This is a genomic window from Streptomyces sp. MB09-01 (assembly GCF_033794505.1).
Taxonomy (GTDB): domain Bacteria; phylum Actinomycetota; class Actinomycetes; order Streptomycetales; family Streptomycetaceae; genus Streptomyces.
In genome coordinates, this window is sequence record NZ_JARAYQ010000018.1 from 1 (window position 1) to 57671 (window position 57671).

47 protein-coding genes and 7 pseudogenes (1 of these 54 running past the window's edge) are annotated in these 57671 nt (G+C 69.1%); 34 read left to right on the plus strand and 20 right to left on the minus strand.

Annotation, left to right across the window (positions count from 1 at the left end; all coding sequences use genetic code 11):
• Window positions 1-636: 636 nt before the first annotated feature.
• Window positions 637-819 (minus strand): annotated as a pseudogene (locus PV721_RS43785) (hypothetical protein); the annotation flags it as partial.
• Between the two features lie 40 nt (window positions 820-859).
• Window positions 860-1753 carry a hypothetical protein gene (locus PV721_RS06200; RefSeq protein ID WP_319721807.1) on the minus strand — a complete coding sequence of 298 codons (894 nt, stop codon included), beginning with the start codon at window positions 1751-1753 and terminating at the stop codon, window positions 860-862.
• Between the two features lie 219 nt (window positions 1754-1972).
• Here PV721_RS06200 and PV721_RS06205 point away from each other — a divergent pair, with 219 nt between their 5' ends.
• The 6 genes and pseudogenes from PV721_RS06205 to PV721_RS06225 all read left to right on the plus strand — a co-directional run bounded on the left by PV721_RS06205 (window position 1973) and on the right by PV721_RS06225 (window position 5105).
• The gene (locus PV721_RS06205) at window positions 1973-2326 is read left to right on the plus strand and encodes a hypothetical protein (RefSeq protein WP_319721808.1); all 354 of its coding nucleotides are present in this window, start codon (window positions 1973-1975) and stop codon (window positions 2324-2326) included.
• 140 nt (window positions 2327-2466) lie between these two features.
• A complete protein-coding gene (locus PV721_RS06210) occupies window positions 2467-2802 on the plus strand; it encodes a hypothetical protein (protein WP_319721809.1) in 336 nt (111 codons plus the stop codon).
• A gap of 90 nt (window positions 2803-2892) precedes the next feature.
• Window positions 2893-3252, plus strand: coding sequence for a hypothetical protein (locus tag PV721_RS06215; RefSeq protein WP_319721810.1), 360 nt, complete (start codon window positions 2893-2895; stop codon window positions 3250-3252).
• A gap of 688 nt (window positions 3253-3940) precedes the next feature.
• Window positions 3941-4093 (plus strand): annotated as a pseudogene (locus PV721_RS43855) (DUF664 domain-containing protein); the annotation flags it as partial.
• Window positions 4094-4166: 73 nt separating this feature from the next.
• Window positions 4167-4373, plus strand: a complete 207-nt coding sequence (locus tag PV721_RS06220) for a DUF664 domain-containing protein (RefSeq protein ID WP_319721811.1) — start codon at window positions 4167-4169, stop codon at window positions 4371-4373.
• Between the two features lie 81 nt (window positions 4374-4454).
• Window positions 4455-5105 carry a hypothetical protein gene (locus tag PV721_RS06225; RefSeq protein WP_319721812.1) on the plus strand — a complete coding sequence of 217 codons (651 nt, stop codon included), beginning with the start codon at window positions 4455-4457 and terminating at the stop codon, window positions 5103-5105.
• Window positions 5106-5186: 81 nt separating this feature from the next.
• Here PV721_RS06225 and PV721_RS06230 read toward each other — a convergent pair.
• Window positions 5187-5476 (minus strand): annotated as a pseudogene (locus PV721_RS06230) (ATP-dependent helicase C-terminal domain-containing protein); the annotation flags it as partial.
• A gap of 676 nt (window positions 5477-6152) precedes the next feature.
• Between PV721_RS06230 and PV721_RS06235 the strand changes: the two are divergent.
• Together PV721_RS06235 and secD are read left to right on the plus strand one after the other, a co-directional pair.
• A complete protein-coding gene (locus PV721_RS06235) occupies window positions 6153-6530 on the plus strand; it encodes a hypothetical protein (protein WP_319721813.1) in 378 nt (125 codons plus the stop codon).
• A gap of 99 nt (window positions 6531-6629) precedes the next feature.
• Entirely contained in the window at window positions 6630-8978 is a 2349-nt protein-coding gene (secD, locus tag PV721_RS06240) for a protein translocase subunit SecD (protein WP_319721814.1), read from the plus strand.
• Between the two features lie 342 nt (window positions 8979-9320).
• Here secD and PV721_RS06245 read toward each other — a convergent pair whose 3' ends face one another.
• Both PV721_RS06245 and PV721_RS06250 read right to left on the minus strand, forming a co-directional pair.
• Window positions 9321-9560, minus strand: coding sequence for a Tn3 family transposase (locus tag PV721_RS06245; protein WP_319721815.1), 240 nt, complete (start codon window positions 9558-9560; stop codon window positions 9321-9323).
• Window positions 9524-9874, minus strand: a complete 351-nt coding sequence (locus PV721_RS06250; RefSeq protein ID WP_319721861.1) for a hypothetical protein — start codon at window positions 9872-9874, stop codon at window positions 9524-9526. The genes PV721_RS06245 and PV721_RS06250 overlap by 37 nt, the downstream gene beginning before the upstream one ends.
• On the opposite strand from PV721_RS06250, the gene PV721_RS06255 reads away from it, so the two are divergent.
• Together PV721_RS06255 and PV721_RS06260 are read left to right on the plus strand one after the other, a co-directional pair.
• Window positions 9785-10789, plus strand: a complete 1005-nt coding sequence (locus tag PV721_RS06255) for a Tn3 family transposase (protein ID WP_319721816.1) — start codon at window positions 9785-9787, stop codon at window positions 10787-10789. The genes PV721_RS06250 and PV721_RS06255 overlap by 90 nt on opposite strands.
• Window positions 10790-11078: 289 nt before the next feature.
• Window positions 11079-11720: a carbonic anhydrase gene (locus tag PV721_RS06260; RefSeq protein ID WP_319721817.1), complete on the plus strand. Its 642-nt coding sequence runs from the start codon at window positions 11079-11081 to the stop codon at window positions 11718-11720.
• A 433-nt stretch (window positions 11721-12153) separates the two neighbouring features.
• On the opposite strand, the gene PV721_RS06265 is transcribed toward PV721_RS06260, so the two are convergent.
• The 4 genes from PV721_RS06265 to PV721_RS06280 form a co-directional block, all read right to left on the minus strand.
• Window positions 12154-12588, minus strand: coding sequence for a hypothetical protein (locus tag PV721_RS06265; protein ID WP_319721818.1), 435 nt, complete (start codon window positions 12586-12588; stop codon window positions 12154-12156).
• Window positions 12589-13114: 526 nt separating this feature from the next.
• Window positions 13115-14086, minus strand: a complete 972-nt coding sequence (locus tag PV721_RS06270) for a hypothetical protein (RefSeq protein ID WP_319721819.1) — start codon at window positions 14084-14086, stop codon at window positions 13115-13117.
• 721 nt (window positions 14087-14807) lie between these two features.
• Complete coding sequence (locus PV721_RS06275) at window positions 14808-15197, minus strand: hypothetical protein (protein WP_319721820.1); 390 nt, start codon at window positions 15195-15197, stop codon at window positions 14808-14810.
• On the minus strand, window positions 15194-15475 hold the full coding sequence (locus PV721_RS06280) for a hypothetical protein (RefSeq protein WP_319721821.1): 282 nt from the start codon (window positions 15473-15475) through the stop codon (window positions 15194-15196). Before PV721_RS06280 ends, PV721_RS06275 begins: the two co-directional genes overlap by 4 nt.
• A 602-nt stretch (window positions 15476-16077) precedes the next feature.
• On the opposite strand from PV721_RS06280, the gene PV721_RS06285 reads away from it, so the two are divergent.
• A complete protein-coding gene (locus tag PV721_RS06285; RefSeq protein ID WP_319721858.1) occupies window positions 16078-16461 on the plus strand; it encodes an NUDIX domain-containing protein in 384 nt (127 codons plus the stop codon).
• A gap of 36 nt (window positions 16462-16497) precedes the next feature.
• Window positions 16498-16818 (plus strand): hypothetical protein, encoded by a 321-nt coding sequence (locus tag PV721_RS06290; RefSeq protein WP_319721822.1) that lies wholly within the window; start codon window positions 16498-16500, stop codon window positions 16816-16818.
• Window positions 16819-16993: 175 nt separating this feature from the next.
• On the opposite strand, the gene PV721_RS06295 is transcribed toward PV721_RS06290, so the two are convergent.
• Window positions 16994-17530, minus strand: a complete 537-nt coding sequence (locus PV721_RS06295; protein ID WP_319721823.1) for a tetratricopeptide repeat protein — start codon at window positions 17528-17530, stop codon at window positions 16994-16996.
• 384 nt (window positions 17531-17914) lie between these two features.
• On the minus strand, window positions 17915-18751 hold the full coding sequence (locus tag PV721_RS06300; protein ID WP_319721824.1) for a hypothetical protein: 837 nt from the start codon (window positions 18749-18751) through the stop codon (window positions 17915-17917).
• 460 nt (window positions 18752-19211) lie between these two features.
• Between PV721_RS06300 and PV721_RS06305 the strand changes: the two genes are divergently transcribed.
• Window positions 19212-19421, plus strand: a complete 210-nt coding sequence (locus PV721_RS06305; protein ID WP_319721825.1) for a hypothetical protein — start codon at window positions 19212-19214, stop codon at window positions 19419-19421.
• A gap of 816 nt (window positions 19422-20237) precedes the next feature.
• Window positions 20238-20483, plus strand: a pseudogene (locus PV721_RS06310) (FxsB family radical SAM/SPASM domain protein); the annotation flags it as partial.
• 419 nt (window positions 20484-20902) lie between these two features.
• On the opposite strand, the gene PV721_RS06315 reads toward PV721_RS06310, so the two are convergent.
• Window positions 20903-21160: a hypothetical protein gene (locus PV721_RS06315; RefSeq protein ID WP_319721826.1), complete on the minus strand. Its 258-nt coding sequence runs from the start codon at window positions 21158-21160 to the stop codon at window positions 20903-20905.
• A 208-nt stretch (window positions 21161-21368) separates the two neighbouring features.
• On the opposite strand from PV721_RS06315, the gene PV721_RS06320 reads away from it, so the two are divergent.
• From PV721_RS06320 to PV721_RS06340, 5 genes are all read left to right on the plus strand, one after another.
• Window positions 21369-21701, plus strand: a complete 333-nt coding sequence (locus PV721_RS06320; protein WP_319721827.1) for a hypothetical protein — start codon at window positions 21369-21371, stop codon at window positions 21699-21701.
• 756 nt (window positions 21702-22457) lie between these two features.
• Window positions 22458-22793, plus strand: coding sequence for an ArsR/SmtB family transcription factor (locus PV721_RS06325; RefSeq protein WP_319721828.1), 336 nt, complete (start codon window positions 22458-22460; stop codon window positions 22791-22793).
• A gap of 2 nt (window positions 22794-22795) precedes the next feature.
• The gene (locus tag PV721_RS06330; protein ID WP_319721829.1) at window positions 22796-23521 is read left to right on the plus strand and encodes a cation transporter; all 726 of its coding nucleotides are present in this window, start codon (window positions 22796-22798) and stop codon (window positions 23519-23521) included.
• A 333-nt stretch (window positions 23522-23854) separates the two neighbouring features.
• Window positions 23855-24883 (plus strand): ATP-dependent DNA ligase, encoded by a 1029-nt coding sequence (locus tag PV721_RS06335; protein ID WP_319721830.1) that lies wholly within the window; start codon window positions 23855-23857, stop codon window positions 24881-24883.
• Between the two features lie 120 nt (window positions 24884-25003).
• Entirely contained in the window at window positions 25004-25678 is a 675-nt protein-coding gene (locus tag PV721_RS06340) for an HNH endonuclease family protein (protein WP_319721859.1), read from the plus strand.
• Window positions 25679-25796: 118 nt separating this feature from the next.
• Here PV721_RS06340 and PV721_RS06345 read toward each other — a convergent pair whose 3' ends face one another.
• Window positions 25797-26045, minus strand: a complete 249-nt coding sequence (locus tag PV721_RS06345; protein ID WP_319721831.1) for a hypothetical protein — start codon at window positions 26043-26045, stop codon at window positions 25797-25799.
• Between the two features lie 952 nt (window positions 26046-26997).
• Between PV721_RS06345 and PV721_RS06350 the strand changes: the two genes are divergently transcribed.
• The 3 genes from PV721_RS06350 to PV721_RS06360 all read left to right on the plus strand — a co-directional run bounded on the left by PV721_RS06350 (window position 26998) and on the right by PV721_RS06360 (window position 31348).
• On the plus strand, window positions 26998-27639 hold the full coding sequence (locus tag PV721_RS06350) for a hypothetical protein (RefSeq protein ID WP_319721832.1): 642 nt from the start codon (window positions 26998-27000) through the stop codon (window positions 27637-27639).
• On the plus strand, window positions 27632-29359 hold the full coding sequence (locus PV721_RS06355) for an IclR family transcriptional regulator domain-containing protein (RefSeq protein WP_319721833.1): 1728 nt from the start codon (window positions 27632-27634) through the stop codon (window positions 29357-29359). The genes PV721_RS06350 and PV721_RS06355 overlap by 8 nt, the downstream gene beginning before the upstream one ends.
• A 522-nt stretch (window positions 29360-29881) precedes the next feature.
• Complete coding sequence (locus tag PV721_RS06360; protein ID WP_416371038.1) at window positions 29882-31348, plus strand: amino acid transporter; 1467 nt, start codon at window positions 29882-29884, stop codon at window positions 31346-31348.
• Here the strand turns inward: PV721_RS06360 and tpg are convergent.
• Window positions 31246-31734, minus strand: a complete 489-nt coding sequence (gene tpg, locus PV721_RS06365; RefSeq protein WP_319721834.1) for a telomere-protecting terminal protein Tpg — start codon at window positions 31732-31734, stop codon at window positions 31246-31248. The genes PV721_RS06360 and tpg overlap by 103 nt on opposite strands.
• 685 nt (window positions 31735-32419) lie before the next feature.
• Between tpg and PV721_RS06370 the strand changes: the two genes are divergently transcribed.
• From PV721_RS06370 to PV721_RS06380, 3 genes are all read left to right on the plus strand, one after another.
• Window positions 32420-33826 carry a serine hydrolase domain-containing protein gene (locus PV721_RS06370; RefSeq protein ID WP_319721835.1) on the plus strand — a complete coding sequence of 469 codons (1407 nt, stop codon included), beginning with the start codon at window positions 32420-32422 and terminating at the stop codon, window positions 33824-33826.
• Between the two features lie 260 nt (window positions 33827-34086).
• Complete coding sequence (locus tag PV721_RS06375; RefSeq protein ID WP_319721836.1) at window positions 34087-34581, plus strand: carboxymuconolactone decarboxylase family protein; 495 nt, start codon at window positions 34087-34089, stop codon at window positions 34579-34581.
• Window positions 34582-35379: 798 nt separating this feature from the next.
• On the plus strand, window positions 35380-36036 hold the full coding sequence (locus PV721_RS06380) for a hypothetical protein (RefSeq protein ID WP_319721837.1): 657 nt from the start codon (window positions 35380-35382) through the stop codon (window positions 36034-36036).
• Between the two features lie 628 nt (window positions 36037-36664).
• Here PV721_RS06380 and PV721_RS06385 read toward each other — a convergent pair.
• Complete coding sequence (locus tag PV721_RS06385) at window positions 36665-37426, minus strand: hypothetical protein (protein ID WP_319721838.1); 762 nt, start codon at window positions 37424-37426, stop codon at window positions 36665-36667.
• Window positions 37427-38033: 607 nt separating this feature from the next.
• Here PV721_RS06385 and PV721_RS06390 point away from each other — a divergent pair.
• The gene (locus PV721_RS06390) at window positions 38034-39263 is read left to right on the plus strand and encodes a hypothetical protein (RefSeq protein ID WP_319721839.1); all 1230 of its coding nucleotides are present in this window, start codon (window positions 38034-38036) and stop codon (window positions 39261-39263) included.
• A 573-nt stretch (window positions 39264-39836) separates the two neighbouring features.
• Here PV721_RS06390 and PV721_RS06395 read toward each other — a convergent pair.
• Both PV721_RS06395 and PV721_RS06400 read right to left on the minus strand, forming a co-directional pair.
• Window positions 39837-40562, minus strand: a complete 726-nt coding sequence (locus PV721_RS06395) for a peptidylprolyl isomerase (protein WP_319721840.1) — start codon at window positions 40560-40562, stop codon at window positions 39837-39839.
• A gap of 213 nt (window positions 40563-40775) precedes the next feature.
• A complete protein-coding gene (locus PV721_RS06400) occupies window positions 40776-41960 on the minus strand; it encodes an IS701 family transposase (protein WP_319721841.1) in 1185 nt (394 codons plus the stop codon).
• Window positions 41961-42055: 95 nt separating this feature from the next.
• On the opposite strand from PV721_RS06400, the gene PV721_RS06405 reads away from it, so the two are divergent.
• From PV721_RS06405 to PV721_RS06415, 3 genes are all read left to right on the plus strand, one after another.
• Window positions 42056-42586, plus strand: a complete 531-nt coding sequence (locus tag PV721_RS06405) for a hypothetical protein (RefSeq protein WP_319721842.1) — start codon at window positions 42056-42058, stop codon at window positions 42584-42586.
• A 235-nt stretch (window positions 42587-42821) separates the two neighbouring features.
• Window positions 42822-44318 carry a sensor histidine kinase gene (locus tag PV721_RS06410; protein ID WP_319721843.1) on the plus strand — a complete coding sequence of 499 codons (1497 nt, stop codon included), beginning with the start codon at window positions 42822-42824 and terminating at the stop codon, window positions 44316-44318.
• On the plus strand, window positions 44315-45010 hold the full coding sequence (locus PV721_RS06415) for a response regulator transcription factor (RefSeq protein ID WP_319721844.1): 696 nt from the start codon (window positions 44315-44317) through the stop codon (window positions 45008-45010). The genes PV721_RS06410 and PV721_RS06415 overlap by 4 nt, the downstream gene beginning before the upstream one ends.
• Window positions 45011-45103: 93 nt before the next feature.
• Here PV721_RS06415 and PV721_RS06420 read toward each other — a convergent pair.
• Window positions 45104-45688 (minus strand): annotated as a pseudogene (locus tag PV721_RS06420) (phosphatase PAP2 family protein); the annotation flags it as partial.
• Window positions 45689-46249: 561 nt separating this feature from the next.
• Here PV721_RS06420 and PV721_RS06425 point away from each other — a divergent pair.
• The 3 genes from PV721_RS06425 to PV721_RS06435 all read left to right on the plus strand — a co-directional run bounded on the left by PV721_RS06425 (window position 46250) and on the right by PV721_RS06435 (window position 50078).
• A complete protein-coding gene (locus PV721_RS06425; protein WP_319721845.1) occupies window positions 46250-47365 on the plus strand; it encodes a site-specific integrase in 1116 nt (371 codons plus the stop codon).
• A 4-nt stretch (window positions 47366-47369) separates the two neighbouring features.
• On the plus strand, window positions 47370-47705 hold the full coding sequence (locus tag PV721_RS06430; RefSeq protein WP_319721846.1) for a helix-turn-helix transcriptional regulator: 336 nt from the start codon (window positions 47370-47372) through the stop codon (window positions 47703-47705).
• 225 nt (window positions 47706-47930) lie between these two features.
• Window positions 47931-50078 carry a tyrosine-type recombinase/integrase gene (locus tag PV721_RS06435; protein ID WP_319721847.1) on the plus strand — a complete coding sequence of 716 codons (2148 nt, stop codon included), beginning with the start codon at window positions 47931-47933 and terminating at the stop codon, window positions 50076-50078.
• Between the two features lie 173 nt (window positions 50079-50251).
• On the opposite strand, the gene PV721_RS06440 is transcribed toward PV721_RS06435, so the two are convergent.
• Window positions 50252-52879, minus strand: coding sequence for a DUF4332 domain-containing protein (locus PV721_RS06440; protein WP_319721848.1), 2628 nt, complete (start codon window positions 52877-52879; stop codon window positions 50252-50254).
• Window positions 52880-53761: 882 nt separating this feature from the next.
• Between PV721_RS06440 and PV721_RS06445 the strand changes: the two genes are divergently transcribed.
• Window positions 53762-55201 carry a hypothetical protein gene (locus PV721_RS06445; protein WP_319721849.1) on the plus strand — a complete coding sequence of 480 codons (1440 nt, stop codon included), beginning with the start codon at window positions 53762-53764 and terminating at the stop codon, window positions 55199-55201.
• 4 nt (window positions 55202-55205) lie between these two features.
• Here PV721_RS06445 and PV721_RS06450 read toward each other — a convergent pair.
• A pseudogene (locus tag PV721_RS06450) lies at window positions 55206-55343 on the minus strand (IS1380 family transposase); the annotation flags it as partial.
• 328 nt (window positions 55344-55671) lie between these two features.
• On the opposite strand from PV721_RS06450, the pseudogene dnaE reads away from it, so the two are divergent.
• Window positions 55672-57671 (plus strand): annotated as a pseudogene (gene dnaE, locus PV721_RS06455) (DNA polymerase III subunit alpha); its annotated part runs 1339 nt beyond the window's last position; the annotation flags it as partial.

A 57671-nucleotide genomic window follows, 5' to 3' on the forward strand; every position in this document is an offset into this window, starting at 1 on the left:
CGGGCCGGGTCCGTACTCAGTGAACTCGCGCGTATCGAGCGCGATGCGATGAAGGCACTCACCATGCTCTAGGGACCGTCCAGCGAATCGACGGCTGAACAGGCGACCGGTCCGACCCGGGGCGCCGAGCAGGGTGCCCGCACTTCGCTACTGGACAGCGTTATGTTGGAGGCCAGGGCGCCGAGAGGCCCCTTCCCGCGGTGTCCCGCATCTCAATTCATTACGTCGCGCCCGCCCGAGTGATGCGCAAGCTCGGCGTGTGGTTGCGGCCGGTGGACTTCCGCGGTCCAGTCCAGCCCCCGGTGGTCGTTCAGCGGCAAAGCCCCCGCCTCATCGCGCCCACTCCACGCCGAGGTGGGCGAGTGCCCGGATGTACGGGAGCGGTGTTTGTGATCGGCGGCCAGTTGGCTGATGTGGGTTTTTCATTTTGGGCCGTACAGCGGGGTGGTGCGTGGAGTCGTCCGTCGTTGGATGGAGCGGTAGTGATCGTTGCGGTGTGAGCTGCACGCTTGTCAGGTGCTGGGCTTGGTGATCAGTTGTGATCAGGTCTCCTGCGCGCTGGTCTCTTTGGCTGATTGTGGATATGCGGCGTCCGTCGTAGCGCCCAGCCCGCCCGAGCGTGCCCTCTCAGTTGATTCAGTCGAACAGACCGAGGTCTGCCAGCTGTTTCCGCTGCTCCTGCGGGAGTGCCGCTTGCCGGCTGCGCATGTTGCTGCGCCATACCCCAAGCCGTACTTCTACGTCCTTTCCGTCGTGGCGCACGACTTCCACGTGCGAGCGGGGAATCTGCGCCGCCGTTCCTTCCTGCGCGGTGTACTGCGCGAGGGCTTCTCAGCGCGTGGGTGATGTGCTTGAGACCTCACATTGGAGAGGCATCTGTCCCGCCGTCCACGCCCGATGTCTTCATGAATGCGGCCAGCCGTTCGTACGCCGTGCCTGTTTCCTTCGGCTTGCCCCAAGGCTCGGGATGGAGGTACGTGCCACGCTCGTCCTCGGGCTTCTCCTCTTCGACTGTGAAGGGGTTTGCCCGCACGTAGGGGTCCTGCCGTACGCCGGTCACCTGCCAGGACACCTTCGCCTCGGGTCTGTCAGTGGCGATGACGAAGCGGTTGTCCTGCACCTCTTTTGAGATGACCGCTTGGGCGAATCCACCGATAACAGTGAGCTGATACCGGAAGTCTTTGTTCAGTGCTTGAAAGTACTCGGGCAGCTCTACGACGGCTGACGCCTCATGGTCCGTCACAACGGTGCCGCTGTAGACGTTGAGCTGATCCGGCGACTCGACGCAGGCATGCTGCAGGTAGCGGTTCTCGGGATCCAGAGGGTGGTCGATGCGGAACGCCTTGGTGCCTGCGACGACGAGGTCGCCCCAAACGACGACGCTGCCGCTGAACCACCCGGCAAGGGCATTTTCGTGCCCAGCCATGCCGAGCACGCCCACCGCGCGCCGGCGCCAGTGCCAATCCTCGGTCTCGGCGTCAGGTTCGCCGTAGGCGATTCCGGCGACGGCGATGCCGCCTCTGCCCCTCGACACTCCCCTGATGCCCGAATGCCCCGACTCAACCCCGTGAGTCCAGCTGAAGCCGAACACCCCTGTCCTGCCATTCGCGACGATGCCGGAGCCGGCCGCAGTTTCGCTTTGGAACGGACCGTTCTGGACGTGAAGCGTCCCGGCCCTAGCCGTGGAGGTCAGCACAGTCTTGTCCAGTTCGGCATCATTGCTTTGGCCGAACTGCATCGAACCTGTAGTCATACGGGAGCCTTCATTCGTCTTTTTGGCCTGTCCCCATGCAACACCCCCGCAAGCGATCGCCAGATGATCTCCCGCATTTGGGGGTGGTGTGTCGCTCCGTCGAAGGGGAGGGTGCAGTCCTCCCAGTACGCCACGAGGTCTTCCTCGGTCACCGACAGCAGATCGACCGGCGCTCCCGGTGATGGGTGTCGCAGATTCTTCACCGGCTCGGCGACGGGGTTGTCTCCGTGGGTGGTCGCGGGCGGCGACCTCGATGCCGAGTTCCACATCGGCCTCACCGTCCCCGGAGCCTCGTTCGCCTGGGACACCAGCGGCAACCACGCCCCCACCCGCCTTCGCGGGTCTGACCCGACCACCGGCGTGTGGGCGGTCGTCGACTATGACGGCCGCACCGCGGCCGACTTCGCCGTCACGCAGGCCGGACCTCGATGGCTGTGGGACGAGATCACCGCCTCATACCAGCGGTGGGAGGAGCTCGGCCGACCCAGCATCGACAGGTACGGCCTGACCGTGACATCAGGTGGCACCGCGACGTGGGTGGACTCTCCCGCGATCACGATGGCCACCCGCTGATCACGGAGCCCGCCGAATGCCTCCCCGCAGGTGCAGGAGCAGCTGAGCTTTTGTCCCGCCTTCTGCCTGCTACGGCGTTTCGTGTCCCTTGAGGGCCAGGAGTCGGCCCGCCGCGGGGCAAGGCGATCGGCGGCGCGAGGGTGTCCGACCCCACGATGCTCGCCATGGCCCTGCACCTGCGGGACGCTGAGAAGCTGAGCCTGCGGGACATCGCCCCCCGGCTCGTCATCACCAGGAGCAAGAAGAAGGGGCAGCACCCCAGTCCCGCGACCGTCCTGCGGATGCTCCGGGACCACGACGACCAGATGGCCGCCGATGCCGAGATGCAGACGCAGAACGACCACGCCGTAGGCCTCGGTGGCGTACCGGTACTGCATCCCGCGATCGTGCCACGCCCCCACCGCCGGACCCCGCCGCCGACACCAGGGCCTACGGGTGACACCGGAGGCGGTGTTGAACGCGTTCAACACCTCTGACAGTATGGCTTCCGGTGAACCTGCCGAGCAGCGGAGTCGGATCCGCCTGCCCTCGCGACGGGTCGCCACGAGACCGGAGGTGGGCACGACATGGGCCTGATCCTGCTACTCCTCGCCCTGATAGTCGCCCTCGCCGTCGCCCTTGTGGCCCTGGCCGTGATCCTCACGGCGAGCGCGGGCCTGGGCCTCGCGACCGCCGCGGTGAGCCGCAGGCTGCCGCTCTGGGCCAGGATCACGCTGCTGCTGACCCTTGCCGCCGCTCCGGCGGCGGCGCTGGTGAGCACCCTGGACGTCGCGGCCGTCTGGCAGCTGGCCGCTTGGGCGCTGCCGTTCCTCACGACGGTCGCCTCAGGAGCCGCCTGGCTCGCCTTCGAAGCCTACAGGCGCCGCGCGCCCAGGCTCCCGAAGCCGGCATGGCCGGTCCGCCACGTACCGGCCGCCGGTCGCTGAGCACGCACCACTCACCCGCGGTCGTACACGGGGTCCAGCCGAGATACGCGCCAAAGGGGCAATGAGTTGATCGCCCGAGGGTGAGACGCCACCCCACCAGAACCGCCTTGCCCAAGGTCATCACGGCGACGATTACCCCGGCCAGTTGTGTGCGACATCCCGTGAGTTCCACTGATCCCCGGAGAGAGTCCAGCCTGCTGGCCAGGGGGTTCACCCCTCCCTCCGTGGCTCGGGTCCCAGTGAAGGAAGTTCATGATTCATGAAGCAATCTCAGCTTTAACGATGGTTCCACTTTCTGGGTGAAGCTGAGGGGGCTCGGGTTGGCGCTGGCCGCTGTACGGGATCTGCGCGACTTCAGGGCACCGGCTTCGACTGAGCAACCGGAGGCGTTCGAGACGGATGTGCTCTCCGGCTTCGTGCTGGCGCGGGCCTCGGCAGGGCTGGCAGCCGGCACCATCCGCGGGGACGTCGGCAACCTGGAGCAGATCCGCACGTGGTTCGGCCGACCGCCATGGGACATGGAGCCCGCCGACGCCGACGCCGACGCCGACGCCTACTTCGGGCGGGTCCTGCGCGGCTCGCCTTCCTCGACCGGTAGCGGCAGTTGCTGCGCTCCCCGCGTACGACCTGACCGAGGGAGCACGGCCGGGCCACTCCCTCCGCCAGTAAGCTGAGCATCGCCGAACTGATCAAGCACGCCGCGCGCTGCGAGCGTGGCTGGACGGCCCTCGTCCTGCGGCGCTCCGGCGCCCTGCAGCGGGCGGCCGACGAGTCGGACGACGACGAGTTCCGGCCCGCGCCCGGCGAGACCCTGGCCGGGCTGCTGGCCGACTGCGAGCTGGCGACCGGGGAGACCGACGAGGCCGTCGCCGGCATCGCCGACCTCGGCCAGGGCGTTCCCGTCCCCCGGGGGTGTGCCGTGGTTCCCCGCCGACGTCGAGGAGTGGTCGGTGCGGTGGGTGCTGCTGCACCTGATCGAGGAGACCGCACGCCACGGCGGCCACGCCGACATCATCCGCGAGAGCCTGGACGGCGCCACCCTCTACCCGCTGATGGCCGCCGCCGAGCCGTGGCCCGACCCGTGGTTCGAGCCCGGGGAGCCCGCCGCGCCCGCCGGCTGAGGGCTACGGGCCGTCAGAAGTCGTGCTCCATCGGCCGGATATGGTCGAGGCGCTCTTGCGGACCGGTCCTACGCTGGAGGCATGGCCAACGATCCCTTGCTGAGACAAGGTCCCGACTCGACGGATCTTGTCCTGCGCGCCGGCCCGGCCGGGCCGGCGTGGAACGCGCTGACCTCGGCGGGGCCGGCGCTGTTCACTCCGCTCGCCCTGGGCGTGCCGACCCTGCTCGTCGCCTTCTGGATGGCGCTGGCCGGGGCGCGGGCGTCGACCGTGTTCGTGGTGGTGGGGGTGATCGCCGGGCTGGAGTACCTGATCGGCTGGCCGGCGCTGGCCTTTTCCCGGGCCCGGGACATCCTGCGGGTGGAGTTCGCGCCGGCCGGGGTGCCCGCGTCCCTGCGGTTGGTCCGGGCCGCCGGGCCGGACGACTGGCTGACCGTCAAGACCCTGCGCGAGGTGCGGCTGACGCACAAGGTGGTGGAGCCGTACCAGGGGGACTACAAGCCGGCCGTCTCCACGCTCGCGCTGGAACTCGTCCTGCGGGGCGTCCGGGAGCGGCTCGCGCTCCCGTTCGGCGGCGACCCGCAGCGGCTCGCCGACGCGCTGGAGGCCCTGCTCGGCCCGGCTGGGGTCGTGGTGGAGCTGCGCACCGAGCGCAGCACGCGCGATCGGCCGCAGCCCAACTCCGGCTGGACCTCCGGCGGTTCGGCCTCGGCCGGCTCGGGTGGCGGCTGACCCCGGGCTACCCGTGGCGCTCCCCGGCCGGGGAGCGCCCGTCGATGCAGCCGGCGGCAGGCGGTGCGGGGCAGCCTGCCGCTACTTGGGCGCGTTGAGCCGCCGGGTCGGCTCGGCCGCAGCCGGGTCCTCCGGCCACGGGTGGCGGGGTAGCGGCCGCGGAGCTCGGCCCGCAGGGCGCGGTAGCCTCGCGCCAGAACGACGCGAGGCCTGCCGGTGACGGCGGGCGGGTGCCCAGCCGGGGAGAGCAGGTGGACGGTCAGCGGGGCCCGCCCGTCCGCCAGCGCGGGGGCGGCAGACCAGCCGAACAACTCCTGGAGTTTCACCGCGAGTACGGGCCGCTTGCCGCTGTAGTCGACCCGGACCCGAGCCCGGCCATGGGGACCAGCGGGACAGTCAGTATCGGTGAGAACGATCATGATCGGTGGTGGCGGTCCGTCAATGCCCTCGCTCGGGTCGTGAGGCTCCGATCTTTTCCATCGACGAGAAGACCGCGATTCGTTACGCGGCCTCCGCACGGCAACTCATGGAACAGTCAGCCGAAGCCGATACCGTGGCTTCACCACGAACCCACGGGTCCACCCCCTCGCAGCACGGCGACGAACCCCCGGGTTCCCACTGAAGACCCTTCAGTTTCCTCGAACCCACGGGCATCCCGGCCCTGTCCTCCCGAAGCTGCCACGAAGTGACAAGTAGCTCTCTGTAGCAAATCCGGGGTGGGCTTGTCCGGGTTTTCGATCTTTCCGGATTCTTGAGGAGCCGCTCGGCGACGTTGGTCCGGTCACGAAGACCGGAGGGAGCGCGGAGTGCGGCAGGAGTGGGAGCCGGAGGACTTGATCGAGGTCTGGACGCTGTTCGGAGGAGGACCAGGAGCGGCTTCGGAGCAAGTCGGGGGCGGCGAACCGGCTGGGTTTCGCGCTCTTGCCGAAGTTCTTCGGCTTCCGAAGAACTGCCGAGGAACACGGAACGGACCGGGGCGCCCCATACGTTGAGCAGGGCGGGGCCACACCGTGCGCACCCGACGAGCACCGAAGCGATGGGGGACGCGTGCCGCAACGGAGCCGCTCCGCGCGCCTGGCCGCGTCCGCGCTGACCCTCGTCGTCACCGTCCTCGCGCTGTTCGTCCCGGTGGCCGGGGCGCAGGGCATGCTCATGCCCGCCGACAGGCCGCTCGCCCACCACACGGTGGCGGGGCACGCCGGACAAGGGGCAGGACCGGACGACGTCCCGGCGCGGCATGTCGCGGTCACGCACCGACCTGACGCCCACATCCCGGGCCCGCAGCCTGCGGGCCCCGCGCGTACGGCCGTCGACACGGCCCCGTGCCGCGCCCTGGGCGGGCCCGACACGGGCCCCGCCACCGCACTCGCGCCGCCGCGCAGGCCGGCCGAGTCCGCCGCCCCGCGCGGCCCGCCCCACCGATGAGCACGCAGACCGTCATCGACGCCTGACCCTTCTGACCCGGCGCACACCGCGCGGGGCCGGTCACGCGTCCCTCCGTCCTGCCCTCATCGTGGAGTACGCATGTTTCGCGCACCCTTGTCCCGCCCACCCTTGTGGAGGGCGATCGTCGCGCTGGCGGCCGTCGCGCTGTCCCTCTATATCGCCCTCACCCAATCCGCCCGCCTCGGCCTCGATCTGCGCGGCGGCACCCAGATCGTCCTGGAGACCCGGGACTCACCCACCGTCAAGGCCGACGCCGCATCCACCGACCGCGCTCTGGAGGTCCTCAGGCAGCGCGTCGACGCCCTCGGCGTCTCCGAACCCGGCATCGCCCGCTCCGGCGAGAAACGGATCATCGTCGAACTGCCCGGAGTGCAGGACCCACGCAAGGCCGCCGAGGTCATCGGCCGCACCGCACAGCTCACGGTCCACCCGGTGACGGGGGCGACGGCCGACAAGGGCTCCGCGAACCCCGAGGCCGACGGATCGCGCACCCTGCCCGACCCGGACCAGCCGGGCAACCACCTGAAGCTGGGCCCCACCGCCCTCACCGGCGAGGGGGTCAAGGACGCCGAGGCGGTCCTGGACCAGCAGTCGCTGGGCGGCTGGATGGTCTCCCTCGACTTCCGCAAGGGCGCGGGCGACACCTGGGCGAAGATCACCTCGGACGCGGCCTGCGCGCCTCAGGGCGCTCCGGAACGCCGCGTCGTCATCACCCTCGACAACAAGATCATCTCGGCGCCCGGCGTCACCGCGGACGTGGTGTGCGGGACCGGTATCACCGGCGGCTCCACGCAGATCAGCGGCGACTTCGGCCGGGCCGAGGCGCGCGACCTGGCGGCGCTCGTGAAGGGCGGCGCGCTGCCGGTGCCCCTCGACGTCGTGGAGCAGCGCACGGTCGGCCCGACGCTCGGCGCCGACGCAATCGAGGCGAGCACCAAGGCCGCGCTCATCGGCATCGCCCTGACCGCACTGTTCATCACCGTCGTCTACCGGCTCCTTGGCGCGCTCGCCGCCTTGGCCCTCGCGCTGTACGGCCTCATCTCGTACGCCGCTCTGGTGGCGCTCGGCGCGACGCTCACGCTGCCGGGGCTCGCCGGGTTCGTCCTGGCGATCGGCATGGCGGTGGACGCGAACGTCCTGGTCTTCGAACGGGCCAGGGAGGAGTACCTGGGCGTCCGTTCCAAGGACTTGGCGAAGCCGGTGAAGACCGGCTTCGCGAAGGCGTGGAGCGCGGTGATCGACTCGAACGTGACGACGCTGCTCGCCGCGGGATTGCTGTTCTTCTTCGCCACGGGCCCGGTCAAGGGCTTCGGGGTCACCCTGTGCATCGGCGTCCTGGCATCGATGCTCACGGCGCTCGTGATCACCCGCGCGCTCGCGGACTTCGCCGTCGCCCGCAGCTTCGTACGCAAGCGCCCCGGTCTGACGGGCATCGCCTCGACGGGCCGAGTCCGCACATGGCTGTCCCGCCGCAACCCGAACCTGGTCCGCCACCGTCGCCGCTGGCTCGGCGCGAGCGCACTCCTGGTGGCGGTGGCCGTCGCAGGAATCTTCATCCGCGGCCTGGACTTCGGCGTGGAGTTCACCGGCGGCCGCCTCGTCGAGTACAGCACCAGCAGGTCCGTCGACGCGGACACGGCCCGGAACGCCGTGTCCGACGCGGGGTTCCCGCGCGCGGTGGTGCAGGAGTCCGGCGACGGCGACATCACCGTACGCACGGAGAAGCTCACCGACGACGAACAGCAGCGCGTCAAGGCGGCCTTGGAGAAGCCCGGCGGAACCGTCACGGTGGAGCGTGACGAACAGATCGGCCCGAGCCTCGGCAGCGAACTGCGCCACAAGGCGCTCCTGGCCCTGGGCATCGCCGTGGCCGCCCAACTGATCTACCTCAGCGTGCGGTTCCGCTGGACCCTGGCGGCAGCGGCAGTCTCTGCGATGGTCCACGACGTCCTCCTCGTGGTGGGCCTGTTCGCCTGGCTGGGCAGGCCGGTGGACAGCGTCTTCCTGGCGGCGCTGCTCACGGTGATCGGCTACTCCGTGAACGACACGGTGGTCGTCTTCGACCGCGTCCGCGAAGCGCGCCGCCGAGACCCCCTTGGCGACCTGGAGAAAACGGCCAACCACGCGGTGGTCCAGACACTCCCGCGCACGGTGAACACGGGCATGGGAGCCCTGTTCATCCTGACCGCATTGGCGGTACTGGGCGGCGACTCGCTGGCGGACTTCTCCGTGGCGCTGATCGCGGGCGTCCTGGTCGGCATCGCCTCGACCATCTTCACCGCGGTCCCGATCGCGATCGCCCTGGAACACCGCAACCCAACACCCCCACCGGCACGGGACCGCCGCGCCGCGAAGGAAGTCCCTGACGGGTACAGCCCGCTGGAGGCGCGGGGAAAGAAGGAGAGGGGGACGGGGGCGGTCGTCTGAGCCCGCAAGGACGGCCCTTAGGACGAGGGTAGCCTCCATCACACGCCGACCGGGCCTCCACGGAGCTCCGACAACCGCGGCCACGCTCCGTGGAGGCCCGGTCGGGACAGGGCCTGCTGAGCGCGCACTCACCCCGTCTGAGCGCGCCGTTCCTGCACCCGCTGCGTCTGACGCTGCCGCCCGGATGGCGCCGGGCGGCCCAGAAGCTGGGCTGCGTCCTCACCTTCGCGGGCGACGACCTGGGGCTGTCGCCGAATGCCGCCGCGGGCCGGTCGGACAACCTGATGGAAACCGCGTCCGCCGCCGTCGAGCGCGCGGGTCTGGCAGTGGGAACGGCTCCAGTCAGAGAGAGGTGACAGCGGCCTCCTGGGCGACGTCCTGCGCATCGGGTACAGGACCGGGCACCATGGACGCGGCCGGCGCGAGGTCGAGGTGGGAGTTCATGTCCAGCTCGAACCGGCCGTAGGGGTTCACGTGGGTCCAGAACAGCGGGGACAGGGCCCGCCGGTCGGCGTCGGTGAGCCGCTTCTGCCACTTCTCCTCGCTCAGGATGTCCTGGAGGAGCAGGGTGTTGACGTGCACCAGAGCTTGTCCGTGGGAAGGGTGGTCCAGTCGAGTGGGTACTCGGCCATGCCCCGCCAGCCGCATGAGCAGCTGCCTCGCAGGAGTGCGGCGCGGGGCCGGCCGTGTCGGCCGTCGTAGGCGTGCCACTCGGTCGATGACGGCACGCACGGCCCGCTGCCCACGTCGAAGTAGACCGGGCCCGGCTCGCTGCCGTCGGCCAGCAGCACCCCCACCGACCCCTCGTGCGCGGCCCCCAACGCCTTCAGCACCCTGTCCACGACGACCAGCCCCTCCCCGCAGCATGCGACCGGGCGGCCCACCGGCCGCTCCACGATGTCCAGGCTGCCCCGCTCGAGTCGCCCACGTACCGGGATCCACCGAAAGCGGTACGGCGAAGTGTTACTCGGGGGGAGGCCGTCTACATCATCGAGGGCCTGCTGAAGAACTCCTCCGAGGTGAAGCCGACCACGGTGCACGCGGACACCCAAGGCCAGTTCCAGCCGGTGTTCGCGCTCGCGCACCTGCTGGGCTTTGATCTGATGCCCAGGATCAGGAACTGGAAGGGCATGACCTTTTACCGGCCGAGCAAGCAGACCGAGTACGTGCACATCGACGCGCTGTTCGGCGAGGCCGGGAAGAACGTCATCGACTGGGACCTGATCGAGTCCCAGTTCCGGCACCTGATGAAGGTGGCGGTCTCCGTGAGGGAGGGTGCGATCTCCTCCTCCACGCTGCTCAAGCGGCTGCGCTCGGGCTCCAAGAAGAACGCCACCTACGCCGCGTTCCGCGAGGTCAGCCGCGTGATCCGCACCGTGCAGCTGCTGCGTTACCTCTCCGATCCGGCGCTTCGCCGGCGGGTGACCGCGGCGACGAACAAGACGGAGTCGTTCAACCGGTTCTCGCAGTGGGTCGGCTTCGGCAACCGCGGGGTCATCGCGGACAACGACCCCGTCGAGCAGGAGAAGGCGATGAAGTTCAATGCTCTGCTCACGAACGCGGTCATTTTTCATAACGCCCTGGACGTCGCCGAGATCGTCCGTCAGCTGCTGGAGGAGGGGTGGGAGAATCATCCAGAGGACCTGGCTCACATCTCGCCGTACCTGACCGAGCACATCAACCGGTTCGGCGAGTACTCCACGCATGAGCTCGGCATCCAGCCCGAGGCGTACGAGACGAAGCTCGATGTGGACTTCACCCCACTGCGCGAGCAGGGCCCGGCCACGGCCGGCTTCGGACAGGCCGCCTGACCCGGCCCAGCTGGTTTCGGCGTCACATCGACGTCACCGGTCCCCGGCAGAACCACTCCTGCGGCGTACACCTCTGTCCCGCGGGCGTCGTTGGGCGCGGTATGACGGCGTCGTGGGACGAAGGCGGTGCGGGCGTACCGCTCTGGGCCGAGCAGATCCGCAGCGCGCTGAGGAGACGGGTCGAGGGAGACATCGCCCGGCGCCTGGGTATGCCGCCGGCGGAGTACGGACCGCCGCTGTCGGTGGACCTGGCCGCGCGTTTCCATTGGGCCGCCCGTAGCCTGCGGCCATGACTGAGATACTCACGCCGACCCCCGATGAAGCCTTCGAGATGCTGCTGGCCGGCAACCAGCGGTTCGTCACCGGCTCGCCGGAGCACCCCAACCAGGACGCCGCACGCCGCACCGAGACCGCACCGGCCCAGAGCCCTTTCGCGGTGATGTTCGGATGCTCCGACTCCCGGCTGGCCGCCGAGATCATCTTCGACCGGGGACTGGGTGATCTGTTCGTGGTCCGCACGGCCGGGCACGTGGTCGGTTCCGAGGTGCTGGGCAGCATCGAGTACGGGGTGAGCGTGCTGGACAGCCCGCTGGTCGTGGTTTTGGGCCATGACTCGTGCGGGGCCATCGCGGCGGCCTGCGCCGCCGCCGACGGCGGCAGGGTGCCGGCCGGCTTCGTCCGTGACGTCGTCGAGCGGGTGACCCCCAGCGTGCTGGCGGCCCGCGCCGCCGGACGCGGCCAGGCCGAGGAGATCCTCCACGAGCACATCCGGCACACCGTCGACCTGCTGCTGGAGCGCTCCCGCGTCCTGGCCGAGAGGGTGGCCGCCGGCCGCCTTGCCGTGGTGGGTCTGTCCTACCGGCTGGCCGACGGCAGTGCGCAGCTGGTCGCCTCCCACGGCCTGAGCAGGGCTGCCGCCTCCGCACGGTAAAAAACCGCTGCGGGCCTGCCCGCCTGTCGTACGGGTGGGCCCGCGCGCTGGGGGGACGAGTCAGACCGCGGTGCGCGGGCACGGAGCGGGCTGGGACGAGCTGGCCGCTGCCCGTGGGCGCTTTCGCGGAATCCGGCATTTCGTGCATGCATGCCACGAGCGAGCCCCTCGCCGCCCTCGGTCCGGGGTTGCAGCCTCGATCCCGTCACCACGTCCGGCCAGCCGGGCTGTGGACGAGAGAGCAGCCAGGAGCGGGACAGCCACCCGGTTTTCGCCCGCACAAAGTGAGGGGGCTTCCCCCGCGTGAGCGGGGGAGCAGTAGCGGTGCCGGACGATGCGCTGGCTCCGGTTGAGGCTGCCGGGCACAGCGCCGCCGAGCTACGGCGTCTGAGGCCGCCGCCCTGCGTCGGGCTCGAGACCAAAGCCCAGCGAGCTACTCCGAGGCGTCGGCGGCCGTGCGGTGAAGAACGTGCTTGTCCAGGACGATGGTGTTGCTGCTTCGGACGCTGCCGTGGAGGTCCGAGAGGTTGCCGTCGAGGTGAATGGTCCTTCCCTCCGTGCGGTAGGTACCCGTGTTGACGCCGATCTTGAACACGGGGCAATTGTCTAGGTTGCAGATCACGTTGTTGATCTGCTCGAAACGGCCGTCCGCGGTGAAGGTCAGCTTCTGGATGTAGAGGGTGATTCCCGGGCGGTCTTTGTCGACGGACTCGGCCCACTGCCCCGTCAGCAGGGCCTGGTGCGCGGCCGGGGCGTCTGCCCCCGCCACCTGGGCGGCGGCAGAGCCACTGGTGGCCGTCATGGCGGCCAGGAGCAGCAGTGCGGTGCCCAATGCTGACTGCATCGTCGTCTTCATCTGCGCGCTCATCCCTTGTTCGTCGGTCCCTGGTCCGTAGAAGACGCAGCAGGGTCGGCTTGCGTGCCTGGGGGTGACAGCCCCTCGCTTCGGCGCATGCCGCTGGACAGTCTCCGTGGTGAGTGCTGTCGGCGTTGGCGGGCCCGACCGTATCCGTTCAGATGCCGACCTCGTTCCCCCTCGACAGGGACCGCGTCTCGTTTCGGTTGCTTCGCGGACGCAGTGAACACTCCACACCAACCAAAGGGGACGGAGGTACCGGGCCACTTCCGCTATCCGGCATGGGGCACACCGGCGGACACTGATTGGCTGAGAGTCACCACGCTCATCACATCGGCAGTCACGCTACCCGTGGGGGTCATTCCCGCGCGCGCGGGGATGAACCCGCCTTCTGGACGGTGCCGCCGCCGACGGTCGACTGCTCCCCGCGCATGCGGGGATGACGCCCGCGCACCGCGAGGCGCCTCTACCCGAGGCCGCGGCGCCGCTCGAACGGCATTTGATGGAAGGCCCGTTCGACGCGGGCCTTCCCGCGGCGTCAGTCCTCGTCGATCCCGGTGTGCCCGAGTCCGTCGTCCAGGGTGATGCGGATGGTCTCCCCGGAGCCGGTGGCGCCGGCGAGTTCGGCGGCGATCCGGTTGTAGGCGGTGGTGGCCAGTGCCCAGTCGGCTTCCAGGGCGGTGGCGGTGGTCCGGGTGTTCCAGAGTTCGATCAGCACGGCGATGAGGGAGCGCCCTGAGAGGGCGGCCTGGATGCGGCCCTCCTTGACGTCCTCCACGGCGGGCGGGGTACGGAAGTGGCCGTGGTCGACGGCCAGTGCGGAGAGGAACTCCCAGGTGTCGCGGTGCAGGACGAGTTCGGCAGAGGCGACGCCGGCGGCCTTCAGCAGCAGGACGCCGTGTGCGACCTTCGGGTCCTCGGGCTGCGATCCGGGCGTCTGTTCGGAGGCGGTGGGTGCAGGTGCGGTCCTGGTGCCCGTGCCGCGGTAGGCGGCCTCGATGGCGGCTTTCAGACCGTCCTCCGCCACCTCGTTGCCGGTCGCCTTCCGTAGATCCGGGCCCTGGGTGTGCTTCATGTTCTCCCCCTGGTCCTCACGTTCGCGCGTGGTCTGCCACGTGGGCGGTTCGGTGATGTCTTCGTCGAAGTTCTGACCGGCCTCCACTGCACCGGGCTGCGGTGGGCCTGATTGCTGCGGGGCGGCGGTCGGGGCTGTAGCGAAGCCGCGCAGGAGGTCGGCGAGCTCGCGGAGCTGCTGTATCGCTTCCCGTGTTTCCTCCCGGCTTTCCTGCAGGTCAGCGATCATTTTGTCCTGGCGGCGTCGCAGCTCCCGGTTCTCTTCGCGTAGCCCGGTGACGCCGTTCTGCACGACTTCCTGGATCTTCATGCGGGCCTGTGAGAGTTCGCCGTGCAGCGCGGGGAGACCCACCGTCGGGTCGTCTATGCGCTCCAGCTGTTTGCGTGCTCCCCTCAGTTCCCCCATCGCTTCATCGAACGCCTGTGTCCACCTCATGTGACTCCTTGACTACGTTCTGTTATGGCCGCTCGTAGCTCCCCATAAGCAGCTCAGCCGACACGGCACTTTCCGGCCCTTCACTGGCTGACGGGCAGCCGAGCGGGCCGGTGTCTGCTGTAGTCGTTGGGCGCAGTTGTCGCGACTCCGGCCTGCACCGATCCCGCACTGCTCGGTTCCGTCCGGGGACGCTCGATCCGTCCCCTCGTTGTGAGGTGGAGAGAGCAGCTAGGGGTTCGCGGGCCCCGACTCCTTCCGGCCGCCGCGCCCCGCTGCCCGGCCAAGCGACCGGGAGGCGGCGCCTCGCGATCCAGGTTCCGTGTGGAGGACTGACTGACAGGCGACGACAGGGCGGTGAGAGGGCAGAATCAATCCGCGGCGGGGAGCGTCGGCGGCTCGCCCTCGCCCTGGATTGCAAGATTCAATGTCTGGCCGCGCTCCTGCTGGCGAGCGAGCCGGCTGATCACGGTATAGCCGAGCACAGGCGCCGCCGGGCCAGGGCTGCTGCCCTGAAACGAGCCGCGCTGGCGAGGCTCGGGGGCACGGTCATAAGCGATTAGGCGGGGGAGACGGTCCTGATCAGCTCATCCCGCGGCTCCGTCTGCCACCGGCCGTCAGCAGGGCCCCGCGCTGGTGGATCGGGTACAGCATCGGCGCGTCCCGCAGGCCCGACCCGTCTCCGTGCCGGCGGGGAACACGCGCACCGACGGGAGGCGGGCTTCTACCCGATTTCTTCGATGACGATCCGGTCGTCGATCTGTTTGTACGCCTCCGCCTGGCGGCTCAGCACAGGAAGCCCGGAGCCGAGCGCGAGGTGCGCGACGTGAGCGGTAGGCAAATCAGCAGCGCGCTCGCGGGCAAGTTGGGCGACAGCCCAGCATCCCGCTTCGTCGAGGGCCCGGAAGACGAAGCACGGCGCCGACAGGGCATCCTGCAACATCTGCGCCACCTCCGCCTGCACGACGGAGGTGAGTCCCTCAGCGAAGGCAACCGCCGGCACGTACAGAGGCTGGACCTGCTCGACGGAACGGAAGACGCGCGCAGCCATATAGATGTCGCCGTGCGCGAGGGCCGAGATCGCGGTGTGGTCGAGGATGTAGCCGGTACTCACGCGGCGCTCTGCTCCCGCTCCGGGCCGGTGAAACCGTGCCGGCGGTCGGCCTCCTCGACAGCAGCCAGGGCCTTCTCCCACTCCCCAGGCTGCTCGTCCCGCGCACGGTCGACGAACCACCTGAGCGCGCGATCGGCACGCTCGGCTTGATCCAGCTTGGCGGACACCGCGTCTTCGATCCACGCGGACACCGAGCTGGCAGGGCTCGCTTGCAACACCTTTTCGATCGCCGCCACCTTGTCGGTGTCGATTGTGATCGTAAGCTTCTTCTTCGCCATACCAACACCATACCGACGCCATACCCGACTGTCAGGCTTTCGCTGCCGTTCCCGGCAGAGCCCCACCATGAAGTCGATCTCGCCATGGCAGAAGCAAGCTCCTCGAGCGATCACGCGTTCGCGGGGGTGAACCGGACCCGCAGGACGAGATCATGGCGCAGGGACGGTGCTCCCCGCCGACGCGAGGATGGTCCGGTGCGGGTCATGCCCGACATGAAGGGCTGCAGGAGGTGACAGCAACACCGCCCAATACGGAGCCGTTATGGTTCATGCGTGGACTACAACCTCGCACCGCACCGACAGGCAAACAGACTGCAAAGCGCCTAGAACGCCGCAGGTCACGAAGTGTGCTCCCCGCCAACGCGGGGGTGTTCCGAATATGAAGGCTGCGCCGTTGAGGGCGCTGGTGTGGTCCCCGCCGACGCGGGGGTGTTCCGCTGGTAAAGCCGCAGAGGTGATTCGGTCACCGCGATCGACTCCCGCATCGGACAACGCGGTCTCCTACCGCCTGTACGCGGCCCGCCGCCCTGAACGTGTGCCGAGCCGTTCCCGCACCAGTCCGCCGCCTCTGCCGAAACTGCGCGCTGGGGGTCGGCGTGATCGTGCACGGTCCCGACGGTGTCCTGCTCGGGCAGCACTGCCGCGGCACCTGGGAGGTCCCGGGCGGAACCGTGGAGCCGGGCGAGAGTTTCGCCGAGGCCGCGGTCCGGGAACTCCGCGAGGACACGGGCCTGGTGGCCGAGCCGGACGACGTGCTGGAGCTCGGCACGCTCCTGGACCGGGTGGGGAGTGTCCGCCCCGCTCTGCTGCGACGGCCGTGCCAGCCTCTCGGATCGCGGCACGGGAACTTGCGTGGGCGGGTAGGGTCGGTTCAGCTCGTGCCGGCATGGGTGTGCGGGTTAGGCCCGGTGCCCAGAGCGCTCTGGGGGCAGTACCACTGGGCCGCCCCGAACTTATGCGCAAGGGCGACCAGCTGCTGGACGTGACCAGCCGGGAAGGCCCGCGCCACCATGCCGCCGGGGATGCGCGCGATGACCTGCACCTACGACCGCAGCCAGACGCTGGTGTGCACGCACGGTTTCGCGGTCGTGGCCGTGGATGCGGCCGCCGGCACGCTGCTGTGGGCACTCAAGGACGGTGAGGGGGACCGCAAGCCCCCGACCGTGACCGCGGTGTGGCACGGGCGGGTCTACGGCCGAGGCGTGGGCGGTCCCGTCGTTCTCGACGCACGGACGGGTACGGACATGCCGACCAAGCCCGAAGCTGCGCCGCTCCTCGTCAACTCCTTCGCCGGGATGGTGCTGAACGACAACCGGCTTTCGAGCTACCCGGCCGGCGGCTGAACCGTCCCTCCCGTTGGTTCCCATGCGCTCGGCTGCCACGAACCGCTGCCCACGTCGAAGTAGACCGGGCCCGGCCCACCGGCTGGGCCGCAACGTCCAGGCTGCCCCGGCCGGGCCGCCCACGCACCGGGATCCACCGAAAGCGGTACGGGCGAGGACGTCCCGTTCAGTTGAGCTACGTCCTACGAACGGGCGTCCCCGTGCCCCGCTCGCTTCTCCTCGCGCTCCAGGTGGACGAGGTTGTGCCGGGTGGTGAGGGTGTCGGGTGGTCGGGGCCGAGCACGCGGACGGAGTCCTCAAGCAGCGTGGAGAGTGCGGTGGCGGCTCCGGCCGGATCCCCGGCCTTCCCCTGGTAGTAGGCGAGGTTGTGCCGGGTGGCGAGGGTTTCAGGGTGGTACGGGCCCAGCAAGTGGAGGTAGTCCTGGAGCAGGGTGCCGTACGCGGCGGCGGCTCCGGCCAGGTCCCCGGCCTCCCCCTGGTAATAGGCGAGGTTGTGGCGGGTGGTGAGGGTGTCGGGGTGGTCGGGGCCCAGCACTCTGACCCGGTCCTCGAGCAGGGTGCCGAACGAAGCGGTCGCTCCAGCTGGGTCCCCGGCCCGTCCCTGCCAGCTGGCGAGGTTGTGCCGGGCGGTCAAGGTGCTGGGGTGGTCGGGACCGAGGTGGTGAGCCGTGGTGCTGGTGAGGTGGCGGAAGTGTTCGACGGCGGCGTCCACTTGGCCGGCCCGTCCGAGGCTTTTGACCGACGCAAAACAGCACGGTGTGGGCGTCGGGGCGGTGCAGGGAATCCCCGGTGAACTTGGTCAGGGCGGTGGTGTTGGCGCGCAGGGCGCGTGCGAGGTCGGTGTCGCGTTCGACCTCCGGCCAGGCATCGACCAGGGCGTCGGCGGCGGTCCGTGCGAGCTGGTCGTACTGGTCGGGGGTGAGGGGGTCGAGGATGGCGCGTTGGATGAGCTGGTGGATCCTCTGGCCCACACCGCACACCGCCGCAGCACATGCAGATCGGAGGTCGGTCGCCGCGGGGGCCGAGGCACAGGCGGTTGTCGGTGAGATCGAGCATGGTCGTCAGGCGGCCGGGCCGTGGCCGGTCTGGAGTTTGTTCACCCACCGCGCTCGGGCACGCTGCCGCACCGGCGGCGGAGCCGGACCTGGCCGGGTGGGCGGGTCTGGTAACGGCACCAGTCGATCAGGCGGGGGCTGGATGCCCAGCCGCCTTGCCGGTGGCGTCGCGTCGCATGGCTGGTGGCCAGGTCCGCCATGCGGGGCGTGAAGGTGACGTCGAGTTCGTCGACTGGGTGGAGCAGGCCCCGCTCGCAGGTTTCCGCCAGCCAGACCGTGCAGTGGGCGGGGTAGGCGGGGTTGGCCCCGATCTCGCCCTTGGGGAGGAATCCGTTGAACGGGGCCCGGATCTGGTGGTGGTTCCAGTAGTTCCAGGCCCGAAGGGCCTTGGCCTGCTCGAAGACGAGGTAGAGCAGCGGATAGCGTTGAAGGATGCGCATCTCGCGGAAGAGTGTCTGCCCGAGCAGGGACGGCGCTACCCGGGCAAGGGTGTCGAAGTCCTGGTCGCGGAAGGTGAAGGTGGTCGCGTCCTGGCCGGGGTCGAGGATCAGTGCGGTGAGCAGATGGGAGAAGCGGTCTCGGGTGTACTGCGCTGCTCCGGGGGCGAGGGCGGGCTCGATGTCGGCGATCAGGTCGTGCAGGCGCCGGTGCCCGGGGTGGAAGCGGGACAGGCCGAACAGCTTGTCCATGCCGCTGACCGCGGAGAACGCCAGGCGCTTGTAGAGGCGGTTGTTCATCTCACCGGCCTGCGCGAGGGCCTTCGTCTCGGTGCTGGTGGAGTGGAGCATCAGGTACTCCGACAGCACCTCGAAGTACACGTAGCCCAGGAACGGCAGGCCCGGGACGGCAGCGGCGAGCTGGTCTCGCTCCCGAACCAAGGCAGTGTTCCTGACCTACCGGGCCGAAGGATCCCTCCACAACCGCGACGCCTCCGGCCGCCGCCGCCCGCGCCGCTCTCGACACCGCCCTCGAATCCGGGGCCACCCGCTGCATCGACCTCGCCTCCGCACTCATCCGCCGCCTGGACGACCGGACCGAGCAGCCGATGATCGAGCTGCGCGAGTACGCCCGGGAACGACTCGCTGGATGACCTGACCACAGCAACCGGGAGAGCCCGGAACGGATCTGCACGACCAGTTCCCCACGGCACCCTCGGCGAAGTGAGAAAACTTCGCAGGGTACGCCGTGCCCGGGTGGCTGCACCCGGCCCGCAAGGCGGTTGGGCCATCGAGCTCATCGAGATCCCTCATGCGCGAATTTCAAGTTGAGATTGCCCCTCGCTAAGAGCTCGGTGAAACACTGCGGGCCAGTACTTGCGGGCTGGATAGCGCCTCAAACTTGAAGCCCAATCAGGTGTGTCCCATCACGACCGCACTGCGCTGCCAGGCGGCCCGGTACCGCCCCGAGGCCGACACGATCCGTACGGCCCGCAACGCGCATGCCTGCTGGCCCCTGCTCCGCAAGGAGTCCCCGCAGAGGGCCGCCGACCTCGCGGGCCGGCTGGCCGACATGCTCGCCAACCTCGGCGAGGAGGGCTTGCGCCCGTGATGTCCTCGCGCAGGCCGCAACGGCTGTCTGAGTAGCGACGCCGCAAAGATCACCCACAGCGCAGAGGGGTCACTTTCGGCCATTCTGGCTGTACGGAAACCTTGCGTAATCATGCCTTTGGGTTTCCTCGAGTGTCCTTGAGTGCCATTGAGTGCCCCCATGGAGAGAGTGAGGGGCTTTTGACCTGGGCTCTTTTGGGATTTCAGTCATTGTCGCAGGCTGCGATCTGCAACTGACATAGTGGCGGGGAACCAGACCGCGACCGGTGAGGGAAAGTGATCGCTATGAATCGGCGGAGTGTGATGTGAACACTGCCGTGAATTCTGGCGCGCACGCTATGGCTACGCTTTTGCGCTGTCTGACTACGCCCACGCGCTGTCTGGCTACGTCTCGAAGCGTTCCCGGCCGGTTGGGAACGCTGCAAGTCCCGTGACACTAAGAGTCGTTGCCTGACCGCAACGGTAGACTCCTGACAACGCAAAAGGAGCCCTCGACCCCGACAACGGTTACCAGGCCACTGGTCGGGAGGGCTCCTTGCGCGGCACCCCAACAGTCAGAAAGGGAACCTATGGAAGAGAGTAGCAGCGCCACCTTGGACACGCGGAGGGGGAGGGCGAAGGCCCACCTGCGCAAATGGCGCGATGTGCATGGACGTATCGTCCAACGTCAATTCATTCGAGGGGCCTCGTACAGTCTCGGAAGCGGCGCGGTGAGCGTGATCCTCATGTGGTTCACCGCACGGCGGTAATGCGCAGCATCCCCGGCACGAACGTTTGTGCCGGGGCTATCGACCTCTTCGACCCTCACGGTGATTGCCATGGAGGGGAACCCCTGTTGGCGGGCACGCCCCGGCTCCGCCTCGTGTGTGAGGAGTTCAGCCGGGCTCTCCACGGTATCGCCGCCCTCGACCTGCGGATCCACATCAACGGGCTCCAGCTCAGCACCCGTTACCTCGACCTCTTCGACGAGTTTGGCGTCCGGGTCGGCATCTCCTTGGACGGGGACCGGGCTGCCAACGACCGGCACCGCCGCTTCGCCGACAGTCGTAGGAGCCACCCGCTGTCCTCGCCCACGGCCAGGACGACGTGCCCGCCCCCGGCGACTGATCCCGGTGGCGCCCGCTGCACCGGGCGCGGTGACTGGGCCGCGCGAGGGCGTCGAGCGGCCTGCATCGTGCCCAGTGGATGCGCGCGGTCGGTGGCGCTCGGGCAGCCCGCGGCGTGAACGGTTGCCGGGCGGCCGTGGGTGCGGCCGTCGAGCAGCCACGCCACCGGGCCGGCGCCGAGGTACGGGTACGGGGGTGGGCCGGGATGCGGCCGAGGTCAGACCCCGGGCAGCGGGCGCAGCTGCTCGGCGGTGACCCACGTGCCGTACTCGGCCGGCTCGACTCCGCCCCCGGCGGCCGTCTGCCAGAGGGGGACGCCGATGCGGGCTGGGTGCCCAGGTGGCGACCTGCGGGCGGGGCTTGATGGTCTGCTCGTTCATGCTGCTGCCTCTCCTTCCGTCGGTGCGGAGGTGTGGGGGCGGGCGGCGCGCCGCAGCTCGACGCTGCCGGCCCGCCAGGCGGCGGAGGCCGCCCAGGAGGGGCGGGTGCACAGGTTCCCGGAGAGGGTGATCAACCTGCGCCGCAGCACGGTCGTACCGGCCCCGGCGGGGGCCTGCGCGAGCTCGGCGAATGTCTGCTGCCACGCCCTTTGGAGCGTGATCAGGTCCTCGGGGAAACGGGACGGTGGTCTCACACCCCAATTGAAACAGGTGTTCGATTTTCTCCGCGAGTGCCACGCCCCCCGTCGTCGGCCGTAGGTGTCCTGTGCCACCGGGGTTTGACCAGTGCCACCGAATGCTGACCGGCGGGAGCTCGTGACCAGCGTTCGTGCTGGCCACAGGCCCCCAACGTTTGACGGGTACTGCGGGTGACGGTCCTACGATCCGCTCGTTGGGCAAGCTATGAAGATCACTTCTCGCATCCTCGCCGTGGCCGCCGTGAGCGGCGCCGTGCTGGCGGCCACCGCCCCGGCGCACGCCGACACCGACGTCCTCAACCTGGTCAACGCCAAGCGCGTCCCGGTGTCCGTTCTCTCGGAGGGCAACACCAGCGCAGACAACATTCAGATCACCAACGTCGATCAGACGGGGACGGGCTCCGACGGATTCGATGGGTTCGGCGAGCACCACGGCGGATCCGCACCCCTGCTGGAGGGCATCCTCCACCCCAACACGATCTACGACGGCCAGAACAACGGCTTCGTGATGGAAACCGTGGAGAGGAACCTCAACTAGCCGCGACGCGGTGGCCAACTGCGTCCTGCCGCGCACCGCCGTGCCCCAGGACCTTCCGGCCGCGCTCACATCGTTCAGACGTCGATGGCACGCGCTCAAACTCCGGTGGCACGGGACTCGTAGGTCTGGTGGCAGAGCGCGGCCACGGCAGGGCTGGTGACGCCGTGCGCGGCGCGGCACAGCTCCGCCATGTCCGCGGTCCCCGCCCCGGGGGCGGGTACTGGACGGTGTGGTGCGGTCGTAGGGCTTGGCCGCTTCGCCTTCCTGGGCTTGGGTTTGGCGGTGGGGCTTACGGCAGGCTGGGGCGGGGTCGTCCTGCGCGGCTGTACCGGGCCTTCGGCCCTGAGGTCGGGAGCCGCCGGGCGGGCTGCGTCTCGTCTGACGCGTTGCGGGCCGCGGGTGCGGGACGGGCCGGCGCGGGAGCACGGTCGGCCTCGGGAACGGCGCCGACCGGAGGCGCGGCCGCAGGGTCGGGCGTGGGGGAGAGGAGCAGCGCCACCCCTGTGTCCGGTCGTGCGGGTCGGGGGTCGACGGGGTGCTTGTGGTCTTCCGAGACCATGACGGGCGAGGCCCCTGCGGGCCGGGCAGGTGCGGGGTTGGCTTTATTCACGGAGTTGCGACGGCGTTTGTACATCGGGTTGGGAGGCGCTCGGCTGGGGTCGTCGTCGAAAGCGGGCGGCACCTGCGCCGGACGTTTGCTCGGGTGATCTATAGTTCAGGATTCTCTGGATTCAGGAATCTGTGTACTGTTGTGGTGTGCTGACTATTGCCTCCGACATTGAGGTGCTGGCCCGGTTCGGCCGTGCGCTCGCCGACCCGATCCGCTGCCGTCTCCTGCTCGCCCTGCGCGAAGCCCCGGCGTACCCCTCCGACCTCGCCGACGAACTCGGGATCTCCCGTACCCGGCTGTCGAACCACCTGGCGTGCCTACGGGACTGCGGCCTCGTGGTCACCGTGCCCGATGGGCGCCGCACCCGCTACGAACTGGCCGACGACCGTCTTGGCCACGCGCTGGAGGACCTGCGCACCGCCGTGGTCGCTGTCGAGACCGACCGCACCTGTGCGGACGCCGAGACGAAGGGCTGCTGCTGACCATGACCGCCGAGATATCCATAGGCGCCTCCCCGGCACGCCGTGACGCGCTCGCCAGCCGGATACGCCTGCTGGTGGCCGCCACGATCACCTACAACGTCATCGAAGCGATCGTCGCCATCACCGCCGGCACCATGGCTTCCTCTACCGCGTTGATCGGCTTCGGCCTGGACTCCGTGATCGAGGTCTCCTCCGCCGCAGCGGTCGCCTGGCAGTTCTCCGCCCGCGAGCACGCCGTCCGCGAGGCCCGGGAGAAGACCACCCTGCGGATCATCGCCCTCTCGTTCTTCGCGCTCGCCGCGTACGTCACCTTCGATGCCGTCCGCGCGCTGGCCGGCACCGGCGAGGCCGAGAAGTCCATCCCCGGCATCGTCATCGCCGCCCTGTCACTGGCGGTCATGCCGTTCCTGTCCGCCGCCCAGCGCAAGGCCGGACGCGAACTCGGCTCCGCCTCGGCGGTCGCCGACTCCAAGCAGACCCTCCTGTGCACTTACCTGTCCGCCGTGCTCCTGGTCGGCCTGGTCCTCAACGCCACCCTCGGCTGGTCCTGGGCCGACCCCATCGCCGCCATCGTCATCGCCGCCATCGCCGTCAAGGAAGGCCGCGACGCCGGGCAGGGCAAAGGCTGCTGCGCACCCCCCACCACCCCGGCCGCGGCAGCCCCCCGCCTGGCCATGGCCGAAGCGGACGCGTGCGGCTGCCGTCCCGGGTGCGACTGCTGCAAATGACCAGCAGCCCCCGCTGCTGTCGTAACTCGTGAACATTCGCGCCGGAGCTGACGCCGGGCTGCCGCCCGAACCAGTGTCAAAACGCTGCTCGTTCTCACGTACAGAGCCACGGGGTGGACGGTGCCGCATCCCGAGGCCGCGAGCAGCGCGGTAAGGAGCAGGGGCAGGGACCGGCGACGCATGTCGCCACCGTGCCGCACAAGCCCCGCAGGGCGCCTTTGACCGGCCCGCTGCGCCCCTCAGATCGATGACGCGACGCCGTCCTGCAGAGCCGCCTCCGGCTGGTCTGGCGGACCCTGTAAGAGGGGCAGACGAGCCGTGAGGGAGGCCCTGGTGACGCTCAGACCGCCGGTTGAGCCGATGCTGGCGCAGGCCGCGGAAGCCGTGCCGGGTCCGGCCGCTGGGCGGGCGGGGGTGGCGTACGAGCAGAAGCTGGACGGTCACCGGGCGCTGCTGTTCACCGCGGCCGGCCCGGGCGGCACGGTGCTGGTGCAGACCCGCCGTGGGGCGCTGGTCCAGGACCGTTGGCCGGACCTGGTGGCGGCCGCCGAGGCGCAGTTGCCGCCCGGCCTGGTCCTCGATGGCGAACTGGTCGTCTGGGACACCGAGGCAGGCCGCCTGTCGTTCGAGGCGTTGCAGCGCCGGGCCGCCACCCGCGCCCGCGGCGCCGCCGGCCTCGTCGCCCGGTGGCCGGCCTACTTCGTCGCCTTCGACCTCTTGCAGCAGGACGGCCACGAGCTCCTGACGCGCCCGTACGCCGAGCGGCGCACCCTGCTGGAAGGACTCTTCTCCGAGCACGCCCTGACGGCACCGTGGACGTTGATCCCGCAGACCACGGACCTGGCCAAAGCGCGGGAATGGTTGGAGTCCTGGACAGACGTGTCGGGCGTGGAGGGGATCCTGATCAAGCCCCTGAACAGCCGCTATCTGGTCGGGTACCGGGGGTGGACCAAGATCAGGAGACGCGACACCACGGATACGATCGTCGGCGCGATCACCGGCACCCTGACCCGCCCGCAGCTCCTCGTCCTCGGCCGCCACGACCAGAACGGCCGACTGCGCACGGTCGGCCGCACCGTACCCCTGCGCCCGGACGCCGCCCGGCAGGTCGCCGAGCACCTCACCGCGGCCGCGCCCGGACACCCGTGGACAGGGGCGAAGTTCTCGGCGACGTGGGGGAGCCGCGACGTCCTGGACACCACCCTTGTCCACCCAGGCCTGGTCGCCGAGGTCAGCGCCGACCGCGCCATCGACCATGGCGGCGTCTATCGCCACCCGCTCCGGTTCCAGCGCCTGCGCCTGGACGTGGGGCTCGAGGACGTACCCCGGTTCGGCGAGGGCCCAGCGGCGGCCGCCGGGTGACGGACACGGGCGGGTGCAGTGGCGTTTCGCCGGTGAAGCGGCGTGCTCGGGCGGGTGAACCCGGCCCGCACGACCTGTTGCTGACAGGGTGGGGGCCGGTACAACCGGCTCATGATGATCATGACGCGGTCCGCTGCCGCGGTCGCCGCTCTCGCCCTGACCCTGTCTCTGCCCACGGCCGCGAACGCCGCCGCCCCGGCTCCGGCTGCTGCCGTGCCCCAGGTGTTGCCAATCGGGGTCGCGGTATCCGCGCTGCCGCTGGCGGTGGAGGACCGGACCGGCTACCAGCGGACCTCCTTCAGGCACTGGAATGCCGGCGACGTGCCGGCCGATGGCTGCAACACCCGCCAGGAGGTGTTGCTGGCCGAGGCGGTCGTGTATCCGGAGATCGGCCCGGGCTGCACCCTGACCGGCGGGACCTGGTGGTCGTACTACGACGAGCGGGAGGTCACGCTGGCCGGTTCGCTGGACATCGACCACATGGTCCCGCTCGCCGAGGCGTGGGACTCGGGGGCGTCGGCGTGGACGTCCGCGCGTCGGGAGGCGTACGCGAATGACCAGGGCCAGCCGGCCTCGCTGGTGGCGGTGACGGCCCGTTCGAACCGGCAGAAGGCGGACCAGGACCCGGCCGAGTGGCTGCCGCCGGCTCCGGACGCGCTGTGCCGGTACGGCGCGGAGTGGACGGCGACGAAGCTGCGGTGGGGGCTGGCGGTGGACGAGCTGGAGCGGGACCGGCTGCTGGAGATCGCGGCCGGCTGTGGGGGCACGGACGTGGAGTTCACCCCCGCCCCGTAGACCGGGAGCACGAGGGCAGGGCCGTCTCCGCGACCGGGGTGGCGGCCCTGCGTATGCTCCGGACCCGTGCCGTCGGGCTGGCGCGAGGGGGGTTGTCCCAAGCCGGTGGTGGCGGGGATCAGGAGTGGAGGTAGCTGTTGAGGTAGGTGCGGGGAGCTGTCTCGCTGGTGCCGAGCCCGGTCGCGATCTCCTCGATCGGTACCTCCTGGGCGGCGAGTTCACAGGCGGCGTCCCGGCCGACCTCGGCGAGGACGTACCGCAGGTCCGCCAGCGCCTTCAGCGCCACCAGCGGCTCCTCGCCGGCGAGGCTGTCGAGCCGGCCGACGAGGTCGGTGAGGAGCCCGGTCAGGTCCGCGGGCAGTTGCACGGCGGCATCCACGGATCACCGACAGGTGTGCGTCGTAGTCCGCGAGCGGCCCTGAGAGGTCGATGTCCGCCTCGTACAGCGGCCTGTCCGCGGGCAGGATGGTCCAGTCGAGGGGGTACTCGGCCATCCCCCGCCACCCGCACGCGCAGCTGCCTCGCAAGGCGGCGGCGCGGGGCCGGCTGAACCGGCCGTCATAGGCGTGCCACTCCTTCGTCGAAGGCATGTGCGCGCCGCTGCCCACGTCGAAGTAGACCGGGCCCGGCTCGCTGCCGTCGGCGAGCAGCACCCCCACCGACCCTTCGTGCGCGGCCCCCAATGCCTTGAGCACCCTGTCCACCATGTTCAACTCCTCCTCGCGAGCGCCCGTTCGGCCGGCCCACCGGCTGGTCCGCCGCGTCCAGGCTGCCGCGACCTGGGTGCCCGCGTACCGGGATCCATCGAATGCGGTACGGGCGTGATGCGGGACGTGGTCTTGTCCGGCTCGGGGCGGCCGGCCGGTGCTAGGGCCGACTGGAACCGGCGAATGCGCTCCACAGTGCGCCCCTGTCGGGCGAGATCGCTCAGGAGTCGATCGATATGCATCGGTTCCGATCGCTTTCGGGCGGCAGGAAAGTTGAGGCCCTCCACTCCGTAAGGGAGATGTGACGCGGATGCGTTGCTCTCGAACGAACATGGAGCGTGAATTGACAGCCCTGGACGTGGTCGGGTTCATCTCGGCCGTGGCCGGCGTGACCCCCGTGGTGTTCGCCGTGTACCGGGCCTGGGGAAGGGCTTCTCGCGGGCGAGTGGGACGCGAGGGGGCTCTTGCCCCGGCCGAGCATGGTTCCCGCATGCCGTGTGGCTGCGGCGGGTCCGTCATCGTGCGGCACGAGTCGTCGGGCGGCCGGGTGACGGTCTGGACCACCCTGGGGGCCACCCCCGCTTCCGATCCCCGTGAGCCGGAGCGTGGCCCGTGGTAGACAGCCCGGACGAGGAGGAACTGCCCTGGCAGGAAGCCGCGCGCACGCTCTTCGAGCATCGTGCGGAGGAATGGACCCGCATCATCGCGGCGGGGCTGTGGAAGCGGCATCCGATGCTGCGCTCCCAAGTGCAGGACATGGCGCACGAGGCCCTCGTGCGGACGTATGTCGTGTGGCAGCGGGACCCTGAGAAGCGGGACCGCAACCCTCTGCCGTACGCGAGGGAGACCGCGAACAACCTGGCGAACGACGCCTACGACAAGCTGGCCGAGCCCGCCGACGAGGCAGGGCTCCAGGAGTGCGAGCGCGTATTCGTCGCGCGCCCCAGTCGGGCCTCGGACCTGCACGGCGACTATGCGGGCATCGTGCCGCACACCCCGCTGGACCCCCTTGAGGACCTTGTCATACCCGCCATCAGGCGGATGAAGAGGACGCAACGCAGGGATGTCGCGGAGATGCGGAGCCAGGGCATGGAGGACCAGGCCATCGCGGAGCGCATGAACCGGGAGCCGGCTCGTATCCAGACCTTGATGACCAAGGCAGCAGCCGAGCTGAGGGAGGACGAGCAGATCCAGCTCCATATCCGCGATCGGCACAGGAAGCCCCGGCGCCGGGAAGAGGACACAGGTGAGTGATGTGAGTGGCAACGACAGCGAATGGGGCGACACCGGCGTGGCGGAGCCTTCCGCGTTCGCTGCCCTGCTGTCCGGGCTGAAGGGAGCCGACTTCTGGGACCGGCCCGGAGGCGACTGGGGACCACCGCGGACCTGGAGGGGACAGGAGCTGGAGCGACGTCTGCACGCGAACTCGTGCTACCGGCTCGGCTCGAAGGCCCTGCGGATAGGCGAGCTGGACCGGGCAAGGAACTGGCTCAGGCGGGCGTGCGAGGACCACCACCCAGGTGCGGCGTTCCGCCTGGCGGTGACCTTGTGGCGGCAGTCGGGCCCGGACTCCGCGCCCCAAGCCGTCACCATCGTGGTGAGTGCTGCCCGGTGGGGACATGAGGATGCCCGGACACTTCTGCGGCAAGCCGGGTGGGACCTCGCCGACATCGGCCTCGCCGACCGCGGGGACACGCTTCCTGAGCAGGACGGTGAGTTCATCGCCGATGTGCGGACGCTCCTGGCGACTTTCCGCAAGCGCGGCAAGTTCACCGCCCGGATTCCCAAGCCCCGGCGTACGGGAGCCGCCCCCGATCCCCTACCCGCAAACACGGCCTTGGCCACCATCCCGCCCGGGGGAGCGCCCGGAGACCGGAAGCCGGGGCCCCGCTCTGCCTGGTCGCCGGCTCCGCTGCGGCACGCGTCACTGACGCACCTGGCCCAACAGGTCCCACCCGCCAGTCGGCCCCTGCGGCGCTGGCAGTCCGCGCAGCGGGTCCTCGACCTCCTACAGATCATCGCCAGCGCCGGTCGAGCGGTCAGCGAGAGGCACCTTGCCTGGGCCACCAGCCTTCCCCACCCGGTGATGCAACGCCTACTGGTGTGGCTGTGCCAGCAGCACCTGACCCTGCGCACGCCCGACGGCGGGTACGTACCCGGACCCGCGCTACGACTGATCGCGGTGTCCGAACCCGGCCGGCCCGGGAAAGTCATCGACCAGGTCCTCGCCGGCCTGCGCGACGCCGTCGGCGCTGCTGTGTACATCAGTACCTACAGCCAAGGGGAGGTGTCCATCGTCCGGTGGTCGGACGGGCCGAGCACCCCGGGCGTCAAACAGCGGGTCGCCTTCACCGAGGCAGCACACGCCACCGCGGTCGGCAAGAGCCTCCTCTCCCAGCTCACCTTCGACCAGCGAATGGACCACCTCTCCAGGCACCGGCCCATCGCGCTCACCCAGCGCACCATCACCAACGGGGCAGCGCTCTTCCAGAACCTGGACCACCATGGCCCGCTCGCCGCCCAGTTCGACATCCTGGAGTACTCCGACGGAGAAGTGTGCGTCGCGGTCCCACTCGTCATCGACGGCGAAATCGGCTGCGTGGCCCTGTCCCTGCCCGTCGCGCAACGCCACCGGCTCATTCAGGCAGCGAAGATCCTCTCCAGTCGATCCGCCGGCCTTCTGCTGTCCCTCCTGCTCGCCGCCAGTCCCCCTGACCTGGAGACCGGCAGGCAGGACGCGCCTGCGCACCGTCGGCCGGGACGGGCCGCCGCGGGACACCAGCAGGCTGTGCAGCGGCCGGCGCCTGACCACACCGGAGGAGAAGAAGCCGATGACCTCGAGGAGGAACACGAGGCACAGGTGATCCCCTTCCCCTCGCGCACCGTGGAACCTCCACCCGTCGAGCCCCCGGACGTGCTGTGCTCCACCAACCTCGACCTCTCGCTCAGGGAGGTCGCCGGCAGCCGCAGCTGACGCCGCTGGTGGGGCCTCGCCAAGGCGAGGCCCCACCAGCTCTGTGCGCGGCCGGTGCGGAGCCGCGCACCGTACAGCTACGACGCGGCGTACGCACTGCGGATCCCGAGACGGCCGTCCGGATCCGCGCCAGAGGGCCCGATCAACCGGTGGTGCGGCTGCGGCTTCTCCAGGACCGCCGGACCTTGCGGGCCCGCCGTCCTCGCGGTGGGGGCGTTAAGCGTGCGTAAAAGTTGTTGGCTGCGATTCGCCGGGAGGGTTCCGCTTGTCCAGGGGGCTCGGAGTCGGGCAAGCGGGTTTGCCGGCCGCGCTCTGCCCGCTGGGCTGGGGTTGTCGAGCTCAGGGATCAGTACCGGACGGTGGGGAGTGAACGGGGGCACGACGCAGGGCGGGGCATGGGAGCCGGACGGTGCGTGTGGATGCCCGGTTGCGGCAGGCCCATACTCGATGATCGTTGCGGGGTCCGAGCCAGTGGCCGTCGTGCACGTATGCCAGGCAGTGCGGGAAGGGTTGATGGGGGCCATGAGGGATACGAACGAGCCGGTGATGCCGGAGGTGGTGGACAGTCCTGCTCTGCGGGATCAGCCGACCGGTGCCTTGGCGCAGTGGATGCTGCGGCATCGGGTGCAGCCGGTGGGTCCGGCCGCCGGTGAGGCCCATGCGGAGCCGCACGCGTGGTGGAAGGTGATGTGCCTGACCGGCGTGGACTACTTCTCCAGCCTGGCCTACGTGCCCGCGATCGCGGCCCTGGCCGCCGGGGCGGTTTCGCCGCTGGCGACGCTGCTGATCGTGGCACTGACGCTGCTGGGGATGCTGCCGATGTACCGGCGGGTGGCGAAGGAGAGCCCGCACGGCGCCGGGTCGGTGGCGATGCTGGAGGACTTGCTGCCGTTCTGGTGGGGCAAGCTGTTCGTGCTGGTCCTGCTCGGCTTCGTCGCCACTTCGTGGATCATCACGATCACCCTCTCCACCGCGGACGCGTCCGTGCACGTGGTGGAGAACCCCTTCTTCCCCGCAGTACTGCACGGGCATGAGGTCGGCCTCACGGTGGCGCTGCTGCTGGTCCTGGGCGGGGTGTTCCTGCTGGGGTTCAGTGAAGCGGTCAGTGTGGCCATCCCGCTGGTCGCGATCTTCCTCGTGCTGAACGCGGTCGTTATCGGCATCGGCCTGGTCGACGTGTTCACCACCCCGGGGGCCTGGACGGCGTGGACGGACGCTCTCGTCGAGGGTGGAGGCGGCTTCGGCGACCTGCTCGGCCCGGCACTGCTGGCGTTTCCGCTGCTGGTGCTGGGCCTGTCGGGCTTCGAGACCGGCGTGAGCATGATGCCGCTCGTCGCCGCAGAAGGCGCCGATCCCGAACAGCGGCTGCACGCCCGGATCCGCAACACCCGCCGCCTGCTGACCACCGCCGCCCTCATCATGAGCGTGTACCTACTGTCCGCGAGTTTCGTCACCACCCTCCTCATCCCGCACGAGGAATTCGAACCGGGCGGCGCCGCCAACGGCCGCGCGCTGGCCTACCTGGCGCACGAGCAGGTCGGGGAGGGCTTCGGCACCGTCTACGACATCAGCACCATCCTGATCCTGTGGTTCGCCGGCGCCTCCGCCATGGCCGGGCTGGTCAACATCGTCCCCCGCTACCTGCCCGACTACGGCATGGCCCCCGAGTGGGGCCGCGCCGTACGCCCCGTCGTGATCGTCTACACCGCCCTGTGCATCCTGATCACGTTCGCGTTCGACGCCGACGTCGACGAGCAGGCCGGCGCCTACGCCACCGGCATCCTGGCGATGATGGTCTCCGGCGCCTTCGCCGTCACCGTCTCCGTCGCCCGCCACCGCCGGCGCGCCCCCACCATCGGCTTCGGCCTGCTCACCGCGGTCTTGCTCTACGCCCTGGTCGCCAACGTCATCGACAAGCCTGACGGCCTGGTCATCTCCGGGTTTTTCATCGCCGGCAATTGCTGGGCTTCGAACAGCCGGTCGGCGTAGGCGGGTGGGAGGTGGACGGTGAGGCGTCGCATACGCCCGTCGTCAGTGGTGCCGATGGGTGCGGTGTACCCGAACCGGGCCCTCGTCTCGACGGTGATGCCGGTGCGGGTGGCGGCTTCCTTTCGGCGCCGGTCGCGGACCCGGGGCTGCCAGCGGGCCCGTACGGCGGTGTCGATGCGGTCGGTGATCGCCTTGGGCGGGGTTTTGCGTTCGCCGGTGCGGTAGCGCTCGACGGACCGCTGGGTGATGCCGAGCTCGGCGGCCACGGCCCTGGTGGTCTTCAGTTTGCCCATCAGGAAGTTGATGCGGCCCTTCAGCGTCTTGGGTGGCTCCCGCGTGAACGTCTCGCGGCCCGCGCGCTCCAGGGCGTCGTCGATGTCCCCCACGGCTTCTATTCTCCTTCGTCGGTGACGGCGTCGCCGCCCTTGATGTGACGGGCCGGGTTGAGACCCTTCTCCATGAGGTCGACGGCCCACACCATCTCCTGGACGCCTTCCACCTTGGCCGCGCCCGGGGTGGGCCCGATCCCTTCGTGACAACCAGCGGGCCCGTCGCTTCTACGAGCGCGCCGGCTACCAGGCGGACGGCGAATCCCAGGATGGCGTATACGCAGACACCACCCTCACCGAACTCCGGTACCAGCGCTCGCTGTAACCACGGGACCAGGCGCACCTCCATGAGAGTGAGCACGGCGGGGAGCTTTTACGGCGGGCGCTGGTGCTGGACAGCGGTCTGGCACAGGCTGCTGACGCCTCAGGCAGGTTCAGGGCGTCTGGTGGTCTCGGTCAGCCGGCCGGGATGCAGATGACCGGCGGCAACGGCGCGGCCCCGGTCGAACTGGTGGCGGGGTGCACGGGTCGGAGCGGTGCGGGCGTGCGGGCGGTCGGTCTCGCCTTCCTCTTTGGCTTGGGTCGCTCCGGGGCTCGGTGGGTGCGTCAGGGGGCTGACACGCGTCACGCACGGCGCTGACAGGCGGCGCGCCCCGCTGTCAGCGCTCTGTTGGTGGTCTGTCAGCGCGTGCGGGCATCGTCGTGGTCATCGAGAACGACGACACCTAATCAGGAGAATCCCATGAACGCCGTCAGCACCGAGAAGTCCCAGGCCGAGCTGGCCGAGTTCGTCGGGCAGGCCGCTACGAAGTTCGGTGTCCCCGGCGTCAGCGTTGGCGTGTGGGCGGACGGCGTCGAGACCTTCGCGAGTCACGGAGTGACCAGCCTCGACAATCCACTGCCTGTCGACAGGGACACGCTGTTCCAGGTGGGCTCCGCGACGAAGACCTTCACGGCGGTGGCGCTGATGCGGCTGGTTGCCGACGGCCGCGTCGAACTGGACGCGCCGGTGCGCCGGTACGTTCCCGAGCTTGTCCTCGCGGATGAGAAGACCGCGGACGAGATCACCGTCCTGAACCTGCTCAACCACACCTCGGGGCTGGGCTGGAACATCATCGTCGACACCGGTGACGGTGACGACGCCCTTGCCGCCTTCGTAGCGAAGATGGCCGAGCTGGAGATCATCGGCGAGCCCGGTGCCCGGGCGTCGTACAGCCAGGCCGCGTACAACCTGCTCGGACGCGTCCTGGAGAACGTCATGGGTCTGACGTACGAGCAGGCCATCGCCTCGCTCCTGTTCGAGCCGCTGGGACTGTCGAACAGCTTCTTCGGCACCGCCGACGTCATGACCCGGCGGTTCGCCGTGGGCCACAACTCCGACGAGGACGGCAACCTCGCCGTCGCGAAGGAGTGGCGGCTCGCCCGAGGCAACAACCCCGGAGGGGGTCTCGCGTCCTCGGCGGCGGACGTCCTGAGCTGGGCGCGCTTCCAGCTCGGCGACGGTCGCACGGAGGTCGGCGAGCAGCTCCTGCCGACCGAACTGCTGCACCGGATGCGGGAGCAGACGGTCGAACTGCGCGGCAGTAATCTCGGCGACGGCTTCGGCATCTGCTGGTTCCTGCGCGAGGTGGACGGGGTACGGACGATCGAGCACGGTGGTTCGGCCAACGGCCAGTTCTGCGAGCTGCTGATCGTGCCCGAGCGGAACTTCGCCGTGGTCGCCATGGCCAACGCCGGCCCGGCCGGCATCGCCTTCAACCGCAGTGCCGTCCGCTGGGCGCTGGAGCACTACCTCGGCGTCGTGGACAAGGACCCGGAGCCGCTGCCGTACGACGAGGCGCGGGCCCGGGAGGTCGTCGGGTCCTACGACAACGACGCCATGGCACTCACCGTCGCCATGGACCGGGCGGGGCTGACCATGGCGGCCACGATCAAACCGGAGATCCGCGAGGCGGCCGACTTCGAGATGCCCGCGGACTACGAGTCGGCCGCCATGGGCCTGCTGCCCGGCGACGGCGACGAGTTCATCGTCACCGCCGGTGGACTGCAGGGACAGCGCGGCTTCTTCTCCCGGGACGCGAGCGGTGCCGTCGTCGGCATCGACCTCGGCGGCCGAATATTCAACCGGGTCCCCACCGCCTCCGCGTGACGGACGCGCTCACGATGTCCTCGGAGCCCGTCCGGGGCGAGGAAGACATTCGTCCGTGGCACCACCGAGGGCGTCATCGGCCGAAGACGCCGACGCCCTGGCGTGCGGTCTCGACGAGGTGGGCGGTGGAACGGGCTCCGGCCATCATCGACCGCTGCCAACAGGTCGGGAGTACGCAGGAAAGATTTTCCGATTCCTGTCACATCTGTGTGCGCCCGTCCGTCAGTGCTGTGTAGACCCCAACCTGAAGGAGAACGGCCATGACGAACACGAACCCCACCATCTCCCGGATGCCCAACCCCGGCGACTTCGTCCCCGAACTCGCCGACATCAGCGCCGCCCTCTTCCGCGCCACCGGCAACCGCTCGGTGCCGCGCACCACGATGAGCCTCGTCCACCTGCGCGCCGGCCAGATCGTCCACAACACCTACCTGACCATCCTGAACACCGGCTTCCTCCGCAAGGCCGGGGAGTCCGAGGAGCGCATCACCGCCGTCTCCTCCTGGCAGGACGCCCCCTACTTCACCGACGCCGAGCGCGCCGCCCTTGCCCTGGTCGAGGCCACCCTCCAGCCCGCCCCGCACGGCAAGGAGCGCGTCTCCGACGAGCTGTACGCCGAGGTGGCGAAGCACTACGACGAGAAGGCCCTCGCCACCCTCACCATCGCGATCGGCCAGATCAACTTCTTCATCGCCCTGGCCGTCATCGGAAAGCCCCAGCCGGTCACCTCTCTCGCCGACCAGCAGTGGGACTGACCCCGGTCGCGTGTTCGCGCGCGGCGACGATGAGTGGCGGCTCTACGACTGCGGGATGGTGGAGTTCCTCCTTCGCGTCTTCCGTGCCAAGTTCCCCGGCAACCCGCTTTCCGGAACCCCGATGCGGGGGGTCCCTTCGCCGCGGTTCCTGACGTACCAGGAGGACAGTCGGATACCAGCTCGGGCCAGGACCCGTGGGCGTGACGAAGGCCGCTCCAGTCGCCTGCCACTCCGTGGCAGGCGGTGGAAGCCACTCACCGTGCGGCCTGATTCGGTGGCCGCACCCAGAGGCCGCCGGGAGTCAACCCGGCGGCCTCTGTCACATCCAAACTTGGCCGCCATGCCCCGTGACACTGGTCGTCGCCCCTTGGCCCCTTACGGGGCGCATCGGTCGAACTTCAGCACAGCAGCTCATACGGCTCCCCTCGACGGGTTCCACCAGCTCGTCAAGTGTCATGGGCACCATCCTGCCCGGTCCGTGCGGTGATGACGGGCAGGCCGCCCGCGCCCCCGGTGCCCGCTGTCTGGAGGGCCGCGCCCGCTGCCGGCTGGCGGTCGTCGGCGCGGGCGTTGGAGCATGCGCCGCGCGTAGCCCGGGGCGGCATCGCCCATGTGTTCGCTTCGGGAAACCGGCGTCTGGGCCATCGACTCCGCTGGCACGTGCCGGACTCCTGCGGGGCTGGCCTGCGTGCCCAGCAATCAGGCCAAGCTGCTGCGGTTACCGGGTCTATCCCCCTACGGTGAGCGCCGGACGTCTGACGCAAGGGAGCGTGGGGCGAAGCCCTTGGGAGGCGTACGGTGGACTTCCTGGCACCCATCTTCGGCCTGCTCGTGCTGGTTATCTCGGCCATCGCAGTCACAGTGGGACTGAGCCGTGAGATACGGACCCGGCGCCGCGCCGGCCGGCTTGAACGGGCACTTCGCGCCCTCGCTGCCCGTTCCGGGTGGCACCTCCTGCCCCCAGCCGAGTACCGGTCGGACCACCAGCTCATGCACTTCGGCTGGCTCGATGCCGACGCGCGCCTTGTGGCCACCGGCACCAGCAACGGCTACGAGGTAGTGGCTGCCGAGCTGGCACAGATCGACTCCCGGCGCGCGTTCTACTGGCTGGCTGTCTACTTCCAGCTGCCGGGCGAACGCCCGATGCTCCGGCTGGAACGGCCCTGGAGCGCAGGAGCTCTCGGCATCCCGGTCCACGGCCCCGGGCTGTACCTCCCAATGAGCACTGACACCGACGCGCTGACCGCCCGGCTCGCCGGGACCAACGTGTTGGACCAGCTTGCCGACCTCCGGGCGCCGGCCGTATCGCTGAACGATGACCATGTGTGCTTCCTGTATCACCCAGTCCCGGACGGCGCAGAGCTGGAGCGGCTGGTATCCGGCCTCGCCGCGCTCCTGCCGGAGCTTGTCAGGCTGGCGGAAGAAGCACCCGGGAACAACGAACCTGCGGCGTGACGGACCGTCGCGGCGGGCCGCCGCTCCCCGCTCGCCGCCCTCGACCCGGTTGTCCCGGGCGCTGACCGGGCGTTCCTGGCGGAGGTGGCGCGGATCGCCAGGGTGGGCCGGGCCGCGGTAGTGAACTGGCGCCGTCGGCACCCCGACTTCCCCGACCCGGTGGCCGGCACGGACGTGCACTCGCAGTTCGACCGCTGCGCGGTCGTCGCCTGGCTCCTCGCCCCCGACAAGATCGAAGTACCCCTGGGGCCGACGATTCGCCTCGCTGGTGCGGGCCGGGGCCGGGGCGCCACGCACCGTGGTTCCGCCTCGATGACCCGCGGCTCACCCTGGCCGACGACGCGGCCGGCGAGGACTGCTTGTCCGGCTGGTCCACCGCCGACAACGCCGACGCGCTGGCGGCCGGGACGTCGGGGCTCGGACGGTCCCGCGGCGGACTGACCCCACGCACAGCGTCCTGAACCACGCGCACTGCCCCGTCCTTCTCATCCCGCGGACCGGCAGCGACTTCGGGAGCACGTGACGACCGCCGCCCGGGGTGGCGGCATCGTCGTCGGGAGCGGCAACCCGGCCCCCAACCCCCGTGTCCGGTGGCCGAGGGCCGCCCGAACGGCTCTGAGCGCCTCGCTCACTGTTTCGTCAGAAGCAGCCCGAAAATCGCGATGACCGGAGCCCTCCGATCGCCGCCGACGATGTGCACCTGGGTCTCCGGGCGGCCCGGGATGCACGCGATCGTGCCCTCGCGGTGTAGCCATACCTGGACCGAAGTCGACATTTGCGGGTAGTCGAAGGCCCATCCCCCCTGCTCCGTGCACGCCCCGATCCGCAGGGTGTACTGGCCGCCCTGCCCGGGCTCCGTCTCCTCGGTCAGGGTCAGGGACGCGACGTCCTTCGGGGCGGTCCAGACCCCCGGATAGTCCATGTACGGCCCGGAGCAGGAGCCGCAGGCCGCCGCCACCAGCGCGACGACGGCAATCGCGGCCGCGGCGCGAGACGGCATGTTCGACAGCCCCCTGGGGCTGTCGGCGCAGACGACGGTGGCCGCGCACGAGGCAACCATCGTCAGGGCACACCAGAGGACCCAGGGCCCCGAACCCGCTGTTACCAGCACGAATAGGAGGGCTAGCGCGACGATCCACGAGGCGGCTGCCCGCCAGACGGCAGCGGTGTTCCGGGGAGTGCGCAGCGCCAGCACCGCGACCACGACCGGCAGGACCGCTAGTGCCAGGCAGAGCAGAACTACGCACTTCATGACGAGAGTGCCGTCGTAGTCCGGCACCAGCATGGTGGTGTCCGCCAGTGCGAACGTCCCCACCAGCCCCCCGATCTCCACCGCGAGCGCCGACCACAGTACGACGGCGAGCCGACGGCCCGTCGCTTCTTCCCCCACCAAAGCCCCCAGGATTTGAGCGCGTTCAATTAGTGGGGTGCATGGTACTGGAACCGGCCATCCCGTCGAGCAGCCGGCGCCCGGAGCGGGAGCTGCCCACCGAAGGGAGCAGTGGCACCGCGTCGGATAGCCACCTGCCTCCCCTTCCGCCGGTGCGGAGGTGTGGGTGCGGGCGGCGCGCCGCAGCTCGACGCCGCCAGCCCGCCAGGCGGCGGAAGCCGCCCGCCAGCGGCGGCTGTGCCGGTGAAGACCTCGGCGGACGAACGGGCCTTGGGGAGCCCATATCCGCGGGCGCGGGATCGACCTCTGCCGCCCCGGGGAAGGCGAGGTACTCGCCGGACCACCCCCGCGGGCATCGCGGTCAGGCCCTCCAGGTAGATGTCGACCCCGCGCCCGCGGGGATGGTCCCCTGTACCTCGGGGCGGTTCAAGCGGGCCGCATGGACTTCGCGAGCGCCCAACGCCCGTACGGCAGAACGATCGTCGAGATCCGACCCGCCGTTTTCTTGATCATTTCGGGCAACCGATCAGGCCCCCTGTAGGTCGTACAGGAGTCGGGCGTACTCGAACGCCTGACCCATGTGACGAGGGGGACCATCTTGATGCCGTTGAACCGCACGCACAGCACCGCAGCGCGGCGGATCGGAGCGGCTCTGGCCGCCGGTACGGTGGTGTTGGGCGCCGCGACCACTGCCCAGGCAGCGCCGGCGCCGAGCCCGCTGACGCCGGCTACCGAGGGCGGTAAGCAGGGCCCGAACCGGCCTGAGGGCGACCCGGACCCGTTCGGCGGTCTCGTCACCTCCGAGGAGCTCCTCGACACCACGGTCGAGAACGGCCAGAAGCAGAGCCTCCGTCTGGGCTTCAAAGTCATCGGCGACAAGCCCGTCCAGGGGGCGGAGCTGGGCGTCCACCTGCCGCCTGGCCTGGAACTGAATCCTCAGGAACGGCCGTCGAACTGCGAACACTTCAAGGTCGACCCCGTGCGGGAGTACCGTGACGAATACCTGTTCTGCAGTTTCACCGGCACCTTCGAGCCGGGCAAGTACTACCGGCTCGACACGGGGCTGAACATCACCGCGACCCCGGAGCTGTGGCGGGACCTCTTCTACGTCACCTGGACCCCGGGCGGCAAGCCGATCTACAAGCCGCAGCAGGGCGGGGTCAAGGGAACCGCCGCCGCTATCAAGGTCACACCGTCCGAGCCGTTCAAGGAGTGGCGTTTCTGGGGCCGTGAGGTGCCGGTCGAAAACCGCGCGAACCAGCCCGACTTCACCGTGGACGGGGCGACGGGCAGTGGCCCGGCCGGCGGCCAGGTGCTGCTTAACCCGGGCTGGCAGATCAAGGGCACCGGGTCGGTCGCCACCACGGCTGCCGACGACAGCGTGGTGGAAACCGAGTTCGTGTTGCCGCCCGGCATCAGCTTCGCCGGCGGCCGCCCGGGCCCGGAGGGGCGCCGGGTATTCGGCGGGACCGGCGGCTCGGTCAAGCGGATCTTCAAGATCGAGTCGTGGGTCAAGCCGGGCACGTACCACGGCGAGTACCGGTACAAGGCTGACCGCGGTCCCGGCCATCTCAACATCGCCGACATCGACCGTGACCTCGGCAACAACACGGCCGGGCTCACCATCACCGTGACGCCGGCCGGCGGGCCGCAGCCCGGCCCGTCGACGTCCGCCTCGGCCTCCCCGAGCCCGTCCGCCTCGTCTCCGCCTCGACCGCGCCCTCGACCGCGCCCTCGGCCTCGGCCTCCGCGAACACCGCCCCGACCACCGGCAACACCCCGGGCACGAACGGCGGTACCGGCGGCAACCTTGCCAACACCGGATCCGCCGCGCTGACCGCGGGCGGACTCGCCGCCGCGGCCCTGACGCTCGGCGGAGCCCTGTACGCCATGGCCCGGCGGCGCCGTTCGGCGTAACGGCACACGTCGCGCGCGCCACCGACGCCGCGAGGGAAGCCGGCGAGTCCCGTGCGGGGCGGTTCAACGCCCCCCACGGGACGCCTTGGAGCAGGAAAGTGCAGCCGGCCGCGCACTCCCAGATGGTGTCGCTGGTCATGGACATCCTGCCGGAGCGGGAAGCGGGTCTCCTGGTCGGCTCACGTCAGTGGCCGCTGCTGGCCGCCCGCATGCAGAAGATCGGCGAGAGCGAGGGCACACACGTTGTGGCCCAGCACCTGAACCGCCTGACGACCCGACATCTCCTGGAAGCAGGCCACGGGCACGGCTCTGGTGGGCCGCCTCGTGGACGCGACCATCCATGCCCTGACCACGCCGCTGACCGCACGGCCCGCGCCCGCGTCCCGCTGTGGGTCTCCCCGATGGCGGCCCGCTCCCGCTCCACCACCACCCCCACCTGGCCCCCGGACAGGCGACACCGCAGCGGCCGCGGCTTTGGCGCAGCCGCGGGGAGTCAGTGCCGGCAGGACGGCCGGACGCGGAGCAGCTGGGTCCGCAGCACGGGTGTGCCGTCGACCGGTGCCGGGTCCTCCGCGGTCGGCTCTATTCCTCCGGCGGCGGTTTTGTCGAGTGTTGTCAGGCCGTCGGGGCCGACCGTGCCGAACACCGTGTAGTTCGGGCGTAGTGCGGAGTCGCCGTAGACGACGAAGAACTGTGAGCCGTTCGTGTCCGGACCGGCGTTGGCCATCGCCAGCAGGCCGCGCCCGTACAGGCGGCGCGCGCCGGTCGGATCGGTCGGTGCGGGTGGCAAATCCACCGGCAGCTCGTCCTTGTACTTGTACCCGGGCCCTCCCTCACCGGTCCCGGTCGGGTCGCCGCACTGCAGGACCTTCAGCGTCGGATACGCCGTCAGACGGTGGCACACCGTCCGATCGTAGAACCCATGCCGTGCCAGGTGCAGGAAACTCTGGACCGTGCACGGCGCCTTGGCCCGGTCCAAGTGCAGCGGGAGCGGGCCCTGGCTGGTCGGGACAGCCATGTCAACCGTGCCACGGCTAGGGGTGCGCCGCGGGTCAGGCGGCAGCGGTACATGACGCGCGGGCGGCTCGTCCGGGGTTTGTGTGTACTGGCAAGGGCCGTGCGTGGTGCGCGGCGGAGCGCCGTCGGAAGCGGTGGCGGCATTTCCCCCGGACACAACAAAGGTCACGGCCGCTAATGCGCTGATCAGTGCTCGATTCATCTTGCGCGCCCTCCCGATGATCGCCAGGTTTTGGAGCGGTCGCAGTCTAGTACTGCAACGGTCTTTGGGTTGACAGGTTGGCAGTTTCTGGTGGTGTGTGGCCGCGTTGTTTGTAGTGGCTGACGCGGGCTTGGTGTTGGCGTCGGCGGCGCCAGTGTGACCAGTGCAGGACGTGGCCGATGGAGGCGGGGCGGCGGTTGGTGAGGCGGGTGATCAGGCGTCGGAGTTCGGGGAGGGTGAGGGGTATGAGCTGGGAGGATCCGTTTCTGCTTTCCCCGTGTCGGCCTCGCGGGCTTTCAGGACGGTGAGGCAGGCGTGGGCGGCCATGGCGAGGGTGATGTGGCGGTGCCAGCCGGGGTAGCGGCGGACCTGGTAGTCGTCCAGGCCGCATTCCTGCTTAGCGGTCTGGAAGCATTCCTCGATCGCCCACCGGCTGCCGGCGACGCGGATGAGTTCGTCGAGGGTCGTTTCGGCCGGGCAGTAGGCGATGTAGTAGGAGATCTGGTCGGGCCGGCTGACGCTTCGGGGGGCGATGACCCAGTGCCGGCGGTCCTCACGGTGCCAGGGCCGGACCTCCACCCTGGCCCAGTCATAGACCCGCGGGCCGTGGGCGCCGTTCCCGCAGGAACGACGCTTCCACCTCTGCCGGGGCAGCCCGTTGAACAGGTCGTGAACGGGGTGGTCGATGGCCCAGCGGGTCACGACGGTGTCGTGGCGGGTGGTGGCCATGACATGGAAGACGTCCGCCCGCTCGAGCTCGGTCCGCCAGCCTTTGGAGAAGCCGTAGGCGGCGTCCGCGGTCACCCAGCGGAACGGGATCTTCTCCGTGATCGCCCGGCGGACCATGGCTTTGGCGATGACCACTTTCGTCTCGAAGACGGTCGTGTCCTCGATGCCCGCGGTCCGGCACCGTTCCCGGTCATCGGTCCATGACGTGGGCAGATACAAGCGGCGGTCGATCAGCGTGCGGCCGCGGGCGCCGGCATAGGCGAGGAAGACACCGACCTGGCAATTCTCCGTGCGGCCCGCCGTTCCCGAGTATTGGCGCTGGACCCCGGCCGACCGGACGCCCTTCTTCAGGAACCCGGTGTCGTCCACGATCAGTACCGCCTCAGGGTCACCGAGATGCTCGACGACGTAGTCGCGGACGTCGTCGAGGACTTCATCAGCGTCCCAGTCGCACCGGTTCAGCAGCCGGTGCATCCGGTCGGGAGCCGAATGCCCTGCCTCCTCCGCGAGCGTCCAGCCGTTCTTCCGCTCCAGCGGAGATATCAGGCCTCGCATATACGCCAGCGCCGACTCACGCGGCTCCGACCGGGCAAACCGGTGCACGAACCGCTCATGCACCTCACCCAGACCCGCCGCCCACGCCCTCACATCACCAAGTACCCCACCCATAACCAGACCAACGACCAACCTGGCCACCAGTCACGCCAAACGCCGTTGCAGTACTAGCCTGTTCCCGACCACCGCACCTGAAGGGATGGACAGCCATGGACCAAGGGTGGGCGGCGCTGCTCGGCGCCGCGATCGGCGCCATCCTCGGCGGGGGCGCGGCGATTACCGCCGCGTGGCTTGGACGCAGCGGGATGAAGACGCAGGCGCAGGCGGTGATCCAACAGGCCAGCTGGCAGGCCGACGCCACACGCGAGCAGTGGATACGGCAGGTGTTGCGGGACGCTTGTATCGAGTTCGTGGAGGCATCCCGCTTACAGGTCCATGCCATACGCAGGTACCACGCGCTGGTCATGTTCGATCAGCAGGGCTTCGATCGAGACCCGGAACAGATCCGCCGGAACTACTTCAATCTCGGGATGCGGACACAGACCGCTGGCCTTGTCCTGGAGCTGGAGGGCAGCCACGAAGTGCGGGACGCTGCTGAGAGGGTCTTGGAAGCCTCCCGGAGGATTCCGCACCTGAGTGAAGACCACGGCAACTACGCCGAGGCCCAGGAAGAGACCCAGCACATGTGGGAAGCCATCGACGAGTTCGTGCGGGTTGCCCGCACGCGCCTGGCGCTCTGACTCCCGCCCGGTGCCCACCTCCCTGCGGGCCACCTAGAACGATCACGCGGGCCAAGTAGAGCGCTAAGGGGCCAACACAGCCGCTTAGTCATACCTGCCTGTGACTGATTCCCAATCATGGTTGTCAAGCAGTCCTTGATCGGGCCTGCTTCAGCAAGGACCAGTAGATCCCGGGCTCGCGGTAGTGGACTTTCGGCAGTGCCGCGGGGCGGCGGAGTTTCGTAGGGTCGCGTCCGTGAGAACAGTGATCATCGCCCGGGTGCCGGCACCGGTACTGTCCGCAGGCCTCTTCATCGGGGCGGTGGCGGCTGTTGGCACCGGTGTCGCCACTGTGTGGTGGGGCATACCGGCGGCGGTCTGCGCCTTCCTCGCGGGCTGGCAGCCGGGGCGGAACCGGAGCACGGGGGCGGCCTTGGTCGGAGTGCTCGCGGCCTCCGTGGTGGCTGTGCTCCTGGTGCCGGCATGGTTGGGCTGGGCGAGCCAGTTCGTGGGGTTGTTGCTCGTGGCGGCGATGCTGCCGTGGTTCGCGGGCCGGTTCCTGCGCCAGTACCGGGCACTGGTTCGGGCTGGGTGGGAGCGGGCCGCTCGGCTGGAGAGGGAGCAGCATCTGGTCGCCGACCAGGCCCGGCTACGCGAGCGGACCCGGATAGCGCAGGACATGCATGACCTCCTGGGCCACGACCTCAGCCTCATCGCCCTGTCCGCGGGGGCACTGAAGCTGGCCCCTGGTCTGTCTGAGGACCACCGGGCCACCGCCCGGGACATCCGCGCCAGGGCGGGAGCCGCCGTAGACCGGCTCGGCGAGGTGATCGGTGTACTGCGCGAGCCATCGGATCTGGCTCCGGGACCCGAGCCCAGCGCTGGGCTCACCGAACTCGGGGCTCTGGTGGACCGGGCGGCCGCGGCGGGGCTTGACGTCCGACTGCGGGTAGAAGGCGAAGCGGCGGCCGGTGACGCGCCGCTGGTCGTCGAGCGGGCCGTGCTGCGCGTCGTCCAGGAGGCGCTGACAAACGTTGCCAAGCACGCCCCTGGGCACCGGGCGACCGTCGTCGTCCGACACATGGAAGGACGGACCGAGGTCAGTGTTACGAACGAGCCGGTGCCCTCCGTGTCTGCGGCCCACCATGACCACGCCGCCCGTCCCGCACCTGGGTCCCGGGCCTCGGCACCCGGCGAGGGCCACCGCTTCGGTCTCATCGGCCTGGATGAACGCGTCCGACTGGCTGGTGGAACCTTCACATCGGGCCCCGAGGGCGGCGGGTTCGCCGTCAGGGCCAGGCTCCCGCACCGTCCCGGGGCCGTGCACCCGCCACGACACGCCGAGCCCGATGGTCCAGGTGACGTACTGCCTCCTGAGCACCGCAGTGCCCGTCGCCGTCTGGGCCGTACCGCTGCCGCGGCCGTCCTGGTGCCGCTGTGCACCTCCGCGTTGCTCATCGGCGGGGTGCGGGCGTGGGACACCGTGACGGCACGGGAGTCGGTACTCGCCCCCCAGGACTACGCCCTCCTGCGCGTTGGTCAGCCACGCGCGGACGTGGCGCCGTACTTGCCCGAGCGCCAGACGACCCGTCGCCCAGCAGCACCCACGCCCGCACCACAAGATGCGGCCTGCGAGTTCTACGTACAGACCGGCGACCCGTTCGACGACCGCTCGGGGGACATCTACCGTCTCTGCTTCCGGGCCGGACTCCTGGTCTCCACCGACAACTACACCGGGAAGGCTGTCCGATGATCCGAATCCTGATCGCCGACGACGAGCCCATGATCCGCGCAGGCGTCCGCGCAGTCCTTGCCACTGACCCCGGTATCACCGTCGTCGCCGAGGCAGCCGATGGCCACCAGGCGGTGGAGCTCGTCCAGCGCCACCGCCCGCAGGTGGCCGTCCTCGACATCCGGATGCCGGGGACCGGCGGTTTAGAAGCTGTCGTCGAGATCCGAAGGACCGTCCCCGAAACGGGGGTTGTGATGCTGACGACCTTTGGCGAGGACGAGTACATCCTGCGGGCCCTCAGCGAAGGTGCCGCCGGTTTCCTGATCAAGTCCGGCGAGCCGGAGGAGCTGATCGCCGGTGTCCGGGCGGTTGCCGACGGCGCCGCCTACCTGTCACCGAAGGTCGCGGCCCGGGTCGTCGCGCATCTCGCCGCTGGCGGTGCGGGCGCCCAGGTCGGCCGCCGTTCCGCGGCCCGCGCCCGCGTCGAGGCCCTGACCGCCCGGGAGCGGGACGTGCTCGGCTTCCTCGGCAGAGGTCTCTCCAACGGGCAGATCGCGCGCCGCCTGCGCCTGGCGGAGGGCACGGTGAAGGCCCACGTCAGCTCGATCCTCGCCCGCCTCGGCGTCGACAACCGGGCCGCAGCGGCCGTGGTCGCGCACGAGGCCGGCGTGGTCCCGGTGCCGTCCGACCGGCTGCCCTACAAGGAAAGCTGACACCGCCCGTACGGCAATCGGCAGTACGAGGAGCCGTACGGTCACTACGGCCGTCGCGCCGAGCGCCGCGGCCGCCAGGACGTCGTGCGGATAGTGCACCCCGACCAGCACCCGCAACAAGGCGGCCACCCCCGCCACCGGCAGCACCAGGGCCGCGAGCCGAGGATGTACCAAGGTCACGCCCACTGCCAGCGCGACCGCCAGGGTGGCGTGGTTGCTGGGGAACGACCAGTCGCCCGGCTCGGGACACGATGCGAGGGCCGAGACCCCGGGCAGGGCACGACACGGACGTTCCTCGTCGACAAGGAGTTTGATCGCCTCACTCAGTCCGTAGGCGACAACGGTCCCGGCGGCCGCCACTGCCACCCCGGCCAGGCCCGGCACGTCACGGCGGCGCAGGGCGCTCCAACCGACCCAGGCCAGCAGCAGGCCCAGGAACAGCAAAGTACCCTCACTCGCCGCTTCCAGGGCGGTCTCGGCCCACGCCGGCCCGTCCGCCACGCTTCCAGTCAGGGCACGGTAGGCCCTCGCAGAGAGGCCCGCCGTGACGTGCACCGGTTCATTCGTGCCCAGTGTGCCGCCGGGCGCCAGCCAAACCACAGCCGCTGCCCCCGTCCCGGCCGACGCGACCGCCACCGGCAGCCGTCGGCCCCACCCGTACCGCTTGATCGATTCCATGTCGCCGACGGTAGGAACACCGCAGGCCGGGGGCCCTGGCCGAACGGCGGCCCAGTCCCCCGACGATCGTCAGGGTTGACCGGGCGGTCCCGCCGCACTTTTCACGAAAGCCATCACGGAAAGTGCTGCCACCACTACCCTGCGGGCCAACTTCGACGCTAACACCGGCCAACTAGACCGCTAGCTGGCCAACTACGGCGCTAAGTCACAACAGGTGATCGCATCCCTACTTCGGAGTAACCGATTCGCATTGTTCGATTTTAGTTCGATATCTTGGAGGGGGATTCAAGCCATACCGGCTGAAACTGTTTGTTGAGAGGTGAGTCATGACCAACGGCTGCCACCTCCAAGTGGAGATCCGACGGGTTCCCAGAGCTTGTACGGCAGTCCGTTGTCGCTGTTCATGCTGGTCGGAGGGCTGCGGGTGAGATCCACTCGATCGTGTGAGGTTCTGCTGTTTTCTCGCGGATTCCAGGAGTCCTGAGCGTAATTTGCTGTCTCGTGACAGATTCAGGGAGTCGCCGGTTCTCGTTGATCACAGGCGAGGGTGGAGTGGGCGCTATGGAGCGTCCGAGTGGGGCGGAGCCGGGGCTGGCTGACGTCCTGACGCTGCAGCGCCGGGCTTTTGAGTCGTCGACGGAGGCGGACGAACGGGCCCTCTACCAGGACACGCTGGCCGAGTACTGCTGGGCGAGGGATGTCGCGGGGCTGTCAGCGAAGACTCTGGATGCCTTGGTCCAGCCGGTGGTGGAGCTCTGCTCGTTCTACGGCGTAGTGCCCTGGCGGCTCACGTCGAGGCAGGTTGACCAGTACTTCTCCGGGGTGGGGAAGCCGGGGCGTCACACTACGGTGCGGTCGAAGATGAACCGGATCGACGGCTACTTCGCCTTTCTCGAGCAGCGGTACGCCGGCGAGATCCTGCGACGGTTCGGAGCCGGAGTCCAGTCCCCGGTCGATTCCTTCAACCGGCCCGAACACCGCGGTGACTTCGGGCTGCGGATCCCCCCGTCGGCACGGGCAACGAAGGAGTTCTTCGCCGCCTGGCGGGATGCCTTGCCGGCATCGAGGAAGTATCCGGTGGCCGTCCGGAACTACGTGATGTCCAAGATCACCTACATCTCGGGGGTGCGGGCGGCTGAGCTCTGCGCGGTCCGGCTGGGGGATGTGAACTGGGAAAACGGCCAGTGGGGCCGGTTCCTGGTGTTCGGGAAGGGCGCCAACGGGTCGGGCCCACGTGAGCGCGAGGCATACCTGTTCGAGGAGGGCCGGGCCCTGCTGTGGTGGTACGTGGAGGAGATCCGGGGCGAGTTCCGCGATGACGCGAGTGATCCGCACGCGCCGCTGTTCCCTTCGGAGCGGTTGCCAAAGTCGATCGCCTCACTGAATCTGCCGATCGCCCCGGCGGTGGGCCCGGACACCTTCCGGCGGGCTCTGAAGGCGGCTTCTAAGGAGCATCTGAAGGGTTCGATCACAGAGCTCTTCCCGCATCTGCTGCGGCATGCCTGCGCAACCCACAACTATGAAGCGGGCATGCCGTTGTGGGACGTGCAGGTCCTGCTGGGTCACATCTGGGCAACCACCACGGTCGGCTATCTGGCGACCGCGAAGGGCGATCCGGAGCGGCAGAGTCTGGAGTCCTCCCGGCGAGCGGTTCGCCGGCTGAGCTTGGAGTCGTGAAGCGATGAAGTGGAACCTGCGCTGGGTCGCCGCCCGGCGTGACATCTGGCGGCCGACGCAGCTGCAGGCCGCGTTCGCCGAGGTCGGGTTCCACCCGTCCTTGAGCAAAGTCGCGGCCTTGTGGTCGAACAAGCCGATCACCGTCCGGCTGGACGATCTGGACAAGATCTGCACCGCGTTGGGCTGCACGGTCGCGGACCTGATGGAGGCCGAGCCGGTGGCCTCGGCGGCCGGCCGGGAGCCCGGCGAGATCCAGGCTGCCAGCGGTGACGTGGGGCCCGCTCGGCCGGTTCCACGGCCCGCCAGCGGCGGCCAGCGACGCGCCTTGCCCCCGAATTAGAACGGGGAAGCCAATATGGTGGGGCAGTCGCGGCTGGTGGTGGGGGAATGCGGCTATTGCGCGGACTGGGGGGTCCTCTCCGGGCACAGGTTGTGCGTGTTCTGCACCAGGTCGCGGCCCTGGGCTCGTATGGGCTCCTGCGGGCGGCGGGAGGGTGTCTGCCGCCGGTGCGGCTGGCCGCAGCCTGTCGCGGCGGACGGGACCTGCCGGGGGTGCCTTCTGGCCGTGAGGCTGGGTGAGGACGAGCAGTGGATGTGGGCGGAGATCCGCCGGGAGTACCTGCCGCCCGGGCGGCCGCGGCAGCTGGCGGTGGTGGTGCCGGACGTGAAGTTGCCGCCTGCCAACCCGCTCAGGGCCCACGACCGGCCGACGACTCGGGAGCCCGTTCCTGAGTGGGTGCGGAAGCTGTCCCCGCCGCGGCCGCAGGATGATCCTGTTCTCTTCCCGAGGCAGGTGGACGGGCAGCTCGGCCTGTTCCCGCCGCCGCGGCGGACTCTGGTCACCGCCGACGCGGGCCGCATCCGCGACCGGCCGATCCCACAACTCGATCTGGTGGACGCCCAGTTGGCGGACATCGCCCGCGAGCGGAAGGTCGGCGGAGCATGGCTGAACCTGACCCGTTCGCTCGCCCGTCTGGCGTTGGCGGCCCGTGAGCCGGGGCAGCGGCAGGTGCTTCCCCAGACGCTGGATGACCTGCCCTCGATGTCTCCCACGATCGCGGAGGCTCTGCGGCGGGTGGGACTGCTGGCCGATGCCCGCTCCAGGGTCGTGCCGGGCAGCGGAGTCGTCCACGGCAGCTGCACACGCTGTCTGGCCTGGGCGAACGACCGGCGGCAGGTCTGCGTGGCCTGCCGGCAGTTCGCCCGCTTCCACCCCGGATCCGGTGAGTGCGAACGCTGCCGGAGCGTCCAGCCGCTGGCCGAGGGACTATGCAGGTTCTGCACCGTGCTGCAGACCCAGGCGGTCACCGACTTCGACGGCATCGCCCTCGAGGGGGGTGACCAGCTGTGGTTCGGTGCCGGATTCGCCCCGAAGCTGCGGACGACGGACGCCCGTTACCCGCCCAGGACCCGGCGCAAGGGCCGCTTCGTCGCGAAGAAGAGGCTGGTCAAGGCCGCTGCGAGGGCGGCTCGCTCTATCTCCGACCACCTGATCGATCCGGCCCAGACCGCACTGTTCGAGGCCCCGGCCCGGGACTGGGCCAGTCTGGGCGAGAGTGATCTGCCCGCGCCGACACCCGAGGCCGAGGCCGTCATGGCCGAGTTCGCCCGCTACATCCGCTCCCGCGGCTGGAACCCTGATCACCAGCGCAGCAGCACCCGCATCCTGCGGATCCTTGTGTCCTGGCTCGGGGTCCGGGCTCCCATTCGGGAGATCGACATCCAGGCGGTCGCCCTCCTCAGCAGCAACCACACCGGCGCCCGCGTCACCGACTTCCTCCGGCGCCGCGAACTCCTCATCGCCGAGGAGAAGACCAGTGCAGACCTCCTGCGGGCCCGGGACACCGCGGCCAGCCTGCCGGAATCGTACGCCGCAGCCGTCAACACCTGGATCGACGTGCTGACGGGACAGGGAAGCAAGCCCAGCAGGCCCATCGCCCCGACGACCATCTACAACTACGTCTCCTTCGCCGCCCCGATCCTGCGGGACTTCTCCGCTCAGGGCATCACCGACCTGAGGCAGGTCACCAAAGAGATCATCGAAGCTGCACTCAAGCCCCTGAGCAGGCCACATGCCCGCTCAGTGCACACCGGCCTGCGATCACTGTTCCGGGCATTGCGACGCGAGGGGCTCATCTTCCGGGATCCCGCGCGGACCATCAGCCTGACGATCGCCCGCCATAAGCCGGTTCCCCTGCCCACCGACCGGCTCAAGGGCATTCTCGACAATGCCCCCGACGCCCGCAGTCGGCTGGTCATCGCGCTCGTCGCCATCCACGCCCTCATGCCGGGTGAGATCACCAGCCTGCACCTAGACGACCTCGACCGGGCCCAGGGACGCCTGCGAGTCCGCCGCAAGAGCCGACCAGACCACCTCGTCTACCTGGATGAGATGACCCTCGAGCTGGCCAGAAGCTGGGCTGCGGAACGGTTCCGACGCTGGCCACGCACACCCAACCCCCACCTGTTCATCAACCGGGAGACCGCCGTCAACGGAGAAGCTCCGGTCAGCAGAATGATCATCCGAACCTCCTTGAAGGGAACCGGCCTGCAGGCGGGGAAACTCCGCCAGGACCGGATCCTCGACGAAGCCCACGAAGGCGCCGACCCCGTCCGGCTGATGCGGGTCTTCGGCATCTCGGCCATCACCGCGATGAAGTACGTGTCGACGGCCCACCCCGCCGACATCCGCCCCGACCCCATCGCCCCATGACAGGGTCACCTGGTTCTGTGATGACGACCCTGATCGCACCCACGATGACGCCCGCGATCGTCCACCGGCGCATCGAGTTATGGCGGCTCGAAGTAGCTACCCCGGGATCCGGAGTCGAGGCTCCCAAAAGCGCCAAAAAAGGCGGTGGTGTAGGCGGCGCATCTGTTGCCCGCTCAATCCCGCTCGCGGGTGTGCGAGACCGGCTCCTGCGTTTGGGCTGCGCGCAGCCAGCGCCTACACCGTCGTTGCCGTAGGCCGGGGGGATAGGCCAGGTTTTCCTTCTTAGCCCGGCTACGGAGCTGGTGAACTAGGCGTTTTGCACTTCGGCTCGCCTGATCACGAAGGGTTGCTGACGAGCTGACACCCTCGGCGAGCAGCAAGTGAAGCATGCCGGGATCCTCCAGGTCCGGATGGACCTGCGCCAGCAGAGCTACGTCGCGCATCTGGTCGATGATTGGTCTGGAAACTTGCAGGTGAGCGGCCAGCTGATCCTGCTGCTCGCCGCTCTGAGATCGTCGAACGAGCTCGAATGCAGATGTGATGCCCGCCTTCGCTAGCGCCGTCTTGTACGAGGCGAAAATCGAAAGGTCCAGGAAATGTAGTGGCGGAACATTCACTAGCCGCCTGAACCGATCGTTGGAGTGCAAGTCGTCAAAGAAGGGGTCTGTCGCAGCTGCCGTCTTGTCGTCGTCGGTGGCGACGGCGAACTCCAGGTCTTCGAGCGCCTGGTCAAGCCGGAGCCAGCGGGTCTTGCGGCTCTGGCCTGTGAGGCATCCCCAGCAGCCGGCGCGGCGGCGGGCCAGCAGGCAGTCCAGGCAGGCGTGATCATAGGCCAGTCTCGGCGAATAGGGGGCGTGCTCGTGGGGATGTAGCCGTGTCTCATCCGGACCGACTCCATATAGCGCCTCGATGCAGTGCCACAGGTTCTCGGCGAACGGACGCATGTGTTCGGCTCGCTGGCGCAACCGTCTCCCTTCCCACCGCCTCTCGCACAACCGTTTGAGCTCCCAAGCTGATCGCGCTGCTTGTACCAGTGCGCTCGGATTGCTTTCGCCGCTGGCCATACAGCTGTTGAGCCATTGGGTGGCACTGCTATACATGACTCGAATCCGAAGCGGCACCCAGCCCTCCGCCGTGTCTTCGATTTCCCATAGGCCAGCCCTGGCGTATAGCTGATCAATGGCTGTCGCGTATTTCCTGTACTCCTCTTCGTCCGTTTCCTCCTCAGGGATGCGCTGGTAGACCGCCCGCAGGTACTCAAAGCACGCCAGCACGTAACCCGGGTCCTCATCCACGGCCAGGCTCAGCAGCTCCACTCGTTCGTCGACGCTCTGCTCTTCACTGTCGTCGATCAGCGACTTGCTTGTAGCGATGACCTGTAGGGCGAGGCTCCTCCAGTGCCGCGCTCCACACAGATCATCTCGGAGATCCACATGCACCTCGCTGAGCCGCAGCAGGATGAAGGCAGCAACTGCAGTGAGCTTCTGTGCCCGTGCGCGATCTTGGGATCTGGTCCTTGCGGCATCCCCTAGCTCAGCTGGGATCACAGAGAGGCCGAGGTCTGGTCTGCTGACCACAATGCTCTCGACATGGCGGCCGTTACGGATCAGGGTCACTGCGGACCGATCGTCATCTACCAGCGTGACCCGCGCATGCCAGGTGAGGTCCGGTCTGAGAGCGAAGAGTAGACGGGACAACGTGCTTGCGATTTTGCCAGCGGGCAAAGCGCTCAAGTCCTCGCTTGTGATCTTGCTCAGCGGCGTGGTGGCCAGGACAGAGGAAGCCCGGTCCAACTGCTTCGGCGCTTCCGTGCCGAGCCCCTTCATCCTGGCGAGCAGATACTCAGTAGAGGCCGCGCACACTGTGCCATCAGCTCTCTGCACCTCGACCTGAAGCCGCAAACGCTGCCCTAGCGTCGACGACACCACCATGACGCCGATCAAAGCAAGTGCAATGTAAGCCGCCATCAATCGCATGAACTCCGGCAAAGGAGACAAAAGCAAGATGTCGGCCATCACTACTACGAGAGCCAGACCGCCTAGCAGGACAGACCAGTGCCTCCAGTCACGCTGAGGAATGCCGTCCGTCTCATGTTGGCGCTTTGGGGCCGACGTAGACACGACTAGGAACAACATCCCTAGCCCAATCACCGTGATCACGCCAGCGGCCCACCCAATCAGCGGTCCTCCGACAGTGAACGGCTTGAACATGGCATAGACCGGAAGCATCACTGCCACGCCGGAGATCAGGAACAGGCCGAGGTCCCGAGCGAACCGCCATTTCCCAGTTGGCCAAATGACGGCATCGACTCTGACGAACCAGCGGGAGAACAGGCCAGCGAGCGCGTACAGCAAGGCCCATGCCATTGCACTGAACAGCAGCAATTTCCCAACAGGCTCGACCCAGTCTTTGTAAAACCGATCCCAGTTGGACGATGCCGTGGCGTTCGGGCGGCCCTTGAGAATGGCCACCTTTGCGATGCCCGCTGCCGCCTTGGCGTTGGTTCGGTCCAACTCGAGCGCAGCGCGGAACTGGTTCTGAGCATCATCCAAGTCCCCAGAACGGACCAACCTCTGTCCTTCGACGACCGCTTCCGCCGCTTGCTGACGTTGCTCAGCGACACTCTTCAGACCCGCGACAGCGCAGTTCTTCTCCCCGTCACCCACCTGGACGGTCATATACAGCGCCTTAGCGCGATCAAGTGATCCGGCGTTCTGATGCCCCTTCGCCGTCGCGCAGATGGATTCCGCGCCGGCATCGAACGGCGTTGCCAGGGATGCCGCTCGTGCAGGTGCGACCACTGCCAGAGCGATGAGCGAGGCGGCGGCACCGGCTCGCATGCAATGCCTTTCCCACACGCTCATTACCTCAAGAAGACTCGGGCTCGCCGCCCCTGACTTGGCCGACTGTAAGAGCGCCTCCGACGCAACGCACCCGCACGTTGCTGTGACGGAGCCGTCCGGAGCAATACAGGTACTCAGGCAGGTCCCTGATGGAGTAGGCGACCGGGCTGGGCGCCCAGTCGAGCGCCGCCTCGTCTATCCGGTGTCTACCCGACAGCTCGCATAGCCCGGGGCAGCCACTTCCAGAGCGAGCTCCATTTGGCGTGAGGTAACCGGGATCACTAGCCTCGATCTTTCGTGACGGTCCGTCGGTTTCTTCGGCGGGCCGTTTCGGTGATTCGGGCTGTTGGTGGCCAGGCTGATAGCCCGGCTGTCGCGTCGGGTGGGCGCCGGGTTCCACGGCTCCGGTCGGGGTGGTGCTGCTTGCAGGGACGGGAACGCCCTGGTCAGCCGGGGTTCGGGAGAGCTGCCGAGCCGTGCCAGGGCGTCGGTGATCACGTCGGTCCAGGGTCAGTGGCGTGCAATCTCAGGTGCCGGCGGCGGGCGGTCGTGACGATTTGGGCGGCGGCGGAGAAGAACGGGCCACCGCAGGTGGCGGAGGTTGCCGGTCCGGATCGGGCGGGCCGGCGGCCTGCAAGTCGAGCTGTGGCCCACCTGGCTCCGAGCGCGCCTTCGGGGTGCGCTGCCTCGGGGAAACGGGGACCCTGTGTGTGGGGGGGGGCGTGAACGCTTGCTGCGCCGTCCCCGCTGGCCATCAGGCGTTGCGTCCGGCTGACCGGATTTGGGCTGGGCGGCGTAACCGCAGATGCGTTCCCGCCGAGTGGTTGTGAGGCTGGGAGAGTGAGCGACGAGCCCTTGGTGGTGGTCCAACCGCCGGACCGGCGGGGACTTCGTGAGGTCTGGATCCGGGGTGAGCCCGCCGACCATGTTTGGTCGGTGCGTGAACTGCGCCGTCTGCTTGATCGATCCGGGCTCTCCGAAGTAGGCGTCGATGGCGAGGCTGTGGAGTGGCGCGGGGCGGGCAGTGGTGTCTGGCCTGACCGGAGTGCGCTGAGGTATGCAACGGGTGCGGTCCTGGCGGCCGGGATGCTCGGATGCATGGTTCTGCTCATCCAGGTCGGACAGGTGGATGCCTTTGAGTCGCCGAGCTTCGCCAGCCGGATTACTGGAATCCTGTTCATGGTGGCGGGCGGGGTGCAGGGCTTCTCGGCACTCGCGGTACTCGACTTCGCGGGCAAGCGTCAGTGGCCCTACTCCGGAGTTGCCGTCCTGGCCGGGCTGCTCATCGCGCTGGCCAGCAACTCACTGTTCCTGGTGATGTGGTTTCAGGAGAGGGAGTACGGGACCCCGCTCCTGCCTGCGTTCGCGGCACTGTGGGCCTGGTCGGTGTGGGCGCTTTGGTTTCTCCTTTACGAGAGGACATGGAGGGATATTCCTCACCCCCAGGGGTTCGCGATCGGGTTCATCGTGACCACGGCGCTCACCGCCGCGAATCTGGCTCACTCTTCCTGGTTCCAGCCGTCCGTCGCGGGAGTTTCCGTCCAGGCGAGCACGAGATTCGGCAAAGCGTACCTTGATGAGGATGCGGTCTACTTGCCGCTGACGATCAAAGTGAAGAATGGCGGGAACGTTCCGGCCTATATCCTGGGCAGCGTGTTCTGGGTGATGGGTCAGAAATTTGGGCCTGTCAGAGCTGACTCCACAGAGAAGGCGTGGAAGGATGACCTTGAGGCTTATAGAGATGTCGACCTCTTCGCCAAGCCGCCTGTCAATACTATGATCGTTGCCGGGGAACTCCTTGGGGCGGGCGGCTATATCAACCCTGGAGGTGAGTTCGTCTCGCATAGGCTGATCCAGCTCCCTCGGTTGCCCCACTTCGACAGGATTACCACTCGCGCGGAGGTCCTCACTCTGAGGAAGGACCAGGCCAGGATCCCGTCTGGGCTCGAAGAGAACGGTTTCTCATGGAATCCGAAAGAGGGGGATCCAGAGAAGTGCGAGAAACCTCCGTGCGGGGGAAGTGTCAGGTATATCGGAGAAATTGAGCACAGCAACAACATCATCAACGTAACCCGCAAGCAGCGCTACCTGAATTCTTCATGGCGCATGGAGGACGGCTGGAACAACTCCCACATCCAAGCGGGGGTAAGACCGCGGAATTCGGCGGGGATGCTGTCAGTCGACTGGGAAGGTCTGGGCCACTATGGCATCGAGAGGATCACTGGTGAAGATGACACGATCGTCGTTCGATTTCTGACGAATCCCCCGAAAGAGAAGTAACTAGCAGCGCCGCCGATATCGCCTTATCCAGACCGGACTTGCGGACCGTCTCGACCAGCAGCACCGCACCGGCCTGGGACACCACCCCGCCACCACCGCCCCGCACGCGAACAGACGGGTACGACCCGATGCGCCTCTTCACGTGAGGAGTGCAGCTTTCATGACGACGACGGGACTCTAGACAAGTCCCATCGTCCCAGGTCAGCGGCACTCCTCACCTTTTTGATCACACCCCACTCGTGAAAGCCCGAGGCTAGATGGGCTCGTCACGGCGTGGCCAGGAGCGTCGTCGGAGGTCCACCGGGTCAACCTTCGGTTGGTGCCCGGGCGATAGCGGTCCGGAACGTGCGGTTCATCCCGTGTGGCGAGCAGGCGACCTCATCGGCAGATGAATTTGGTCGCATGAACTTGCGGGTGTTCCCCGAATTCCGGCCCAATGGCCCTCGGGTTCGTCACCGAAGTGCGCCCGGATTCGAAGAACCCGTCGGTTTCACGTCGCGAGCGGCTACTCCGCCCGCTACGGTGCCTCCCATCCCGGCGACCTGGTGCGTCGGGCAGCGGAGCGCGGGATCGGAACACTCGCGCTGACCGACCGTGACACCGTGACCGGCGCCGTCCGGTTCGCGAAGGCGGCCACGGACGCCGGGATCCGTCCCCTCTTCGGCGTCGATGTCGCCGTCGCCCCCCGCTCACCGGTTCCCCTCAAGTCCACGGCCCGCCCCCGTAGCCCGGCGCGCGGTGGCGTGCATGTGGTGGAGCCGCCGCTGCGGGTCACGCTGCTGGCGCGGAGCGCCACAGGGTGGGGGCGGCTGTGCCGTCTGCTGTCGGCCGCGCACGCTGCGGCTGCGGGCGGCCCGCCGGTGGTGTCGTGGGAGACGCTCGCCCGGTACGCGGACGAGGGCCTGCTGGTTCTGCTCGGGCCGGTATCGGAGCCGGTGCGCGCACTGTCGGCCGGACGTCCGGACCTGGCCGAGCAACTGCTGGCGCCGTGGCGTGAGGTGGCCGGCGGGAACCTGAGGCTGGAGACGGTGTGGTGGGGTGTGGCCGGTACGGGACCGGGCTCGCTGCGGCTGGCCGCGCGCACACTCGGCCTTGCCGACCAGCTGGGCATCCGCGCGGTGCTGACCAACGCGGTCCGCTACGCCGACCCTGCCCAGCGCCGCATCGCCGACGTGCTCGATGCCGCCCGGCTGCTGCGGCCGATCGACCGCCGCCGGCTGGACTGCGGCGAGCGCTGGCTGAAGGACCCCGCCACCATGGCGTCGGCCGCCGAGCGGATCGCGGAGGCGTCCGGCGGCGGCCCGGGCCGCGCGGCCGCGCTGCTCGCGGAGACCCTGCTCTCTGGTGAGGAGTGTGTGGTCGATCCGGTGACCGACCTGGGGCTGGGCCGGCCGCACTTCCCCGAGCCGGAAGTGGTGGGTGCCGAGCCGGGGCCGGGCGGCGCGTTGCGGCTGCTGCGTCAGCGGTGCGAGGCGGGCATGTTCGCGCGCGGCCTGGACGGAGACCGGCGGGCGGTCGAGCAGCTGGAGTACGAGCTCAAGGTGATCTGCAAGCTGGAGTACGAGGCGTACTTCCTGGCGGTCGCCCAGGTCGTCGCCGACGTCCGCGCGATGGGCATCCGGGTCGCGGCCCGCGGGTCGGGCGCCGGCTCGATGGTCAACCACGCCCTGTTCGTGGCCACCGCGAACCCGCTCGACCACGACCTGCTCTTCGAACGCTTCCTGTCGGTGCGCAGGTCGTCGCTGCCGGACATCGACGTCGATGTGGAGTCCGCGCGCCGGCTGGAGGTCTACGACCGGATCATCGAGCGGTTCGGGCTCGAGCGGGTCGCGGTGACCGGGATGCCGGAGACGTACCGGGCCCGGCACGCCCTCAGGGACACCGGCCTCGCCCTCGGTATCGCGCCCCAGGTCGTCGACCGGATCGCGAAGTCGTTCCCGCACATCTGGGCCTGCGACATCCGCGACGCGCTCACCACGCTCCCGGAGCTGAAGCAGCTCGCCGCCGACGCAGACTCGTTCGGTCCGCTGTGGGAACTCGCCGCGGCCCTGGACGCGCTGCCGCGGGGGATCGCGATGCATCCGTGCGGGGTGATCCTGTCCGACTCGACGCTGCTGGACAGGTTGCCGGTGCAGCCGACCCCGGGCGGCCAGTACCCGATGGTGCAGGCCGACAAGGAGGACGTCGAGGACCTCGGCCTGCTCAAGCTCGACGTCCTCGGCGTGCGGATGCAGTCCGCGATGGCGCACGCCGTCAAGGAGATCCGCCGGACCTCTGGCCGGCAGATCGACCTCGACAACCCCGACCACGTCCCCCTCGGCGACCCCGGCGCCTTCGACCTCATCCGCAAGAGCGACACCATCGGGATGTTCCAGCTGGAGTCACCCGGCCAGCAGGACCTGGTCGGCCGGCTCCAACCGCGCGATGTCCAGGACGTCATCGCCGACATCAGCCTCTTCCGGCCCGGGCC

What these genes read in the sequence shown, in the direction of transcription:
- PV721_RS06430 (WP_319721846.1), top strand. Translation starts at nt 47,370, where the DNA reads ATGAAGTGGAACCTGCGCTGGGTCGCCGCCCGGCGTGACATCTGGCGG.
- secD (WP_319721814.1), top strand. Translation starts at nt 6,630, where the DNA reads ATGTTTCGCGCACCCTTGTCCCGCCCACCCTTGTGGAGGGCGATCGTC.
- PV721_RS06260 (WP_319721817.1), top strand. Translation starts at nt 11,079, where the DNA reads ATGACTGAGATACTCACGCCGACCCCCGATGAAGCCTTCGAGATGCTG.
- PV721_RS06395 (WP_319721840.1), bottom strand. Translation starts at nt 40,562, where the DNA reads ATGAATCGAGCACTGATCAGCGCATTAGCGGCCGTGACCTTTGTTGTG.
- PV721_RS06360 (WP_416371038.1), top strand. Translation starts at nt 29,882, where the DNA reads ATGAGGGATACGAACGAGCCGGTGATGCCGGAGGTGGTGGACAGTCCT.
- PV721_RS06425 (WP_319721845.1), top strand. Translation starts at nt 46,250, where the DNA reads ATGGAGCGTCCGAGTGGGGCGGAGCCGGGGCTGGCTGACGTCCTGACG.
- PV721_RS06265 (WP_319721818.1), bottom strand. Translation starts at nt 12,588, where the DNA reads ATGAGCGCGCAGATGAAGACGACGATGCAGTCAGCATTGGGCACCGCA.
- PV721_RS06340 (WP_319721859.1), top strand. Translation starts at nt 25,004, where the DNA reads ATGACGCGGTCCGCTGCCGCGGTCGCCGCTCTCGCCCTGACCCTGTCT.
- PV721_RS06280 (WP_319721821.1), bottom strand. Translation starts at nt 15,475, where the DNA reads ATGGCGAAGAAGAAGCTTACGATCACAATCGACACCGACAAGGTGGCG.
- PV721_RS06225 (WP_319721812.1), top strand. Translation starts at nt 4,455, where the DNA reads ATGGCCAACGATCCCTTGCTGAGACAAGGTCCCGACTCGACGGATCTT.
- PV721_RS06415 (WP_319721844.1), top strand. Translation starts at nt 44,315, where the DNA reads ATGATCCGAATCCTGATCGCCGACGACGAGCCCATGATCCGCGCAGGC.
- PV721_RS06200 (WP_319721807.1), bottom strand. Translation starts at nt 1,753, where the DNA reads ATGACTACAGGTTCGATGCAGTTCGGCCAAAGCAATGATGCCGAACTG.
- PV721_RS06270 (WP_319721819.1), bottom strand. Translation starts at nt 14,086, where the DNA reads ATGAGGTGGACACAGGCGTTCGATGAAGCGATGGGGGAACTGAGGGGA.
- PV721_RS06290 (WP_319721822.1), top strand. Translation starts at nt 16,498, where the DNA reads ATGCGCGCGATGACCTGCACCTACGACCGCAGCCAGACGCTGGTGTGC.
- PV721_RS06215 (WP_319721810.1), top strand. Translation starts at nt 2,893, where the DNA reads ATGGGCCTGATCCTGCTACTCCTCGCCCTGATAGTCGCCCTCGCCGTC.
- PV721_RS06375 (WP_319721836.1), top strand. Translation starts at nt 34,087, where the DNA reads ATGACGAACACGAACCCCACCATCTCCCGGATGCCCAACCCCGGCGAC.
- PV721_RS06370 (WP_319721835.1), top strand. Translation starts at nt 32,420, where the DNA reads ATGAACGCCGTCAGCACCGAGAAGTCCCAGGCCGAGCTGGCCGAGTTC.
- PV721_RS06405 (WP_319721842.1), top strand. Translation starts at nt 42,056, where the DNA reads ATGGACCAAGGGTGGGCGGCGCTGCTCGGCGCCGCGATCGGCGCCATC.
- PV721_RS06400 (WP_319721841.1), bottom strand. Translation starts at nt 41,960, where the DNA reads ATGGGTGGGGTACTTGGTGATGTGAGGGCGTGGGCGGCGGGTCTGGGT.
- PV721_RS06320 (WP_319721827.1), top strand. Translation starts at nt 21,369, where the DNA reads ATGAAGATCACTTCTCGCATCCTCGCCGTGGCCGCCGTGAGCGGCGCC.
- PV721_RS06330 (WP_319721829.1), top strand. Translation starts at nt 22,796, where the DNA reads ATGACCGCCGAGATATCCATAGGCGCCTCCCCGGCACGCCGTGACGCG.